A 57,671-nucleotide genomic window follows, 5' to 3' on the forward strand; every position below is an offset into this window, starting at 1 on the left:
ATGCACATCATGTTATCGACTTGTAAGGAGAGAAGCAAATGAAAAGTGTAAGATTACCATCGATTCCAGAAATCATCATTCTTTTATTATTGTTTCTTGCCGTCGTCTTTTCCTTTCAAACGATTTTTAATCTGCCAATTCAATTAGCGTTATTTATTTCATGGTTTTTAGTGATTGGTCTTGGCTTACGATTAGGTTTTGGTTATCAAGAATTGCAAGATGCCATTACGAAAGGGATTTCTAACGGATTAGAGGCTATTCTTATTTTAGTTGCGGTTGGAGCGCTAATTGGAACGTGGATTGCAGGCGGTGTTGTACCGACGTTAATCTACTACGGATTAGAATTTATTCATCCGAGCATTTTCTTACTAGCAACATTAATTATTTGTTCAATTACTTCTCTTGCAACAGGTACATCTTGGGGAACAGTTGGGACAGCTGGTATTGCTATGATGGCAATCGGTGAAGGTCTTGGCTTACCGCTTCCATTAGTTGCTGGGGCAGTTCTTTCAGGCGCATATTTTGGAGACAAGTTATCACCACTTTCTGATAGTACAGTACTTGCTGCTTCTATGGCGAAAGTAGATGTGATTGCACACGTTCGTGCCATGCTTGTGTTAGATGTGCCAGCATACATTATTACAGGACTTATGTTTACAGTTGCAGGCTGGATGTATGGCGGGAAAAATGTTGATTTAGGTAAGGTTGAGTTTTTAAAAGAATCCTTATTAAAACATTTTGATATCAAAATCTGGATGTTAGTTCCAGCTCTCGTTGTTCTTGTACTGTTAGCAATGAAGCGTCCATCTATGCCAACGATTGCAATGGGGGCATTACTTGGCGCGATTTGGGCAGCATTGTTCCAAGGTATGAATTTCGGTGATGCGATTGGAACAGCATATAATGGATTCTCTATTCAATCTGGTGTTGATTTCGTTGATAAACTGTTAAACCGAGGCGGCATTAATGGCATGCTTGGTTCAGTGGCAGTTATTATTTTCGGACTTGGTTTTGGAGGATTGCTTGAAAAGTTAGGTGTACTAAAAGTAATCGTTTCAAAATTCGAGAAGAAATTAAATTCTGCGGGAAATGTAACACTATCTACATTAATCGTTGCCTTTCTAGCAAACGTATTTGGCTGTGCGATGTATGTATCACTTATTTTAACGCCAAAAATTATGCAAGAGAGCTATGATAAACTAAAACTTGACCGCCGTGTATTAGCTCGTAACTCAGAAGTAGGTGGAACTTTAACTTCAGGTATGGTTCCATGGTCTGATAACGGTATTTTCATGGCTGGTATTTTAGGTGTCGCAACATTATCATACATTCCATTTATGTGGATGAGCTTTGTATCATTAGCATTAGCAATTATTTATGGATATACAGGCAAATTCATTTGGTATGTGGATGATGCTGAAAAAGGGAAGCAAGTATCATAATAACAAAGAGGTCATCTTTTGCGAAAAGCAAAGGGTGGCCTCTTTTACTATAAGTACATATATATTTTTTATGTCGTATTACTTGCGATTGGAGTGTGTGGCTGGTTTTTATCACCTATCCCATCTGAAAAGAATTGAACTAAAAGTGTCAAGAGGATATAGAGGGAGTTTACGTTTTTCAATGAATTTTCTCTATGCGAGTGAGAATCCTTATCATTCGAACGGAAGTCTGTTAAAATAGGAACGTAGGTATTTTATTTTCAAGGGGATGAAAAAATGGAGTACAGAATTGAAAGAGATACATTAGGAGAAATGAAAGTTCCAGCTGATAAATTATGGGCAGCACAAACGCAGCGTAGTAAAGAAAACTTTCCGATTGGTACCGAGCATATGCCGATTGAAATTGTGCAAGCATTTGCGATTTTAAAGAAAAGCGCCGCGATTAGTAATCAGAAATTAGGAAAGCTATCAGAAGAAAAAGCAACTGCAATTGTTGAAGCGGTTGACGAAATTTTAGCAGGAAAATGGAATGAACATTTTCCGTTAGTTGTTTGGCAAACAGGTAGTGGCACGCAATCTAACATGAATGTGAATGAAGTAATCGCAAACCGCGGGAATCAAATTTTAAAAGAAAAAGGGCTTGATGTACATATTCATCCAAATGATGATGTAAATATGTCACAAAGTTCAAATGATACATTCCCAACAGCGCTTCATGTTGCTTGCGTTGTTGCGGTAGAAAATCAAGTGCTACCTGCAATCATAAAATTAAAAGAAACATTACAACAAAAAGTAATTGATTTTCAACATATTATTAAAATTGGTCGTACGCACCTGCAAGATGCAACGCCATTAACATTAGGACAAGAAATTAGTGGTTGGCATCGTATGCTTGAAAAAACAGAGCGGATGATTGCAGAAAGCAATACATACATGAAAGAACTCGCAATTGGTGGTACTGCCGTTGGAACAGGGATTAATGCCCACCCGAAATTCGGCGATATGGTTGCAGAAGAAATTAGCAAGTTTACAGGAAAACAATTTGTATCGGCACCAAACAAGTTTCATGCGTTAACAAGTCACGATGAAGTTGTATTTACACATGGTGCTTTAAAAGCGTTAGCTGCTGATTTAATGAAGATTGCTAATGATGTACGCTGGCTTGCAAGTGGTCCACGTAGCGGACTTGGTGAAATTATTATTCCTGCAAATGAACCAGGAAGTTCGATTATGCCAGGTAAAGTAAACCCAACGCAAAGTGAAGCATTAACGATGGTTGCAGCGCAAGTAATGGGGAATGATGCAACAATTGGATTTGCAGCGAGCCAAGGTAATTTTGAACTAAACGTATTTAAACCAGTGATTGCCTATAACTTCTTACAATCAGCTCGTTTATTAGCGGATGCGACAGCTTCATTTAACGATAAATGTGCAGTTGGTATTGAAGCGAATGAAGAAGTGATTAACCAAAACGTAAATCGTTCATTAATGCTTGTTACAGCTTTAAATCCGCATGTCGGTTATGAAAATGCGGCGAAAATTGCGAAGCATGCACATAAAGAAGGTTTAACGTTAAAAGAAGCAGTGTTGCAATCCGGATTATTAACAGAAGAACAATTCGATGAAATTGTTGATCCGCAGAAAATGATTGCTCCGAAGGAATAAGCTTAATAGTTTAAAAAAGACAGGATTCTCAAATGAGGATCCTGTCTTTTTTAGCTAATAACGGAATTAAGGTAAAGAATCTCATATGAAAAATGAAGAGCATAAATTAATTTATGATAAAATATTGGTAATAAAAGTAAGGTGATGACAATGTTGCTGATTCTGGTGAATGTTTCACGAATCGAGGTACTATCTAGGGGGTTTATTACAGATTTAAACTCGTTTATATATTTAATTTAATATATTATTTTATAGATATTTATATCATAACTATATAAATTATAATGATAAGTAATTTATATAGTTATGATATATTTGTACTTTCCTGTTTAAGAATCCTTACTATAAAAGGATTCTTTTTTTGTTCCATCATACGATAAATTAAACAATCTAGATCTTGGCTAAAATCAATGACTTTTTCATGATCTAAACCGTAACTTGTAACGAGTTGGATTAATTCCTTTTTTTTCTCTTCTATTATGTTGTGTAGCTTCCTCATCTCCATATCTATGCATAAACTCCTCCATCTCATAATATTACTTAAAAAATTATAGATTATTTTCATATATAGTGGAATAGTCTGATTAAATGAAATAGAACATTTTTGTGACAATTTAAGAAAAAATAAGATCGAAAGCCTCGATCTTATTTTTAGCATATTCACCTCAAAATATTGGCTTGATAGCGATGTGGTAGCATCAGGAAAATACAGATTTACAACAATAAGCCGATGTCACAATAAAAACCTGCTGTTTTTTACAACGTTAAGATGTTTGAGACAAGGTATATGGGACGTTTTGAAGCCTTAATTCTCAAGATTTCAATCTTGTATCAATATGGTTACTCTATTGGGACGGACTAAGAAACATTGATATACAGGACTTCTTGCCTTTAACGTTGTAAAAGCGCAAAATCCTGATGCTATCCTCTTATGAAAGAAGAAACGAGCTTTTCGTCTGCTACCGCTAAGTGAAGTTATGCTAACTTCGCTTAGCGGTAGTAAACATGGTCTTTAAGCTTTAATCATTACTAACATGTCTTTAATTGCATTTATTACAGTTTGTGGACGATCCATGTGAATTGCATGTCCAGCATCTTCAACAATTATGTGCTTACTGTTTGTAGATAATTTAGCAAGATTTTTGTGGAATGATATCCAAGCAGACATAGATTCTGGCGTGTGATGAGGTTGTAAACCACCTGTCATCACAATAAGCGGGATATTGCCAAGTGATTTGGCAACCCGAGCTTGTTCTAGGCTTTCTTCAATCTCACTAAGAGAACCTTCAGCAACAAATTGACTGAAGTACGCTTCTCGAACTTCTTTCGAAAATAAAGGAGCCATTATTTTATTTTGATCTTCATGACATGAATCTAAAAGGATTACTCCTGCTATCTCTTCTGGATATGTACTGGCATATAGTCTAACATTTAATCCTCCAAATGAATGACCAACTAACACGTAAGGAGGCTTTACATTTGCTTTCTGAAGTAACGTGCGAAGATTTTCAACAGCTTGTTGACTATGGCGAGGTTTTTTATCATTTTCACTTTCACCGATACCTGCTCTGTCATAAATAAACATTTTTGTGAGCTTTGAAACTTCACCTTTGATGGGTTCCCAATTATTTAATGTCCATCCATATCCAGAATCAAAAACAAAAGTTGGATTTTCATTGTTTTCACCAAAATGTTCATAATAGAGTTTAGTTCCACCTATATCTAATTTTTGACTTACTTTCGTTTTAGTAATTTCATTCATAATATGACCCCCAAGTTTTTCCTTATTTATTGTTGTTTTAACAATAAACGTAAAATAGCTATTTGACAATATATTATTACGATTAATCAATTTAATCAGATTAGATATGAAAAGTATCAAGTACATTGTCTTTATTTTATTTGATACATATAGATTTGATGTTTATAAGAGAGAATCATTTATGGTAGACATTTTTAAATTCGTTTGAAAAATAGGTAAACAAATTATTGAAATGTTTATTATGGTTATGATAAGATGATGGAGTAGAAATAAACGATATCGGGATTTGTTTGTATTTAAAATAAACTTTTTGGAGGATTGTTTAGTATGAGTGATATTTCAGAGTGGTTTTGGAACGCCTCAGTTGAGGAGCTGAAAAAAGGATATGTATTTGAAAAGGATACGGAAGAATACATTTGTTTAGCATGTGGAGAAAAGTTTGTGAAGGGTGTTATTTATCAAGAGGAGAATGTTTTTTATGAAGCGGAGAAGTTTACACAGCTGCATATCGTAAATGAACATACTTCTATGTTTGAATATTTATTAGGTCTTGATAAGAAATTGACAGGTTTAACAGATTTGCAAAAGAAAATGGTGCAGTTCTTTCATATGGGCTTAAATGATAAAGAAATTGTGAAAGAAATGGATGGTGGAAGCACATCAACGATTCGAAATCATCGCTTTACATTAAGAGAGAAGATGAAGCAGGCAAAAGTATTTTTAGCTCTTATGGAGTTGTCGGAGGAAAAAGCGACGAATCAATCTAAATTTCTTCCTGTGCATCGTACAGCTACGATGGTTGATCAAAGATATGATGTTACGGAAGCGGAGAGTGAAGAAATTTTACATTCGTATTTTACAGAAGGATTAGATGGTCCACTTTCTAGTTTTCCGAAAAAACAAAAGCGGAAATTAGTAATCTTGAAGCACTTAATGAAAAACTTTGATAGCAGTCAAAAATATACAGAAAAAGAGATTAATGAAATTTTAGAGCGTGTGTATCATGATTACGTCACGTTAAGAAGATACTTGATTGAATATGGTTTTCTAGACAGAACACCTGATGGAAGTAAGTACTGGGTTAAATTATAAAGTGAAACTTAATGCGAAGGAAGAATTGAAAAAATTAGAAGAGAAATGGTTGGGGAAGCTTGAGCCATTTGGAGAGTGCGGATATAATCGCACAACATCTCAATGAAAGGAGAAATGAAATTTGAAACCACCTACAGATAACAATCAAGAAGGTGTAGAATCACAGAATCAGGAAAAGGAGAGTAAACCGATATGGCGTTCTATGTCCATGTTTCTAATTCCTTTGCTTTTGAGCAATATACTACAATCAGTTGGACAACTATTTGGTATGGTAGTGGTGGGGCGTTGGCTTGGCATTAATGCTTTAGCTGCCATTTCGGCTTTCTTTCCATTGTTTTTTCTACTTGTTTCATTTGTAATTGGTATTGGTTCTGGTAGCTCCATTTTAATTGGTCAGGCTTTTGGGGCTCGTAATGAAGAACGCTTAAAAGCAATCGTTGGTACAACGTTGACATTTACGTTTGTTCTTGGGGCGATTTTAGCGGTAGTCGGAAGTATATTTGCTATGGATATTATGCGTCTTATGGGTACACCAGAAAACATTATTGACATGAGTGTTCACTATGCGCGAATATTATTTATCTCTATGCCAATCTTATTCTTATATTTTGCGTATACGACGTTTATGCGTGGTACAGGAGATTCGAAAACACCATTTTACTTTTTAATTGTTAGTACAGCACTGAATATGGCATTATTACCTGTTCTTATTTTTGGTTGGCTAGGTCTTCCGCAACTTGGTGTTTACGGAGCAGCATACGCATCGGTCATATCAACAATCGTAACATTTATTAGTATGCTCATTTATTTAGGAAAAACGAAGCATCCACTGCAATTTGATGTAACGGTTCGAAAATATCTTCGCATGGATTGGGACCTGTTAAAATTATTGTTACGTCTTGGTATTCCGGCGAGTATTAATATGATACTAGTCTCATTATCTGAAATTGCGGTTATTGCGTTTGTGAATCGCTTCGGATCGGATGCGACAGCAGCATATGGGGTAGTCAATCAAGTGGCAAGTTATGTACAGATGCCAGCGGTGAGTCTTGGAATTGCTGTGTCTATATTTGCTGCACAGTCTATTGGAGCAAATCAATTCGATCGATTACAGAAAGTCATTCGAGCAGGAATCGTATTGAACTATATAATCGGAGGCGTATTAATTACTCTTATTTATGTATTCTCACAACAAATTTTAGCTTTGTTCCTAACGAGTCAGAGTACCATTGATATTGCACATAGCCTGATCATGATTACACTATGGAGTTATTTAATTTTCGGTCATGCGCAAATTATTGGTGCGACAATGCGTGCAAGTGGAACAGTACTGTGGCCGACTATTTTCGGTATCGTATCCATCTGGCTTGTGGAAGTACCTATTGCATATTTCCTTTCGTATCATACTAGCCTTGGCATAAAAGGAATATGGATTGGGTATCCAGCTGCATTTATTGTGAGTTTAATTTTACAATATGGGTACTATCGATTTTCGTGGAAGAAGAAGCGTATTACGCGCCTTATTAGTTAATAAGTAAAAAGTGTTTAACCAAACAGTAGATGGCCTCGGTATTGTGGTATTATCCCCCTATAGTAGACAGTTGAAAGAAAGTTACTGTACTGTTTATTATAGAGGGGATTTTTTTATGGGGAAAAACAGAAGAACTTTTTCAGTTGATTTTAAAATGAAAGCTATCTTTTGCTATTGAATTTATCCCGCATTAACGGGCAGTAATACCCACACTGATTAAAGTTTCACTTTATCTTTACCAATATTAGATAATCGTTTTCATAATGAAATAGAACATATCGTTTAGAAAAAGATGGGTGTGAAGTTTAAATTATTATGTTATTATTATCAATAATGACAATATAATTATTATTGATAATTTATTTAGGGGAGTGATGGATATGAAAACGCATTACGATTTAAAAGAAATTGATATTATGTCTTTCTTACCAATTATTTTACCAGTACTGGCTATAGGAATAATTTTGATTTTAATAGCATTAATTGATTTATATAGAAATAGAGAAACAAGAAAAAATGTTTTGATGTGGAGTCTTATCATTATTTTTATAAACACAATTGGTCCCATTTTGTACTTTGTTATGGGTAGAAAGGATAGTGAAAGAATATGAAATTAGAAATTAAAAATGTTACGAAAAAATTTAAAGAAAAAACAGCTGTAAATAATTTTTCAATGGAAATACAATCGGGAGAATGTGTAGGGTTGATTGGTCCTAATGGAGCAGGTAAATCGACACTAATAAAAGTGATTTCAGATATTATTGACCCGAGTATGGGAGAAATATTGCTTGATGGCAATAAAATTTCGGAAATGAAAAAAGAAATAGGTTACTTACCGCAATACCCTAACTTTTTTCACTGGATGACTGCAAAAGAAACTCTTACTTTTATGGGGCAACTATCAGGACTAAAGAAAGAGGTATTAACAACAGAGGTTCCAAAAATATTGTCGAGAGTAGGGTTAAGTGGTGAAGAGAATTCAAAAGTTGGGACTTTTTCAGGTGGAATGAAACAGAGACTTGGAATTGCACAAGCATTGTTACATAAACCATCTTTGATTGTAATGGATGAACCGGTATCAGCATTAGACCCGATTGGTCGAAGAGAAGTACTTAATCTAATAGAAGAAATTAAGAAAGAAACGACTATTTTATTATCAACACACATATTAAGCGATGCAGAAGAGATATGCGAAAGATTTGTAATTATAAAAAATGGAGAGAAAATTGAAGATACAACTATTGCAGATTTATTAAATCGAAATAGCAAAAATAAAATTAATTTTGAAGTGACAGCTAAAAAACAAGAATGGATTGAGTTTTTGAAAAAAACAAATTATGTAAAAGGGGTAGAAGTAATAGGAAATAAAGTGAGAATAGAAGTTGAAAATATAGAGTTAAACAAGAAAATGTTGCTAAGAAGTGCTCTGGAACATGATGTTGATCTTGTAAAATTTGAAATAAATAATGATACATTAGAAGAAATATTCTTGAAATTGGTGGTGTGAAAATGAATAATTTTACTGTATTAACCAAAAAAGAATTTGTTCAAATGATACGCGAATTTAAAGTTTTTTGGCTACCTATGGTATTTATATTTTTAGGAATAACGCAACCAGTTGTTAGTTATTATTTACCAACAATATTAAAAGCTCTAGGTGGGGGACAAGGTATTACAATTGATCCTAGTATGGCAGCTCAAAAAGGTGGAGAAATACTTGCAAGTACAGTAGGGTCTCAATTTGATCAATTAGGGATTATGATTATTGCGATATCTATGATGGGGGTAATACAGGGCGATAAAGCAAATGGTATGTTGGCTTTTATTCTTACAAGACCGGTAACTGTCGTATCCTATATTAGTGGAAAAATTATTTCAAATTATATATTTATTGCTTGCAGTGTAACGTTAGGCTACTTTAGTTCATACCTGTATATTAATATGTTATTTACAAATGTTAATTTTGTAGACATGATAATAGCTTTACTATTTTATCTGTTATGGGTTCTATTTATGGTATCATTCACTACGATGATAAGTACAGTTTTTAATACTGCTGGAGTTATTGCATTAATATCAATTGTATTCCTACTTGGATGTAGAATAGTGGTTGGCTTAAGTCCTATTATAGATTTTATAAACCCAGCCAGTATGAGTAAAAATGCTATGGAGGTATTAACTATAGGAACAGTTAATACAAATGCAATTTGGAATGTATGTATGACACTTGTATGTATTGTACTAACAATCTTAGTTACGAAGTTTTGGATTGCTAATAAAAAATTCACTAATGAATAAGTATATAAATACAAATTAAAAAACCGACATAAACCCCTTTTTTTAGGTGGGAGAGAGCATCCGGCCATGCATAGAAGCGGTCAGATCCTTTTCCTGCCCCATGCTAAGTGAAAACAAAGAGAGAAATCTAAATAGATCTCTGTTCAATGAAAGAACTTTGTATTAATCTATGCTTAGGGAGGGTTTCCATGTCTTTCCTTGTACCATATTGGAGACACATCAGGGAATGTTTCACCTACTGAATTATAGTGAAATACCCCAACTATAAACAGATAAAATAATATGAAATATTACATATCACAATGAGTTGTCATCATTTATTTGGAATTACTGCGTAAACCTCGATTCCGTTAGAAATCTGTATGGATTTTTCAAAATCATACTATATTTGCACTAGAACCGTATTATGTTTGACGTTTTATTTGTTTTGTACTACAATTTGTAGTGTGAGAGGAGGCCGAATATGTTCACACAAAACTATAAGTTAAATGAACAAGGCTTAAATCATTTCTTTGGACCGCTCGAAGCAAAAATTATGGAGATTGTCTGGAGTTCTCCGGACATAACGATTAAAGAAGTGCAACAAAAGTTAACGGAGGAATCTCCGGTGAACTTTAATACAGTCATGACTGTGATGAATCGGTTAGTAGAAAAAGGTCACTTGCAAAAACAAACGGTAAAAAGAAGTGGTGTATACCGTGCTGTACAAACAAAAGAAGAGTTTTTATCGAATCAGACGAAGAGAATGACACAAGAATTGATGGGTGAGTTTGGTGATTTCGTTGTAAATCATATGCTAGATGAGCTTGAACAAGCGGATCCAGTTTTAATTAAAAAGTTAGAAGAAAAACTACATCAATTGAAAAAAGAGGATTAGACTTGTGAAGTGGCAAATACGAAAAATTGTTTTGTTTACAAGCGTCATTAGTTGCCTTTTTCTCGGTATGTTAGTGTATTACGTTACATATCCATTTTTTTTGACGAATAAGGCATTTTTTCTATCACAGTTTTGTCTGTTCGAGTTACAGCAGCATATGAAAGAATTATCAATGATTCGAATCATGATGAGTGGCTTGTTGTTATTCACAGTATTTGTTGTATGTAAAAGAGTATGGAAGCAGTTTTTCTATAGTCGAAAATTAAAGCGGAATCTTATTTGTATTACTCGAAAAGAGAAACAGCTTTACTTGTTACAGACAACAGAAGTTGCTGCGTTCACAATTGGACTTATTCATCCGAAAATTGTTCTTTCAGAAGGTGTCTTTCAATCGTTTACGGAAGAAGAGATCGATGCGATTGTATTACATGAAGAATATCATCAAAAGAATCATGATCCATTAAAATTGTTTCTGTTTACAGTAGTAGCAGAAGGGATGATGTATGTTCCTGTTTTGGAAGGATTTTTACGGCGTTATAACACCTATCAAGAATTATTAGCGGACAAATATGCGATGGATCAAATGAAATCATCGTTCGAATTAGGTAGCGCATTGTTAAAACTAATCAAAATAAAAACAGTGTCTAATTCGTTTGTAACAGCATCGTTTGCAAAGACAGCAATCAATTTGCGTATAGAGCAAATTGTTAGTCCGTCATCCGTGAAAATCAGCATGCCGCTACATACAAACTCGGTATATATGACTACGGGGCTATTTCTTATCTCATTTGTACTTATTATTGGAGAGTGCATATAGCCTCTTTTTTAACTCAAAACACTACAATTTGTAGTGTTTTGTGAAGGAGGAAAATAATGAACGCAGCAGATTTGACGATATGGCTTGTAGTAGGGGCGGGGATTCTTTCATTCGTATCACCATGTTCTTTGCCGCTATATCCATCTTATTTATCGTATATTACAGGGGTTTCGATTCAAGATTTAAAAGAAAATCGTGGCATGATGCAAAAGTCGGCACTTATGCACACTTTGTTTTTTATGATTGGATTTTCCATTATATTTTACGCTTTAGGCTTATCCGTTAGCTGGATTGGTGTAACGTTTGCTTCTAACCAGCAGCTTATCCAGCAAATTGGTGGTATTTTTATTGTGGTAATGGGTTTATTTATGATTGGGCTCATTCAACCGAAATGGCTTATGTCAGAGAAGAAAATTCATTATAAAAGTAAATCGACAGGATATGTACGCTCCATTTTTGTTGGTATGACATATGCAGCAGGGTGGACGCCATGTGTAGGGCCAATCTTCTCTGCAGTATTAATGCTTGGGGCGACAAACCCAGATCAAGCGCTTCTATATATTACGGCATATACACTTGGTTTTGCGGTTCCATTCTTTGTTATGGCATTCTTCATTGGAAAGATAAAATGGATTGTTACATATGCGAACGTTATGATGAAAGTCGGCGGTGGGATGATGATCATCACAGGGGTGTTACTTTATACGAATCAGATGACGAAAATTACTGCCTTCTTTATTCGTTTATTTGGTGGATTTACAGGATTTTAAAAATAGGGGGAGAAGAAATTGAAAAAATTAATCGCAGTAATACTTGCTGGTGCTCTTATATGGGCAGGTGTTAACTTTTACAATTCAAAACAAGAAGAAAAGGAACGAAAAGAAAAGCAGGCAGCTCAGCAAAAGAAAGAAGTATTACCACAGCCAGGATTTAAAGCGCCAAAAATTACGCTAAAAGGTTTGGATGGAAAGTTACATTCGTTAAATGATGCAAAAGGAAAACCATATATCATCAACTTTTGGGCATCATGGTGTGGGCCTTGTGAGATGGAAGCTCCGGACTTAGTTCGACTGTATGATAAGTATAGAGGAGATATTGAAATCTTTGCAGTGAATGCAACGGTTGGGGATCCAGTACAAGAGGCACAAGCATTTTCAGAGCGTTTCGGATTTGAATTTCCTGTTTTACTAGATTTAGATGGAGTAGCGGGAATCGACTATAAAGTATTTTCATTGCCAACGACATTTTTTGTCGATAAAGACGGCATCATTGTCGATCAAGCACGAGGTGTATTACCTCCAGATCAGTTGGAAAAGAAATTTAAGCAGTTAATTGAGAAGTAAAAGGAGACCTCGTATTGATGATGGAATGGATGATGAAAATACAGCCGATTTCTCCCATATTAGGAAGCTTACTTGGACTTATATTGATGAAATTAAAATTGAAAAAACAGTGTATTCCGCATGAAACAATGATGGATGTGGTAACGAATGGTTTCATGATTATAGTAGTAACATGGAAATTTGCACCAGCAATTTTGAATCCGGGATGGACCATTCAATCTCCGCTCCAAGCATTGCTAACTGCCGGAGATGTGAAGCATATTGTAATAGGAAGTTTAATCGCAAGTGGATATGTAGTATGGAAAAGTAAAAAGGCTGATTTTTCGATTCGTGTATTACTAGATATACTGCCTTTTGGAATCGTAAGTATCCTCATTTTATATTCTCTATTTCACTCGCAATTTGGCACGAGAACGACAATGCCATGGGGTATGAGAATATATGATTCAAAGTTTTTGTATCATCCCATTTACATCTATGAAATTATAATTGCCATTTTTATGCTAGGGTGGTTATGGAAACAAAAAGATGTGCTAGGTAGTGGGAAATATATAAGCTATTTTCTCATTGCAGAGGGGATCGTACATATTTTTATCTCATTGATAAGCGAACAAATTCCATTTCTACTAGGGTTATCCTTACAACAGTTGTTCATATTTATTGTGATCAGTACAGGTATTGTATTATTTCCGAAAAAATAAAAGACATCGATGTGTGAACTATTCATGCATCGGTGTCTTTTTGTTTGTTGAGAAATGGATGGCGGAGCATCATATTTTTTTAATGGAATCATACAATAAATCACTTTTCTGTACTTTTGTAGATTGTATGAATCATAGTAAATGTAAAGGGATGTTATTAGTAAAGAGAGAAATAAAAAGTGAAGCAAGAAGACAAATATAATTTTCAGATGTGATAGAAAACGAAAATAGGAGGAATGCACAATGACATCATTTCTAATTATTTTATGTGCCGGCATACTTGTGTTAATCAGTCTCATTCATATGTACTGGGGGTTTGGAGGATCTTGGGCAAGTAAAGTTGTCCTTCCCATGAAAAAAGATAGTGAAGAATATGCTTTTGTTCCGCGGAAGGCGGGGACTTTTATGGTGGCGATTGCGGTTCTATTTTTTGCTATTGTGTTATTAGCACAGCGTGGATACATATCTTTTTGGAGTGCGAGTCGTATAACAAAATGGGGCTGTATCTTGTTGGCGGTGATCTTCTTTATACGTGCAGTTGGTGATAGGAAGTATGTTGGAATTTTCAAGAAGGTAAAGGGAACGCAATTTTCGATGTATGATACGTGGGTATATAGCCCACTTTGTCTATTTATAGCACTTACTTTTGTAGTTGCGATTTATAGTAACTGAAGAATATGAAGAAAACTTCTAGCAAAGGAAGTTTTCTTCATATTCTTTTTATAGTTGAATTTTACAATTAATTATATCGTCTTCATTACGATGCTTGTCGTTGCGGTTGGGCTCAAAAGAAAAAAGGTTGTACCTGAGACAGTTGGTATCTTCAAAACAGATAATCATTTGTTTGGAGGAATTTTACTTGGTACGATATTTTTTGTAGGTGCTTTAACATTTTTACCAGTGCTTGTACTTGGACCAATTGCTGAATTTTTGACTATATTTTTCGACATATAAGCCGCGGCTATGGATAACAAAAGGTGACCTGCACTCGTTTGCTCTCTTTGTTTTCACTTGGCATGGGGCAGGAAAAGGGTCTGACCGCTTCTATGCATGAATGGATGCTCTCTCCCACCTAAAAAGAAGGGTTTTATGTCAGTTTTTAATTTGTATTTATATATATCATAAAGTAATAAAGTGAGAGGAGTATAAGCCTCTCGTTTTTATTATGAATTTCTTTGTTATTTCTGACGTAGTTCATTATAGTATATATATGAGCTTTTGTAGAAGACAAGACTTTGATTTTGAGTTAAATTAGGTTATATCTATATAAATCCATTTTGATTTTTCGACATATAGCTGCGGCAATGGATAACAAAAGGTGACCTGTACTTGTTTGCTCTCTTTGTTTTCACTTGGCATGGGGCAGGAAAAGGAACTGACCGCTTCTATGCATGGCCGGATGCTCTCTCCCACCTAAAAAGAAGGATTTTATGTCGGTTTTTTCATTTGTATTTATATATGAGAGTCTAATTACTTCAATTAACTTATATATTGAAAGTTTCACTTTACATAATAAGAGGATGTGGATATACAATGTCAATACAGTCAAAATATTTAGCCGGCATTTCACTTGGGGTGATGGGAGTTGGTTTTGCAGCGACAATTCCATTCCAAGGCACAATGATAGGTGCGCTTGCACAGGGAGGGTTTGAAGCAGGATTAGTAGGTGGACTTGCCGATTGGTTTGCAGTTACAGCACTATTTCGTCATCCGATGGGGATACCAATTCCGCATACAGCACTGCTGCCGAAAAATAGGAAACGGATTACAAAAGGTCTCGTTTCGACACTTGAAAATGATTGGCTTACGAAAGAAAGCATTACAAATAAAATAAAAGAAATGCAGTTGGCAGAAACGGTGTTACACATCGCGGAAAGAGAGCTACATTCCGATGCTGTGAAGAAAGGAATCGTTACAATTGCTGAAAAAGCGATTCTTCAAATTGATACGAAGCAGTTAGCCGCTGTCGTTGAAAAAGAATTAAAGACGTATTTACATACAATCAATACAGGATATATACTTCGAGTACTTGTCGATCAAATGATTGAGAAGGAATATGATGAGAAAACGTTAGATTATATGCTGGTTAAAGCGAAAGAATGGACAGCACAAGAGGAAGCCCGTCATCAACTTGGCAATTTAGGTATGAAGGCGATGGAAAATATAAAAGTAGAGGGTTTCTTGCAGTTTACACTTAAATCTTTTATGAATATTGTTGATGAAGAAAAAATCGGTAGCATTTTGCAAAAGTTTATTATTAGCAATATTAGCAGTTTGCAGAATACTGATAATAGTACGAGACAACTTGTATTAACGAAAATTCGTCAAGAACTCACAAGTGTAAAGGAAAATGAAGCGGTATTAAAGGAAATAGAGAATTGGAAAGAAAACTGGATTGCGGATTGGAATGCTGCCGAGAAAATAACAGAATTGCTAGGACAAGCACAAGGGAGAGCAGTGGCTTTTATTCAAAACGAAGAGTTTGCAAATAAGTATCTTTTTCCGTTCCTAACATCACAAATGAAGAAAATAAAAGAAGACCCAGCAACAGTTCAAAAGATGGAAGAGTGGTTGCAAAAACAAATTGTCAATCTTGTTGAAAGCAATCATTCTAAAATAGGAAAACTTGTTCAAGAAAATCTTGATAAGCTTGATGATCAAACACTTATTGAGATGATTGAAAATAACGTTGGAAAAGATTTGCAGTGGATTCGTGTAAATGGTGCTGTTTGTGGTTTTATGATTGGGTTGATTTTAGAAGGGTTAAAAATGGTTATATAATGAAGTGTGACTTTAGTAGGTCATACTTCCAGATTTATTAGTAAATCAACAAATAAAGATAGGAAACAAAACCTTTCACATCCCACAAACTAGTTGCAAAGATGTGAAAGGTTTATTCCGCCATTCGCGGGCAATAATATCCCCCGTCTCAAAGTTCAGTAAAAAACAAAGAAGCTCGATTGGTGAAGATTAATAATCAGTGGGAGATGAAGAAACTCCCCACTGATTAAAGTTTCACTTTATTTTACTTTTCAAGGACGTTAACATTTAAGTTATAAGTATGTAGCACATTTAAATGGTGCGTACCATTTCCGAACTTAAGAGTTCCTTTATACCATTTTTCATGCTGTTCTTCGTATTGTTTCTCTCTTGATTGGGTATCTTCGTTTTTACTTAATTCTTCTACATGTTCCCATGGCATATTTCCTTGTAATTCCTTTTTATTCGTCACTGCTGACAATGTCATATCACTATCTTTTGCGAGATAAACCGATACACTTGATTTTCCTTGAATGGACCAGTTACTTTGCAATTGACCTGGGTAAAGAGTAATATCCCTTTGTGATTCCCGGATTTCGACATCTATGTTTTGCGGAAGCGTAAGAGTTGCAGTAATCTTTGGTTCTGAAACAAAGAATTTGCTTGTAATAGGAAGTGGTTTAAGGATAACATACATCGTTTGATCAATTGTGCATATTGAAACGAAATCTTCTTGTTTCAGTTTGTTCTTTTCCTGTTTGTCCATTGCGATTTGATATGTTCCAAATAGACGGAGTTCACTAGACTGTGTTCCTTCAATGGTAAGTGGCATATTGCTTGTATCAACGACAATCTTTTTAATGGTATCTGGAATGCTACGCTGCACGTCTGGAATATCATTTGTTTGTTCGTTTGTGCTGATCGAATACCGAATTTCTTCTAGTAGACCTGTTGATAGCAAGAGGTATAATGCAATACCAATTGTGCCCAGCACACCGATAAAGAAAATACTAAATATATCGTATTTAATAATAGGATGTTCCTGTTTTGAGAACGAAACATATAGTAAAATTTCAATGCCAAGTACAATGAAAATGAGGGGCCACCAAGCTGTAAAACTATCAAATACTTGCATTCCGCTTATAATTGAAAATAATAAAAAACAGCCTAATGAAATGATAGAAATTCCCATTGATATTGTTCCTACGCGCCATCTTCTCATTTTTTAGACTCTCCTTTTTCTGCTTTACTTCCTAATAGTAACTTAAAGCCTCCACCGATTAATAGCAGGGAAACAACAGATGTTTGGAAATAATTATAGTACCAATCACTGAGATGAATGTTGAACATTACAGTGAAATATTCATCAAAAATAGGAATAAACATGCGATCAAGTATGAAATAGCAGCCTAATGCTAGTAGCCCAATTCCAACCCATTTTTGATGATTAATTAAATAATCAACAATAGGGGTATCTTGTAGCTCTTCTTTTCCATATTTAGAGGCTTGTTGCAACGTATCGAAAAAGCTGTAAAACCATATTATGGGTACTAGAAATAAGAAAGCTGAAAGTCTAAGTACATCGAGAATATAAATAGCAAATAAAAATGCAATCATGAGTTGAAGACCGCGCCGTTGTAAACCTAAATACATATGACCTGCTCCTGGAAAGATTGCTAATATGGAAGTGAGGGTTTTGCTTTTCTTTCCGTTTTCTCGATGTTCTTCAAAGTCTTCAAAAATCGTACGATCGACTAACGTTTCCCCATGTTCTTTTTTCTGTAACAGCTGAACGGCATCGAAAAAATTATAAATCCAAAAAACAGGTAAGGCAGCAAGAAAGACGAGAAAGCCTTCTTCATGTGTTAAGAGTGTGACGAATATAATCATGCTACCAAGTCCAGTGAAACCGATTAAAAATGTAAGACCTCGTTGCATAAGTCCTAATTGAAAATGTCCAAGACCAGGGATGATGGATAAGAGAATGATGTAAAATCGTTCACTTTCTCGCCCTGATTCTTGATTGTTTGTTTTGTCTTTCTTCCATGATTGATTGATTATAGAAATAATGAGATCAATTATATTTATAATCCAAATAAATACTGATAAAAATATACCTGGGAAAATAAGACTATGATTCCCTGAAAGAAGAGAAAGTCCTGCTCCGGCAACGAGTGCTAATAAAGAGCCACCAGCATATATAATAAAGCGTCCGATTCGATTTAAATACAAATGACCGATACCAGGAATCAATCCTAGAACTAATGCTAAAAATGGATTTTTATTCATGTTTTGAACCTCCGTTCGTTTTTGAATCAATTTTTTTCGTAACGTTTATAGTTTTGTCTAAGAATTGTTTTGAAATGGGAACTTCACTTTGCTTTGAAGATTGTTCAAAATTTAAAGTCATCATAAAAATATAATGGAATAAACCACTCGCCATAAAGATTAATGTAGCTGCAGTGGCAATTATGTAATGAATGAACGTACTTTTTAGACGTTTTGTCTGCTTTTTGCTATTCTCTTTTTCTTCAAGTTCAACATTTTTAAATGTGATTTGTTTCATGACCTCATCTGTAAATGAATCCTCATGCATCATTGGAAGGTTTTCATTTTGTTCTTCAATGATTTCCATATAATGTGTTAAGCAAAGGTCACATTCATATAAGTGTTGTTCAGCTAAATTTCGTTCTTCATCTGATAAAAGGTCTAGTACGTAATTATGCCAAGTTTCTTTTGAAAAATGTGTCATAAGAAATCTTCCTCCTTCCAATGTTTTTTAATCCACTTTCTTGCACGATAAAGTTTCATTTCGATTGTTTTGACTTCGGCCTTTTGCTGAGTAGCAATGTCTTGATAACTTTTTTCCTCTAAATAATGAGCATAGACGACATCGCGATAGTTTTCGGGAAGTTCTCTCATTTTTTTCTCAATTAATGATTTTTGTTCTTTCGTAAGTATTAAGGCTTCGATATTTTCCGAGGATTTTATGTTTTCCTTTGCTTCGGCTAACAAGGGAAGCTCTTCTTTTTGTCTTGCTTGTTTTCTCTTATAATCAATAGCATGATTAGTAGCAATCCGCGTCATCCACGTTTTCAATCCACGAAATTGATAATTAGGGAGAGAAGCATAAATTTTTACGAATACTTCTTGCGTAACATCTTGCGCATCCTCTTGATGCCTCAAAATAGAAAAGATAACGTGAAAAATATAATGGCGATATGTTTCAACGAGGATACGAAAAGCATGTTCATTTCCTTGCTTTGCTTTTTCAATTAATAGTTTCTCTTCAATCGTCTCTCCCTCCTTTTAGGTGTATTCTATTATATAGACGTATAAACTATTTCGTCACCCTACACATATTTTAAAAAAGAATAATATAAATTAAAATAAAGATATATTTTGGAAAGAAAACACTAAATGAAAAAGTATAAAAATGACTTGGAGAATTATATAATGAGCCATAGAAAAAGTTAAAAGAGGAAAGGATGTGAATGTTAGTAAGGGAATACCTATACTAACAAACATGAAAATAAAAATAATGATAGCGGATGATAACTCTTTTATTAGAGAGGGCATGAAAATTATATTAAGTACATACGAAGAATTTGAAGTACTAGCAACGGTAAATGATGGTCAAGAAGCTCTAGATTATTGTAAAAAATATGAGGTGGATATTGCGCTGTTAGATGTTCGTATGCCAAATATGAATGGTGTGGAAGCTACGAAATTAATTTGTGAGCAAACAAAAACAAAACCGTTGATCTTAACTACATTTGATGATGATGAATATATTTTGGATGCAGTGAAAAACGGGGCAAAAGGTTATCTATTAAAAAATAACGATCCGGAACGAATCCGCGATGCGATAAAAAGCGTTTATAACGGACATACTGTCATGCAAGATGTGGTGCTAGATAAAATTAAGTCAAACTTACTTGAAAATAAAGAAGCAGAGCTCAAAATAGATAAAAATATGTTCACAGAAAGAGAACTTGGTATTATCGCTCTTATTGCAAAAGGATTTTCTAATAAAGAAATTTCAAAACAGCTTTTTATATCAGAAGGGACAATTGCGAACTACATTACGTCAATTCTTGGTAAAACGGGACTTGAGCATCGTACGCAAATCGCAATTTACTATTTAACAGGAAAAGTGGACTAGAAATATGGAATTTTGGATGATATTGAGTAAACTAATTGTTTTCATGTATATTGTGTTCAGTTACGTTCACTCGAATGTTACAAATTTACCATGGGTTATATTTGCTTTACTTTTGTATCTTTGTGTAAACGTGACAATTTCTATTTTAAAAAAAGATGTCTTCAAGAAGACAATAATAGGCGTATCGATTTTCATTACAATTCTTTTTACGGGACAAATTCATTCGTTATTAATTTTATTTTTACCTATGAACTTATATGAAATAGTATCTTATTACATAAATGAAAAATGGCTGATCTTTTTAATTATGATTCTTCCTATTATGTTTATTGATGAAAGTGTTCAAATGACATATGGGCTAATTGCTACATTCGGTTTTCTTATTTTTACAATGGCCAACCTGTATACAGCAAGGTTATTAAAGCTTGAAATGCAAAACGACACGATGCGAAAAAATATGCAAAGGCTCACAAAGAGCTTAAATGAAAATAAAGAATACATAAGACAATCTGAATACACCTTTAAATTAGAAGAACGAAATCGATTATCACAAGAAATTCATGATAAGATTGGTCATTCTATAACAGGAGCGCTTATTCAAATGGAAGCGGCAAAAAGATTGCTCGGAGTAGATAAAGATAAAGCTGAAGAATTACTTCAAAATGCGATTCATATTTCGAAAGATGGTATTGAAAGTATTAGAATTACACTCAAGAATATGAAACCACCAACTGAGCAAATTGGGATTCATCGCATGAAATTATTCATAGATGAATTTGGAACAAAACATGATATAAAAATTCCGTTTGTGTATAAAGGGAATTTAGATGCGATTTCTCCAATTCAATGGAAGATCATTGGTGAAAATGTCATGGAGACGTTAACAAATGCGATGAAATACGCTGATGCGACGGTGATTTCAATAGAGATTCATGTGCTTAACAAGGTGGTGAAGGTACAAGTGAAGGACAATGGAAAAGGAGCGCATTTCGTTAAGAAAGGCCTCGGTATTATTGGAATGGAGGAACGAACTGCATCCATTAATGGGAAGATTATTGTAGATGGTACAAGTGGTTTTTCGGTAACAATGTTATTACCGATTCAATAAGGAAATGAGTGAGATGAAGGATCTCATATGAAAAAAGTGAATATTCTCATGTGAAAAGAATGAACTTCTGCACTGAGCAGGTTCATTTTTTTTGTTTATAATAACAGCAGAGAAACCGAAATAGGGGTGAAATGATGAACGCATTAGAAATAAAAAACTTAACGAAAAAATTTGGTGACTTCATCGCAGTAGATAATATATCTTTAGCTATTAAACAAGGAGAAATATTTGGATTTTTAGGTTCGAATGGTGCTGGTAAAAGTACAACAATTAATATGATTGCTGGGTTGTTGCGAAGTAATGAAGGTGAAATTAACATACTGGGAAAAAGTACAAAGAAACATAGCCGATTTGCAAAGATGAATATAGGTATTGTTCCGCAAGATTTAGCAATTTACGAGGAGTTAACTGCCTATGAAAATGTGAAATTCTTTGCAGGATTGTATGGACTACGGGGAGCTGAATTGAAAGCGAGAGTAGAAGAAGCATTGCAGTTTGTAGGACTCAGTGATAAACATAAAAGCTATCCGAAAAATTTCTCTGGTGGAATGAAGCGAAGACTTAACATTGCTTGTGCTATTGCGCATCGTCCTAAGTTAATTATTATGGATGAGCCGACAGTAGGGATTGATCCACAGTCAAGAAACTACATTCTCCAATCTGTGCGAAAATTAAATGAAATGGGAAGTACGATTATTTATACAAGTCACTACATGGAAGAAGTAGAAGAGATTTGTACAAAAATTGCAATTGTGGATCATGGTAAGGTAATTGCGGAGGGCACGAAAGAACAACTAAAATCTATCATTACAGATACAAAAGATATTTGGATTGAAGTGAAGTCAGTTGAAAATATGGATGTGACTAAATTAAAAGAAATTAATGGTGTGAAAGCTGTTCAAATTGAAGAAAACGTCATTAAAGTAAATTCTGATACAGGAGTGAATAATTTAAATAAAATTATTCAACATTTTATTAATCATGATATAGAGATTCGTTCATTAGAAGAGCAGGCACCTAACTTAGAAACAGTATTTCTTACATTGACAGGAAGAAACTTACGAGATAAATAAAGTTCTATTAAGAAAAGGGAGGTTCATCAATTGAACATCTTCAATATTGCTATAATGCAAATTAAAAGGGACTTTCGAGACATAAGAACGTTAGTTTTTATGTTAGCATTCCCGGTTGTGCTTATGCTCATTTTGGGAACAGCTTTAACAAATGCATTTAATAGTGACAATCTTTCTATTAAAAATATACAGGTGTTATACAAAGATGAAGCAGGTGGTAAGTTCTCTCAGGCTTTTGAAACATTGATAAAGGAAACAGGTAAATCGGGCATTCACTTTAAAAAAGCAGCAAAGGATGTAGATGGGAAAGAAGAAGTGAAACAAAATAAGTATGCCGGCTATGTAGAAATGAATCAAAATGGCGTGAAGTTATATGAGAGTGATCGGAATAGTATTGAAGGAAGTATCGTTGAGGGGATGCTTACTACATTTGTCGATAAGTACAACGTAGCGGTGGAAGTTGCGAAAGTAGATTCTGGGAAAGTTAGCACAGTTATTGCAAGTGGAAATCATGATGATTATATAAAAGAGACATCTTTACAAGCTGCTAAAAAACCAAGTTCTATGGATTATTATGCAATTGCGATGACGACAATGATTGCCTTGTATGGGGCGATGGGAGCGAGTTATCTTATTCGCGGAGAGCGATTACGAAAAACGGGAGATCGTTTAATTGCCGCACCTGTTAGTAAAGCAGAAATTTTCATAGGAAAAATACTTGGTAGCCTTGTAGCAAATGGGCTTTGTCTGCTTCTTGTTGTTTTCTTTAGTAAGTTTGTGTATAAGGCAAATTGGGGTGATCATCTTGGAGTAGTCTTTCTTATTTTACTGACAGAAGTATTACTCGCAATTAGCTTTGGTTTAGGGATAGGATATATTACGAAAACAGGTGAGGCTTCTAAAGCAGTTATTATGGTTGTTGTACAATTGGCCTCTATTTTTGGAGGAGCATATTTTGTATTCGAAGAAAATATGCTTACAAATCTATCACCATTAACATGGGCAAATACAGCGATTATGAAAATTATTTATGCGAATGATTTAGGAGCAGCACTCCCTGTGATTTCTTTAAATCTTGGAATTTCAGCACTGTTTTTATTGATTGCGATTATCGCATTACGTCGACGGGAGGGGCTATAGCATGAAAGATATTTTATGGCTCATACAAAAAACATTATCGGTACTTTTGAAAAATAAAAAAGGGTTGCTCATTATTATTGGCTTACCGATAGCAGGATCGCTAATTTCTTTTCTGATATATGGAAATGCAGGGCAAGGGACATTAAACATTGGGGTTGTAAATAATGAAAATCATTATATAGCAAACGATACGGTGAAATTTATAGAAGGATTAAATCATGTAAAAGTGAGTAAAATTCAAGCATCAGAAATAGAAGAGAAGCTTGCCTCGAAAAAGCTTGATGGAGTTATTACGTTAGATTCAGGTTTTTCAGAAAGTGTTCGAGATGGTAAACCGAGTCATATTCAAATTTCCTCGATTAAAGGTGTTCAAATCACAAGTTTTATAAAATCTTATTTGTATAATTACATTGATAATATAACTGCAATTAGTAAAGTAGCACAAAATGATCAAAGTACATTTGATAAAATGTATGCAGGTTATCAAAAAAATTCATTCAAGTTAACAGCCCATACGCTTAATGATACTTCGAAAAATAAAGATATGACGAATCAAACAGTTGGTTACCTCATTATGTTTATGTTATTTTCAGCGGTGAATTTTTCAGAACTAATTTTGAAAGAAAAAGAGAACAGAACGTACTTCCGATTATTATCAGCACCGATAGATGGAAAGAAATATATATTATCTAATGTTGTTGTTAATATGCTTATTTTAATCGTACAAATTGTTGTAACAGTATTATTTATGACCAATGTATTTCATATTGATACAAATATGCCTTTGATTGTTATGATTGGAGTACTGATGATATTTGGCTTAATTGCAATTGGTTTATCGTTAGCAATTGTATCTTTTGCGAAAAACGGAACTTCTGCAAATGCAATGCAAAATATCATTATTACACCAACATGTTTGCTTGCCGGATGCTTCTTTTCATTTGAAATTATGCCAGCGTCTGTGCAAAAAATAGCTGATTTTCTTCCTCAGCGTTGGTTATTAGATACGATAGGGAAATTACAGCAAGGTACACATTTTGCAGATTTGTATTTAAATATTTTGATTTTATTTGCCTTTGCAATCGCCTTTTTCTTAATTGCAATTTACAAATTTGGGCGTAATAATGATGCGAGGAATTTTATTTAAACGATATTTTTACAAAAGGGATGTGGCATAAAGCTACATCCCTTTTGTATGCTGTTCATAAAATATAACTGCTATTGAAATACTAGGTGAAGACAACTATTTTGTGCGGAAGGAAAAGTAAATGGTGAAAAAGATACTACGTGTCATTTCTATTATAATTAGCATAGTAATTCTCATTGTTATTTGGATGCATATTGATGTAACAATAGGGAGAAAAGTGGAAGTTGAGAAAAATCAACCGAAAGAATATGGACAGCATTATAGTGACTTTCAATTATATGTGGAGGGGAAACCGCTATATCAGCAGCTGTTTTCTGATATAAAAGAGGCGAAACATTCAATTTTCACTTATTTCTATATTATTTCCGATGATAAAAGTAGCCACTCCTTCTTAAAGTTGTTGAAAGAAAAGGCGGAAGAAGGTGTGAAAGTATACTTATCAGTCGACTGGATTAATGATTTGTCTTTCGAAAGAAAACTTAAAAATGAATTGAAAGCAAGTGGCGTTCATTTTACATATAGTAGAAAACCTGAATTTCCGTTCTTTTTCTATTCCCTACATCATCGTAATCACCGTCGTATTACAACGATAGATGGGAAGATAGGGTATAGCGGCGGCTTTAATATAGGTAATGAATATTTAGGGAAGGACCGCCGATTTGGATATTGGCGAGATTATCAAGTGCGCTTACAAGGAGAGGGTGTGAAAGATTTAGAGGAACAGTTTGTATTAGATTGGAAACGAGATACTTCTGAAGGAATAACACGAGCCTCTCAACATACTGTACCAGGGAAAACGTTACATACACTGTCTGCTTATAATGGTCATCATGTTGTTACAAAGTATATTGAATTAATAAATGAAGCAAAACAATCCATTGTGATTGCTACACCATATTTTATACCAAAAGATAAAGCACTTATGAATGCTTTAATTCAAGCGCGACAGCGTGGTGTTTTCGTTAAAGTGCTCTGGTCTTTTAAGCCGGATATTCCGCTAATAAAAGAAGCGGCATATCCTTACATTCGTCAAGCTATTGAAAATAACATATCCGTATACGGTTATAAAAAAGGAATGTTCCACGGAAAAGCGATAGTGATTGACAATGAAACAACAGTTATGGGTACAACAAATTTCACTTCGCGAAGCTTTTATTTAAATGATGAGATGAATTTCTATATAAAGGGTGGTCCCATTGTTAGGCAAGTGAATGAAGCATTAGCGCAAGATTTTCATGATTCAAAAGAAATGACGTCATCATTCTTTGATGGTCTTTCCTTTTTGGACCGATGCAAAGAAAAAATAGCAGGGTTGCTTAATTATTATTTATAGGATTAGCGATACAATGATTAAGAAGAGATGCGGTATGATGCCGCATCTCTTTTGTTTATCCAGCATGAATAGTGGGGGAATGGAGGTGTCTCTTTAGGGTAGTTTATTATTTTGTTATTTTTTGGTAGACTTACCTTTTTGCGTTTGCTACTATTTTGTTATGAATAAATAACATTTTGTAGAGAAAGGGAGCCGTAATAGCTGGCTTAACTTTGAAAGATGAAAAATAAATTAAAGTTTGTAACAGTTATTATCTATGCATTTCTAGTACTGTATGTATTAAATAAGTTGGTAGAATGGGGAGTGATGTCTAAAAACTATATGTATCTACTTACTGTAGGTCTCATATTATTTATTGGGATGTTTGGTATTCTTCATCTTTTTGAAAGAAATGCTAAGGGTAAAAAGTAGCTTTTAAATTATTACAAGGTATTCGGACACATATTTGTGCAAAGTGTGGAACGGTGTTAGACAGATGAAGCGATAGGGTTTCTAACTTTTTTGAAAGATATAGATCGTATGGAGGCGATTATTATGCTTAAGCGACCGCAAACGAGTGAATATAATCCATATGCGGAGAAGTACATAGAACTTGTGCCTGATGGGAATTTACTTGATATTCTAAAGAAACAACAAGAGGAAACGAATGATTTGTTAAGAAATGTTTCTAAAGAACAAGGAGAGTATCGATATGAAGAGGGGAAATGGAGTCTAAAGGAAGTGGTTGGGCACATGGCAGATATTGAAAGGGTGATGAGCTATCACCTCCTGGTAGCTGCTCGTGGAGATAGGACAACATTGCCGTCGTTTGATAAAGATGTATTTGTGATGAATGCAGAGTTTAATCGAATGAGGCTTGAAGACATCACTTTAAATTTTTCAATTGTTCGTCAGTGTACTTGTTCATTGTTTGCAAGTATTCCGAGTGATGCATGGATGCGAACGGGAACAATTTTAAACCATGAAACGACTGCGCGTGCACTAGCGTATATAATTGCCGGCCATGAATTGCATCATCGGTCAATTATTAAGGAAAGATATCTTTCCTTAATTTAGGTGCAAAGAGAAAGGGGCTTAATCTAGTATAAAGAAGAGTGAGCTTTTTTCTTACGGGTACTTTCTGTAGAAATCTATATAAATCCATTTTGATTTTTCGACATATAAGCCGCGGCTATGGATAACAAAAGGTAACCTGCACTCGTTTTCTCTCTTTGTTTTCACTATGTCTGGACAGGAAAAGGATCTGACCGCTTCTATGCATGGCGGATGCTCTCTCCCACCTAAAAAGAAGAGTTTATGGAAGGAAAAAGTGGTTCCCTCGCGGTTGATTTTGCCGGGGATCATTTTTGTTCGTACTAATTCGCCTAATTGGTATTGCTCGTAGGAATATAGGGAGTAATGACAGTGGAGATTCGCTTTCATGTTTTTATGCCTAACGGCTCTGATTTCAGTACATACCTGAAAAATATTTAAAGGGCGCCAACTTTGTGTGGAAAGGGTATAATAAATTGGCAGAAGTAGACAATAAAAGGGGCTGCCTTGTGTTGATATGGAAATAGATAATTAAAAATATGATTGAATGCATATGATTTTTGTCTTATGTAAAAGAAAAAACTAGGATATAAAAAGACAAAAGAAGAAAAGGAGATACGATGACAAAGAGAAAAGAAATAATAGAAACAGGATGGAACCTAGACAACAGTTATGCTCGTCTACCGAAATCATTTTTTACTAGCCACAACCCAACCTCTGTACGCTCACCGAAGTTGATCATTCTCAATTATCCGTTGGCAACATCCCTGGGATTGAACGTTCAGGCGCTGCAAAGCGAAGATGGCGTAGCGGTGTTTGCTGGCAATCGGATTCCCGAAGGTGCTTTGCCTATTGCTCAAGCTTACGGGGGGCATCAATTCGGGCATTTTAACATGTTAGGGGACGGCCGGGCTCTGCTACTTGGCGAGCAGATTACTCCCCTAGATGAGAGATTTGATATTCAGCTCAAAGGTTCTGGTAAAACACCATACTCCCGCCGGGGTGATGGTCGAGCGGCACTTGGACCAATGCTACGCGAATACATCATCAGCGAAGCAATGCATGCCCTTGGTATTGCTACTACCCGCAGCCTAGCGGTGGTGACAACCGGTGAGTCAATAATCCGTGAAACCGACCAACCTGGTGCAATTCTGACCCGTGTAGCTGCAAGTCATTTGCGTGTCGGTACCTTTCAATACGTTTCAAAATGGGGCACAGTTGAGGAACTCAGTGTTCTGGCTGACTATACACTAAAGCGCCATTTTCCAGACATTGAAGCTAATGAGAATCGCTATCTTTCACTACTTCAGGAAGTGATGAAGCGTCAGGCGATGTTGATTGCCAAATGGCAACTGGTTGGCTTTATTCACGGAGTGATGAACACCGACAACATGACCATTAGTGGAGAAACCATTGACTATGGTCCTTGCGCCTTCATGGATACCTATGATCCGGCAACTGTATTCAGTTCCATTGACCTTCGAGGCCGCTATGCCTATGGCAATCAGCCACATATTGCCGAGTGGAATCTCGCTCGATTTGCTGAAACCTTATTGCCACTGTTGCATGTAGATCAGACGCAGGCTGTCAATCTGGCTCAGGATGCGATTTCACATTTTACTAAATTGTATCACTCTAATTGGCTCGCGGGAATGAGAGCTAAACTAGGAATATTTAACGAAGAAGTGCAGGATAAATCTCTTATTGAAGACCTCCTCAGTATGATGCAGAAATATCGTGCAGACTATACCAATACCTTCCGTGCATTAACTTTTGATACGCTGGAGAATACGGTCCTGTTTGAGACCCCAGAATTTGCTCAGTGGCATGAGCAGTGGCAGGCAAGACTAGGCAGGCAGCAGGAATCGAAAAACTCCTCGCATCAGTTGATGCGAAGCAGCAATCCTGCGCTAATCCCTCGGAACCATCGGGTAGAAGCTGCACTAGAAGCCGCAGTGGAACAAGGAGACTACAGCGTGATGGAGCGGCTTCTTGATGTTCTTTCAAGCCCCTACGCGCACTCCTCCGAACAGGCTGATTACTCCACACTACCTGTGCAATCATCCCGTCCTTACCGAACCTTTTGCGGTACATGATATAGAAGCATTAGGGATAGTTCTTTCTGCTTTTCTACAATTACGTTGAGTCATGCTTTACTATTCGTACAAGATAATGCTACTCCTTTACTTGAGGTAGCATTATTTTAGTTTATAATTTCTTCCTTTCTAGTAAGGCTCAGTTACAGGAATAAAGCATTCTTTCAGGCATAATTAATTTACCAGCAAACTCATTAGCTTCATGATCTTCAATTAATAATTCTGTATTAGATTTTATATTTCTAGGTATTAGAAGGTGATCCTAAAAAATATGACTGATTTCATGAGCTATAGTAAGGTTAAGTCTTCTGTCGATTCTTATATATCAAACTCAATTAATTGGTATATACTTCTTAAAACCCTTACTTATAGTTCCGTTATAACCATTTTTAGCAAATAATTTATGTGCTTCTATTCTAGTTGCACTACTTAATAAGATAATTCTTGTGGATCCCCTTGCAATTGATATTTGTTCTACATGTTTTAGTAACTTTTCACCTATTCCATTACCTCGAAAATCTTCATCTACAATCACATACTCTAGAACGGTATATGGTCTAAATTGATATCCAGGATCAAGACAAAAAGTCATAAATATACTTCCTTTAACTTTACAATTTTCCTCATAAACAAATAAGAAATTATTAGAATCATTCCTTATCTGCTCAATTCTTTCTGATAAAACCTTAATATTTTTACTATGCGGTGCTAATTTTTTATATAGATTTTCAATTACATTACTGTCTTTTGGTTCAGCTTCACGAATCATATAATTACCTACCTCTATTAATATTAATGCATCAATGGTTTTGGCTATTCTAATATTACATCTTCCGACTCTATTATATCCCAAAAAAATACTTTTTTGGTGCGATTTATATGAAAGGAGGATAGGAAGGATGGCGTTTACTATGAATTTTTCTATTTTAGATGAAATGAATCTATTCTCTCAAGAACTTCAAAACTACGTATCTCGGGGTTCAGCCGAGATACGTGTATTAACTATACTAAATAAAATCATAGTCCTTATAGTTCTTTAAGTAAGGTTTATGGTTTTTATTTATCTTTAAATAAAGAATAACTATATTGATTTTTCAAAGTATTTAAAGTATTTTAAGGTGGGGATGTGGTATTAATGAATTTCACTGGATACAGCTAATGATTATAAGAACATTATTAATTGTTGTAGTGTTGGGAGGAGGCCTATTGAGAGAGTAGAAGAAGTCATTTTGTCGAACGGAAAGATACGCTATATGCTAGTCGATAAAAATGGAGAGCCTATTCAGCCTGTTCTTCAGTATTTACGATTCAAAGATAATAGTAATATATACATAAATTGAAAAATCTTTTTAATTGAGGAAGATAGATATATTTATTGAGGTGATTATATTGGTTAGTAATGTGAAAATTGAACAATTTAATTCAATCGAAGAACAGGTTGATGAACTTTCGGAACTTCTAATACAGGTAGTAGAGGATGGTGCATCAATTGGCTTTTTACCACCATTGCAATTCTCGGATGCCGAAGTATATTGGAAAAATGTATTAAATCCAGAAGTGCTTCTATTTGTGGCTAAAATAAACAATCAGATAGTTGGAAGTGTACAATTACAGCTATGTACTAAGCAGAACGGTGGTCATAGAGCTGAAATTGCAAAATTAATGACACACCCTAATTATCGACGTAATGGTATTGGTCGTTCACTTATGAATAAAGCTGAAGAGCGTGCCAAGCAGGAGGGGAGGTCATTATTAGTTCTCGATACAAGAGAAGGAGACCCTTCTAATCTTCTTTATTCTTCAATTGGTTATAATCAGGCTGGGGAAATCCCTTATTATGCGAAATCTGCAAATGGAGAACTACATTCTACCGTTTTTTATTATAAATCTTTTTAATTTAAACATAGGTTATTTCTGATTGAAATAAAGGCATATCTAATTGATAATCCCTTATTATTATCATCTTACTCTTGGACGGGTGCGAATTTTCAATTAAGTAGGTACCTTTTTCTTATTCAGGTAACGGGCGCGATTGTGCAATAACACTTAGATTTAAACGACTTTATTGTTGTATTTTTAAGTGCAGTGAAGTATTTCATATCAAAAATTAAACAATTTTATTTTAACCCCGTCTTAAAATCAGAACGGGGTTATACGTGTTTTAGGTTTTAAAATTAAATAACTTTATTGTCATTTTACATAATCCGCCCTTACGTTGAGTACATGTATTCAACGTAAGGACCCTTTTAAATTCGTTTTTTAATTTTCTTAGTTAAGATAACGTGTAAAAATGGGTCACATGCTGGATATTAATCCTAGATGTGATCTTTTCTGTTTTATAGAAGGCTTAAATAAAAAATTATTTAGGTTTTATCAATAAAAAAAGCAGGTTTTCCTAAGTGGAATGAACCCGCTTTTTTGGATTTCATCTCATTAAACAAACACGTGTAGCTGGTCTCTGTTATTTCACTCCTGTTATCCGTTAGTTGAGCTGTAAAACCTCGAAAGTTGGCTTGTTTGTAGAAGTTAAAAAGACTGGGCAAGACGGAATCCAAGGTCGTCTATGCAAAATGACGGATGGCTACGACGACGACACGAAGCCCCACAACCCCTGGCCTCTTCAGCCCAGCTACCTCCTCGAAAAATTCGGTAGGAGCCATACACTTGTTCATCATATAAATCCCAACACCACTCCCAAACATTCCCTAACATATCAGACAGCCCCCATGCATTCGGTTCCTTTCTTCCTACTTCATGGATTTTGCCTCCTGAATTTTCGTTATACCAAGCAATCTTATCAAGCTCTCCGTATCTATAACCAGTAGTCCCTGCTTTACATGCATATTGCCACTCTGCTTCTGAAGGAAGTCGATAACCGTCTGATTCCCAATCACAAATAATGTTTTCACCATCATTACTTATAAAATAACATTCTTTCGGTCCAGCTTTCTGTGAAAGTAGATTACAAAAAGAAATTGCATCATTCCAAGAAATATTCACAACCGGTTTTAGATCTCCCTCAAAAGAATTAGGTGATTTATTTGTAATAGCATAGTATAGATCCATAGTTACAGGATACCGGGCAAGAAGAAACGGTCTTATTTCAGCTTTCCATTTGCTTTTTATTCTATCGTCTCTTAATTCTATTTCTCCCCCTGTCATATCTTTACAATATATTTACAATATCTTTGCAAAACATTAATCCCACATTTAACTTCATCAAGTAATATTTTCATAGGAAACATATGTATTTCTTCTCACTCTATCTATTAAAAATACAGAAGAACACCCGCCAATCAGCCACAATGTTTTTACTAAATAAAAAGGAGACTAGCAATGATATCGAAATTCAGGGGAAAATCAAAAAAGGTTGCAGCTGTTCTAGTATCGGCAAGTATTTTCGGAAGTATATGGATGGCTCCGGTTGACAGTTCAACCAAGGTTCGCGCCGCGGAGCAAACTCTCACACAGGAGAATTTCGACCAAATTGCCAACGGGTTACTGCCTGCCGGCTGGAAGCTTGTACAGGGAGATGCCAAGGTCGTAGACGGCAAGCTAGTATTATCTTCTCCTTCTTCTACCGCCCCTGCCAGAGTAGTGATTCCTTTAGGAAATCAATCAGGGAATTACGTTTTTGAAGCGGATATGACGTTTCAAAGCGCGGTGGAAGACAGCCGATGGGCTTCGTTGATGTATCGTGTACAGCCCAATTCTTATCCGTATTATCAATCCGCTATGCGTAGAGGCACTACGGCGATGAACGGGCTGGAGTTCGCCATGCGGAATGAAAGCAATCAGTGGGTCGTGCCGGAAACGAATTTTTATCCGGAAAATATGGCTTTCAATAAGACATATCATATCAAAGTGATCGCAAGCGGCAATCGTGTTCAACAGTTCATCAATGGGCAGCTTGTGATTGATACGGATCAAGCCGGGAAATGGGCAAACGGGGATGTTGGCTTTCAAGCGAATGGTACGACGGTTCAATTCGATAATGTAAAGGTGAATGAATATCCGAATGCACTTCCTCCTTTAGCGAAAACGAACGCTTTTCTTCCGAAAGAAGCAAAAACGAATATCGTGAACCCGCCTACGATTATTTCGCAATCTGTTGCACAAGAAGGAGCATCTTCGGTTCTCCTGCAGGCAAAGCGGAACGTGCAGGGGCAATGGGCTGTTGACGGAGCTCCTATTGAAAAAGCTCTAGAAAACATAAAAGGCAAATTCATTCCGGTTGTTCAGGTGGAAGAACATGTGGATATTGAAGGTCTCGCGAATATCATGAAAGAAACACAGACGCAGGATTTTCAGATTTTATCCAGCAATCCCGCCATCGTGAAAGAAATGCGCGGCTTCATTAAAACGGCTCGCGGTGCCCTTCGTTACACCAAGTCATCCTTCAATAAGAATGATATGGCCGCTTTCGTGCGTGACATTCATGAAAGCGATGCGATGGTTGCGGTAATGCCGCAAAAAAATCTGAGCCCTGATGCGGTTCATTATTTACATAGCCGCGCAATTTCCGTTTGGGGAAGTGGCGCAGAGGATGTGCAAGCCGCTCATACGCTCATTCATCTTGGAGTGGACGGCATTGTGACAGGGAAACCTGAAGCCTCCATTGAAGCGTTGGGACAATATCCAGAGAATACACTTGTGCAGCGTCCGGTCGTCGCGGCACATCGTGGCGTACCTTCCCTTGCGCCTGAAAATACGATTGCTTCCTATCGAAAGGCTTATGAATTAGGTGCGGATATGATTGAGACGGACGTGCAGATGACGAAGGACGGCAAGCTGGTCATTATGCATGACTATAATGTGGATCGGACAACGAACGGCACGGGCTATGTAAAGGATTTAACGCTTGAACAGATTCGTGCATTGGATGCCGGTATCAAGTTCAGTCCCGAATTCCAAGGTGAAAAGGTGCCTACCTTTGAAGAGTTTTTGAATGATTTTAAGGGGAAAGATGTGGTCCTACTTGTCGAGCTTAAGGCGAGTGGTATCGAGAAGCAGGTGATGCAGGAAATTGAGAAAGCTGGAATGATTGATAACGTAGTGATTCAAAGCTTTGATGCCAACCATATTAGAAACGTTCGCAGTCTCAACCGTGAAGTCGGAACCGGCTATCTTTACTCCGCTAGCCCTCCTTCCACACTAGACGGCAAGCTAAAGAAGGCCCAGCAGATGATGCAGTACGGCGCCAGCATGAACGCGACATTGAATGCAAGCTACGGTAGCCTGTATCCGGAATTGATCCAATATATGCGTCAGCGCGGATTTCTGAATATGCATTGGACGTTCAGGGACGAGGATCCGTTTGGACAAGCCTTGCAGAACGGCGTTGTCGGACCGATCACGGACTACATGCAGTGGCTGACGGATGCGCCGATTCGTTTGGAAATCCCGAACAAAAAAGTGAACCTGAAAGTCGGAAAAACAGCGACTATACACATAAAATCCAAAGTGAACTATCGTGGGGACATAAGAGAGAAGATTCCGACTACTATCTTTATGAACAGCGGAGAAGATAAAGTGAAAATTGAAGGCAGTACCATTCAAGCATTGAAGCCCGGAACAGTGAATGTATTTGCGATGCATACTTTCCAAATGCTCGAGAAGGAATGGCATATTGTAGCTGAGCCGATTGAAGTAACTGTTACAGAATGAAAAGTATAGATAAATGTCCCTCTTTCAAACGGAGGGGCATTTTATAGCTATCGATCTATTTTTGTATCCTTGCCAAGAGGCTCTTGTGCAAATATAATGTGAATTTGAAAAAACTAAATTGAAGAAGGATCACAGAAATGATCAAACTTTTTTACAAAACCCAAAATTAAATTTGCTGGATAAGAATCCATTTTGATCAATCTTTTTTCAAAATGGATTCCTTTTATTTATCGTAAAATATGGGTTTGCGAGGTATTTTTGATCAAACATTATTTCAAATCTACAGAATGATTCAATTGAATATATTAAGAGCTTGTTTTAATCATAAAACAAGCTCTTTCTTTTTGTTCATTTATCAAGGTTATTAGTATTAATTTGATTAAACATTTTTCTAAAGTAACAGCAGGCTATAAATCTTTACATGCTTGAAGATATGCAAATATTCATTATTGAAGTTCTTAATATTAAAATGTATTATAGTAAAGTGCAACTTCTAATGCGAGTAAACAGGGCTATGAATTTTGAATAAATAAAATATTTCGAAATAATATAGTTACTGAAAAATGAGGTGGAATTAATCGAAACAGTACATATTAAATGGTATGGATCGTATAGTTTTAATGATTTTTATAATAGAGAAGAAGCTTTTAAGAAAGGAATATTTGCACTCTTTAGAGTATGCGCTGGAAAAGAAACATTGCTCTATATAGGAAAAGCCCAAGGGCACTTTATACAAAAGATAAGAGAACTTAATAAGGATTGGCTGTTGGATACAAGCGAAATAAAGATTAGATTAGGAATAATAGAATTCCCTAATGGTGAAAGTTATTCTGAAAAGAAGGTAGAAGAGGTTAAATCCCTTTTGATTTTACGGCATATCCCATCAGAAAACACCACATCTTCAGTATACTATAGAGGGCGGTTTAATTTAAAAGTTATAAATAAGGGAAAAAGAGGATTGATTGTTAAAAAGCTTTCCGCAGAAGATCTAGTATGGATGTAAGTTGAATCACCTTTGACTGAAGTCGAAGATTTCTTAAGTACAGAAGTCTATAAAATTCTAATTTATTAAGATATTTTTGAATAACATATGTTAGATATTTGAAACAATACAAATTGTATTGTTTTTATATGGAATCCCATATGTGAAGTGTATATAAATCCATTTTGATTTTTCGACATATAAGCCGCGGCTATGGATAACAAAAGGTGACCTGCACTCGTTTTCTCTCTTTGTTTTCACTATGTCTGGGCAGGAAAAGGATCTGACCGCTTCTATGCATGGCCGGATGCTCTCTCCCACCTAAAAAGAAGGGGTTTATGTCGGTTTTTTAATTTGAATTTATATAGTTCATCTCTTTTATTTAATGAAAATATTGAGATTCATAGGGAAAATGTATAAAGATTAGATGCGAAAATAAACATGGAGGTTTGAAGAATGGAACAAGAAAGTAGATTTCAAGAAAAACAACAAAATCGTCGTCAAAAGGGCATTTTTAATATTGCATTTAGCATTGTAATAGTGACAGTTAGTATAGTGACATATCAGCTACTTTTCACTTCTGATACAAAAGGGAAAGAAATTGCTCAAGAAAAAAAAGTATCACAGCTAAATGAGAAGAAAAGTGAAGATAAAGAAGCAGCAAAACTAGAGGAGAAGAAGAACGAAGATAAAGAAGCAGCCAAGCTAGAAGAGAAGAAGAACGAAGATAAAGAAGCAGCCAAGCTAGAAGAGAAGAAGAACGAAGATAAAGAAGCAGCCAAGCTAGAAGAGAAGAAGAGCGAAGATAAAGAAGTAGCACGGTTAGAAGAGAAGAAGATGAAAGAAGAAGAGAACCAAGAAGTAGAAGAATCAGTAAAAACGAACGAAAATGAAAATAATGAGGGAGAAAAAACGATACCTCAAGAAGAAGGTACTCAAGCAAATTCTTCTTGGAAGCCAATTGGTACAGAGCAAGGGGCAAAACCCGAAATGCAATTTAAGGAAGGAACAGTAGATTGGAATGAGATGAAAAAAGCGATTTCCTATGCTGTTGATGTTCCAGAGAGCCAATTGATTTTTGAATTTATTGGGAATAACGGTAATAATAAAGCCTACGGTAATGTACGAGACAAGCAAAGTAATAAAAAATATAAGGTAAATATTGATTGGGTAGAGAATCAAGGCTGGAAACCAGCATCTGTTCAAGTAGTAAAATAAATGATCGAAATATTACTTCCTCTCATTGTGATGGAGCTAAGGCTAAGTCATCATTTTACAGCTAAGAAAAATCTGTATCCGTATCACATTTGAAATAATCATTTATCTAAAATTTTACTTTTATAAAAGCTAAAAAAAGAGTCCTAATTATCCAGGACTCTTTTTGGTATTTTGACAGCTGTTTCATTAAAAAATGTTTTAGACTATTAAAAGAAAGTATGAGACTGAAGGGTATTGATTTTATCGTTATTTCGTTAGAAACTTGCGATATTTGAAAAACGTATGGTATCAGTTTGATCAAGCTTTATTCTAGAAGTTCTTCCACAATCAGGCACGATTGTAGGGTAATGCTTAGATTTAAACGGCTTTATTGTTATATTTTTAAGTGCAGAAAAGTATTTCACATCAAAAATTAAACAATTGTATTTTAACCCCGGCCTAAAATCAGAAGGGGGTTATGCGTGTGTGAGGTTTCAAAATTAAATAACTCTATTGTCACTTTACAGCTTAGCGTATATTTTCGTTAAAATGCGCGTGCTACCCCATGTCCATCAAGCTAATACTTTTAATTATCCCCATAACGAAAATTTTATGCATCGTTGACTACTGATAATGATGTCTTATGTCAACTGACCCTGTATCGAGTACACATGAATAAAAATATAATGGCTGTTTTTGATATGAAAAGAGGAAAGTAACAATCTTTGTTTTACTGGTAATGGGACACTATTTCTATCGTTTTTTTGTTGTTTTTGCTCGACCTGATTTTTTAAGAAAAAAAGGTGTTGACATGAAAAATAAAATTGTGATATTATAAAATTTTGCTAAAAAAACACATGTATGTTAAACTTAAGAATGTTACCATATATGGGGGTGGATTATTTGTTTCAAATTGGCGATAACATTGTTTATCCAATGCACGGAGCAGGTATAATTAAAGCTATAGAAGAAAAGGAAATATTAGGAGAAAAACAGCAGTATTATGTTATAAAAATGTCAATCAGTAATATGCAAGTAATGATTCCTACGGGTAAAATATTGAGTTCAAGTATACGCCCGGTTACTGATAGGGTTGCATTAAAACACATAATACACATTTTTCAGCATGGAGAATCAGATAGATCACTTTTGTGGAAGCAAAGGTATAAATTGAATACAGAAAAAATAAAAACAGGTAAAATACAAGAAGGTGCTGAAGTTGTACGTGATTTAATGCGTATGAAGAAAGAAAAAGCACTTCATGGAAGCGAAAAAACAATGTTGGATAATGCGCATGGATTTTTGATGAGTGAACTGGAATTAATTGAAGGGATCACGGAAAATCAGATGAAAAGCTTCTGTCAAAGTTCATTATAGATAATATATTACGTTTTTAGAATGACCTGAATTTTCAATTTAACACATTATCATTAAAAAAATCATTTTAATGAAATTTAACTTCTTCAACTCACAGTTACAATAATAACCTCTTTTGCTATTTCTACAATCTAATCCATTTCTAATTTCTTTTATGAATGTTCAAAACTTCACCAAATAACTTGATAAAAATAGTAACTTGATTTTTTGCAATCCTGATTCACACTGGCACGGACAAGGAGCCGTAAGGATGGAAGAGAGGTAGGGCTTCCATTGTTTTAGGTATATATATCTAAGTCATTATTTCTAGAAGAACAAACAATCAATCTCACCTCTATCTTTAAGAATTTCTTACATCCACTGAGACAGTGAATAGTAATTGTTTATCTTCTTTGCGTAAAAGAGATAAGCGAATTGGTAACATTATATGGTTAGCTACAAAAAAATGGTTTCTAGATCTGGAAACCATTTTTAAATTCATTAACATAACGATAGTAAATTAAGCAATAAGAAGGAGCTATATGGTTTGATCTAAAAAGGAGGCCAAAGCATTGGGATTTAAAGCAACAGCTAGCTAACATTAATATAAAAGATTAACTACCTAAAAGTGGTGTTATGTTAATTAAGTAATATCCCATGTTGAATCGGACGAATTGTAACGGAATTAGAACAAGACCGCCAAGAAACGGTCTTGTTCCTTGTTTTCTTTGATCAACTATTAAAACAGAGACTCAAATAAATCATCTTGCTGTAACATCTTTAACTGCATCGGAAATACGGTCAACCGCTGCTTTTCCAGCATCTTCAACAACATCAATTGCATTTTGTACTGCATCGCCTGCTACTTCAATCCCACGTTTTGTTTTGTTACGCCCTTGGTCAATAGCAGATTGATTTCGATTTTGCTCATTCATTCGTTACGCCTCCTTAAATCGTTCTTCGACCTTAGTATAAGAAAATGTCATTTTGTTATTCATACATTAGGGAATGTTATAGGACGGATACAGTATCCATTCATTTGTTTACTTACTATCGATAATCATACTTATGTAAAAAACTAGTGTGGATCTAGTTTTTTCTTTTTTGTTTAAAAATGGTATAAATAGAAGAATCATTAGATGTCGTGGGTTATTCTGCGAATCGCTGTCATATACCAATAAAATAAGAATTAACATAATCAACTAAAAAAACTAAATATTTCTTGAGATTTGTATATTTAGGATATAAGCTGTTTTTATAGTGCTAGTATCAGTATGTTCAAGTTCTGGAGATTACTTGCAGATATTTTGAAGTTTTTGCACCAGAATTATAGGAGCAGCTTTCTTTGTAGTTCAAAAATCTATTATGATAATAATGAAAATAAAAAAAGACGGTTAAAGCCGTCTTTTTTTATGCTATTGTAAATTTATCCCGCTATTCACGGGTAGTAACACCCCGCTGATCAAAGTTTCACTTTATTTTTTATACTCATGATGATTGATATATTTTTAGAATCTATATTATATAAATCCATTTTGATTTTTCGACATATAGCCGCGGCTATGGATAACAAGAGGTGACGTGCAATCGTTTTCTCTCTTTGTTTTCACTTGGCATGGAGCAGGAAAAGGATCTGTCCGTTTCTATGCATGGCCGGATGCTCTCTCCCACCTAAAAAGAAGGGTTTTATGTCGGTTTTTTAATATTTGTAAAACGAAAAGGTTAGTTTTCTTCTTCAAGTTTTGTTAACTCGTGATTAATTAAGGTGCCGATATGCTCACCTAAGCAAATCTTTTTCATAACTCCCGGCTCATCAAAATTAAAGACATGTGCTGGTAAATGATAGTCACGAGCAAGCAATAAAGCTGATTGATCCATTACTTTTATATTGTTTTGAACGACGTCGTTATACGTTAAGTGACTATACATTTTTGCGGATTTATTACGTTTTGGATCACTTGTGAAGACACCGTCTACCCCTTGTTTTGCGACTAGAATCGCATCGCTGTTCACTTCTATTGCCCGCTGTACACTTGGATAATCCGTCGTAACGAACGGTTGCCCATTTCCACCACCAAAAATGACTATATATCCTTTATCTAAATGATGAACTGCTCGTAAACGAATATAGGGCTCTGCAACAGCTGTAAAGGGAATGGAGGTCATAACGCGTACTTCTTTATCTGTCTTGCTTGATAGTACACCTCGTAACATTAAGCTATTTATAATTGTGCCTAATGTACCTATGTTATCTGCTTCTACACGATTAATGCCCCATGTCTCAGCCAAGTTCCCTCTGAAAATGTTACCTCCGCCTACTACAAGAGAAACTTCAATATCTAAATCTACAATCGACAAAATTTCATTTGCAATATGCTCTAAACGTTTGGAACCAAAACTGTTTCCATCTTGATCAGCGAGAGCACCGCCGCTTAGTTTTATTAAAACACGTTTGTATGGCTTCATTATCGTTCCCTCCTTATAAAGTGAAACTTTTCTCAGAGAAGTGTTCATCCTTCACTGGGAATTAGCCTTATGGTCAGTTTATTCCTCACCTAGCTTCTTTGCTTCTTGCAAAACTTTGAACTGTGGGGGACCTCCCGTCAGTACGGGATAAAATAGTAATAAAAAAGAAGCAGAGGCGAATGCCTTTGCTCCTTTACAAGAAAATGAAATGGAAAAGAAAGAGATGTAATGAAATCATTCGTATATCGTTTCATATGATCCACTCCTTTTCATCTCATTTATTTTAAATAAACATACTTTTTAGATTATACAAAATAATTTGGTGATTCATCAATATTATTTTTTGATTGTTTACCTACGAAGGCTGTCAATGAACGTTTTAAGAAAAATATTTGAATGTTTTGTGACGTACTTGTAGGTTTTTGTCTGATTCTGTAGGTTAGCCTGTAACATGTAGATATGCTTTTATAAATAAAAAATGAAAGCGTTCGCATGAAGGGGATGAAAATAGATGAAAAAATTCGGATTAGCGACACAAATTTTTGTAGCGCTTGTGTTGGGGATTGTAGTAGGGGCAATCTTCTATGGTAATAAAACAGCAATTTCTTATATTACACCAATTGGGGATATATTTATTCATTTAATAAAAATGATTGTTGTACCGATTGTTATTTCAGCGCTGATTGTTGCGGTAGCTGGTGTAGGGGATATGAAGAAGCTCGGAAAGTTGGGCGGAAAGACGATTCTCTATTTTGAAATTATTACAACGATTGCAATTTTGATGGGATTAATTGCAGCAAACGTGTTCCAGCCAGGAACGGGCGTTGATATGAGTAACTTACAACAAAGTGACATTTCATCATACAAAGAAACGGCGGATTCAACACAGAAAAAAGGTTTTGCAGAAACAATTGTTCATATTGTACCGACAAACGCAATTGAATCAATGGCAAAAGGTGATTTATTACCGATTATTTTCTTCTCGGTGTTATTTGGTTTAGGAGTTGCAGCAATTGGTGAAAAAGGTAAACCAGTTTTTAATTTCTTTGAAGGTGTGCTCGAAGCGATGTTTTGGGTCACAAACCAAGTTATGAAATTTGCTCCGTTTGGTGTATTTGCACTTATCGCTGTCACGGTTGCAAAGTTTGGTGTGGCAACGCTTCTTCCATTAGGAAAATTAGTGCTAGCAGTATATGTAACAGTTATACTATTTGTTATTATCGTATTAGGTATCAATGCAAGAATGGTGGGAGTAAACATCTTCACCTTAATGAAAATTTTAAAAGAAGAGCTTATTCTTTCATTCACGACAGCAAGTTCAGAGGCTGTCTTACCAAATATAATGAGAAAAATGGAGGAGTTCGGCTGCCCGAAGGCAATTGCATCTTTCGTTATTCCAACGGGTTATACGTTTAATCTAACCGGATCGGCCATTTATCAAGCATTAGCAGCATTATTTGTAGCACAAATGTACGGAGTACCAATGTCACTAACGGAGCAAATTACGTTGCTATTCGTTCTGATGTTAACGTCTAAAGGGATGGCTGGTGTTCCTGGAGCTTCATTTGTTGTTGTATTAGCAACATTAGGATCAATGGGACTACCGTTAGAAGGTATTGCTTTAATTGCTGGTATCGACCGCATTTTAGATATGATTCGCTCGTCTGTCAATGTGTTAGGAAACGCATTAGCAGCCATTGTCATGTCAAAATGGGAAGGCGAGTTTGATCATGAGAAAGCACAACGTTATGTAGAAAATGTGAAACAAGCAGAAGTAGCATAAAAATAGATAAGGAGTGGGGAAACATGGCAACAATTACTGAAACTACAAAAAATGTACGAATTGAAAAAGATTTTTTAGGTGAAAAAGAAATACCGATGCATGCGTATTATGGTGTGCAAACGATGCGCGCTGTAGAAAACTTTCCAATTACAGGCTACAAAATTCATGAAGGATTAATTAACGCATTAGCAATTGTAAAAAAAGCAGCGGCGCTTGCTAATACTGAAGTAGGAAGATTGGAATTTAAAAAAGGTAATGCAATTGCAGACGCAGCACAAGAAATTCTAGAAGGAAAATGGCATGATCATTTCATTGTTGATCCAATTCAAGGTGGAGCAGGAACTTCTATAAATATGAACGCAAATGAAGTCATTGCCAATCGTGCTCTTGAATTATTAGAACTGGAAAAGGGAGACTATCACTATATTAGTCCAAATAGCCATGTAAATATGGCACAGTCAACAAATGATGCATTCCCAACAGCAATTCATATTGCAACGCTAAATCTGTTAGAAGATTTGCTACAAACAATGGGATATATGCATGATGTGTTTGAATTAAAAGCAGAACAATTTGATCATGTCATTAAAATGGGACGTACGCATTTACAAGATGCTGTACCAATTCGTCTTGGACAAGAGTTTAAAGCATATGCGCGTGTACTTGAACGTGATATAAAACGAATTCAACAATCTCGTCAACATTTATATGAAGTAAATATGGGAGCGACAGCTGTTGGTACAGGATTAAATGCTGATCCAGCGTATATTGAGGCTGTAGTAAAACATTTGGCTTCTATTAGTGAGCTTCCTCTTGTTGGTGCAGATGATTTAGTAGATGCAACGCAAAATACAGATGCTTATACTGAAGTATCCGCTGCACTGAAAGTATGTATGATGAACATGTCCAAAATTGCGAATGACTTACGCTTAATGGCATCTGGTCCACGCGTTGGATTAGCAGAAATTATGCTTCCAGCTCGTCAACCAGGTTCATCTATTATGCCAGGGAAAGTAAACCCTGTTATGCCAGAAATGATTAACCAAATTGCTTTCCAAGTTATCGGGAACGATCATACAATTTGCCTTGCTTCAGAAGCGGGTCAATTAGAGCTAAATGTAATGGAACCAGTGCTTGTCTTCAACTTACTGCAATCTATTAGCATTATGAATAACGGTTTCCGTGCCTTTACAGATAACTGTCTAAAAGGAATTGAAGCGAATGCAGAACATTTGAAAGAATATGTTGATAAAAGTGTTGGTATTATTACAGCTGTAAATCCGCATATTGGATATGAAGCTGCAGCTCGCGTTGCAAAAGAAGCGATTGCGACTGGACAATCTGTTCGAGAGCTTTGCTTGAAAAACGGCGTATTATCACAAGAAGAATTAGATTTAATTTTAGATCCATATGAAATGACACATCCAGGGATTGCAGGAGCAGCTCTTTTAAAGAAAAATTAAAAGAGGGGGGACTTTCCCCTTTTTTTTGTTTACAATATAGAAATGGTGTAAAGTGAAACTTTTTTCAGTGGGGGTTATCTTCATCCCGCGCTGAGAATTCGTTCTCACCAATCGTGCTCTTACGGTTAGTTTATCTCCCACTAAAGTTCTTTGCTTCCTGCAGAACTTTGAGTTGGAGAGATTGCTGTCCGTTCGTGCGGGGTAAATAGATAAAGGTAGGGATGGTATGAGTAAATTTATAGTTTCCTCTAATGGCACGTTAGAAACGACATTACGAGGAGTAGAAGTATTAGCAACGCCACTTTTAAATAAAGGAGTCGCTTTTACAACAGAAGAAAGAGAAGAATTAGGATTAAAAGGGTTATTACCACCAGCGGTATTAACGTTAGATGAGCAAGCGCGCCGTGCGTATGAACAATTTTGTTCACAGCCAGATGATTTATTAAAGAATGTATACTTAACAGCATTGCATGATCGTAATGAAGTATTATTTTATCGTTTACTTACAAATCATTTACGAGAGATGCTTCCAATTGTGTACACACCAACTGTCGGTGTGGCAATTCAAAGATATAGTCATGAGTATCGTAAACCACGTGGGATATATTTATCAATTAACGATCCGTCTGGCATTGAAGAAGCATTTTCTAACATCGGTGCAACAGCAGAAAATATCGATTTAGTCGTTGTGACTGACGGTGAAGGTATTTTAGGAATTGGTGACTGGGGCGTAGGTGGTATTAATATTGCGATTGGAAAGCTTGCTGTTTATACAGCGGCAGTTGGTATCGATCCGAGCCGTGTGCTTCCTGTTATTTTAGATGTTGGGACGAACCGTGAAGATTTGTTAAATAATCCATTTTACATCGGAAATCGCCACCCTCGTATAACAGGAGACGCATATGATACGTTTATTGACACGTTTGTAAAAGCTGTATGTAACAAGTTTCCGAATGCGTTACTGCACTGGGAAGATTTCAGCTCACGTAATGCACGCAAAATTTTAGATAAATATCGTGACAATGTATGTACATTTAACGATGATATACAAGGAACAGGTGCTGTTTCACTTGCAGCAGTATTATCGGCTGTGAAAGCTTCTGGAGTTCCGCTTTGTGAACACCGCGTTGTTGTTTTTGGAGCTGGTACCGCTGGAATTGGAATTGCAGATCAAGTGCGAGATGCAATGGTTCGTTCAGGTTTATCGGAGGAAGAAGCAAATAATCGTTTCTGGTGTATTGATCGTAATGGTTTACTTACTGATAATATGGAAGAACTTCTTGACTTCCAGCGTCCTTATGTACGTGAAGAATCAGAAGTGAAACAATGGAAACAAAGTGAAACAATTGGTCTTGCTCAAGTTGTGAAGCAAGTGCATCCTACGATTTTAATTGGGACGTCAACAGTTGCTGGCGCATTTACAGAAGAGATTATTAAAGAAATGGCTTCGCATGTAGAAAGACCAATTATTTTACCAATGTCCAATCCAACGCCGCTTGCGGAAGCAAAGCCAGTAGATGTAATATCTTGGACAGAAGGACGAGCACTCGTTGCGACTGGAAGCCCGTTTGAACCAGTTACATATAATGGTGTTACCTATATCATTGGACAATCAAACAATGCGCTTATTTTCCCAGGTCTTGGCCTTGGTACGATTGTAGTTCGTGCTCGTGTGATGACAGATGGTATGTTTGCAGCAGCTGCAGAAGTAGTAGCAAACATGGTAGATACAAGTCAGCCTGGTGCACCAATTCTTCCGGAAGTAGAAGAATTACGTAACATTTCAGAGATAGTTGCGATTGCGGTAGCAAAAGTTGCAGTTGCTGAAGGTGTTGCTCGTGAGGAGTTAACTGATAACGATATCAGGAAGGCTGTCCAAGCTGCCATGTGGAAACCTGAATATCGTCCTATAAAAGCAGTTGAAAAGGTAACAATATAAAAAATGGAGCCCGTTTATGATATAAACGGGCTTTCCTTATGATGTTTCAAGAATAACAGTAAAGCTAGGAATACTAAAAAATAGGAAGTGGCATCTTTGAACTGGAATCAATTGTGGAAGAAAGATATTTCCCTTTTAATCATTTTAGTTTTGATAGTTCCTATAGCTGGGGAACTAAATTTCCATCCATTTAATGATACATTTCGCGTTAGCTTTGGAACACCGATTTTTTTCTTTTTGCTATTATTTCTACGGAAAATACCAGCTGCTTTAGCAGGTATACTTGTCGGTATATCTGTTGTGATATTTCGCGTTGGTCTTGATTGGATGATGCAAGGTTCCTTTCATTTATCAGATTCTTTTTATATGCGTTATCCTGTCTTCTTTTACTATTTCATTTATGGGAGCCTTTTTTCCCTATGTAAAGTAAATAGATTCCATCAAAAACCGTTACTAATAGGGTGCTTTGGGATTACACTTGAAATTGTCTCGAGTATGTCAGAACTTGCTTTTTATCACTTCGTTGTGCTTGGTACGGCGATTACAGTTTCAGAAATAAATAAGATTATTATTATTGCTATTTTTCGAAGTTTTTTTGCTCTCGGTTTTCTGAATATGATGAGTTTGTATGAAACGAAATTAAAAGAGGCACAGGTTCGGAAGGAAAATGAAAAAATGTTTATGCATCTTTCTAATTTATATGTGGAATCTATTCATTTGAAGAAGACACTGCAAAATGCGGAAATGATTACACAGGAAGCATATCAATTATATCGAAACTTACAAAAGACAAACATGGAAAACGGTGAAAGGGATATAGTGGAATATAGTAAAAAAGTACTAAAAATTGCAGGAGAAGTACACGAAATTAAAAAAGATAATCAAAGGATTTTTGCGGGATTATCAAAGCTTCTTTTAGATAAAAACCTTTCAGAATACATAGAGGGACATGAACTAGCAGAAATGATCGTAAGGATTAATGAGAAGTATGCACAGTTATTGGAAAAAGAAATCAAATTCTGCAAACAGATAGAAGGAGAGCATTCCGAGTATCATGTATACAATGTTTTGTCGATTTTAAATAACCTAGTTGCGAATGCGGTTGAAGCAATTGACAAGGTTGGTACAATTACGATAACTGCCAAAAGAAAAGAAGAGTTCGTGACATTTGAAGTAATAGATGATGGTCCCGGTATTCCATTGAAGTATAAGGAGCTAGTATTTAAGCCTGGTTTTACTTCGAAATATGATCAAACAGGAACACCATCAACGGGGATTGGACTCTCCTATATAAAAGAGATGGTGACGGAACTTGGAGGAGAAGTTATACTACAGAGCGGAGACAATGAAAGAGGCTGCAGATTTATTGTGCGGCTGCCGGAGTCTAGTTTAGCTAGGGAAGGGTGATCGGATGTTTTATTACATCATAGATGATGACGAAGTATTTCGTTCGATGTTATCGCAAATTATTGAAGATGAAGATCTTGGAGAAGTAGTAGGAGAAGCGGAAGATGGGGCCTTAGTAGAAGTCGGTCAATTAAATTTTAAAAAAGTAGATATTTTATTTATTGACTTATTAATGCCAATTCGAGATGGAATTGAAACGGTTCGTCAAATTGCACCATCGTTTACAGGGAAAATAATTATGATCTCTCAAGTGGAATCAAAGCAACTGATTGGTGAAGCATATTCCCTCGGTGTTGAATATTATATTACAAAACCTCTTAATAAAATTGAAGTTGTATCTGTTGTACGCAAAGTGATGGAGCGTATTCGCTTGGAACGCTCGATTCAAGATATTCAAAAGTCATTGAATAACGTATTTCAATGGGAGCAGCCTAAAGTGCGAAGTGAACCACTACTAGAAGAGAAAAAAATTACTGATTCTGGACGGTTTTTATTATCGGAGCTTGGAATTGCTGGAGAGAATGGAAGTAAAGATTTACTTAGTATGTTGGAATATTTATCAAAGCAGGAAAAGGCAAAAACTTTCGAATATGGATTTCCAGCTTTAAAAGATATTTTTCAATATATTACTGTTAAAAAATTAGGAGAAGAGGTTTCTGAAGCAGAGATTGATAAAGAGAGAAAAGCTTCGGAACAGCGGGTGCGCCGCGCAATTTACCAGTCATTAAACCATTTAGCTTCTTTAGGATTAACGGATTTTTCAAATCCAAAATTTGAAAGCTATGCTCCGAAATTTTTTGATTTTACAGTTGTTCGAAAACGCATGACGGAAATGACGAAAGAAGAACGAACGGCATCTGGACATACGAGAATTAACACGAAGAAGTTTATTCAAGTATTGTATTTTGAGGCGAAGCGGTTGACGGAGATAGAATAAACATAGAAAAGATGTTTGCTGAAAAAAGCAAACATCTTTTTATATTTTTACAGTAGGAACTTTGAATATAAATTAGTAAATGATTTTTTTAAAAGTTTCAAAGTGAATACAGTTTTGTATAAAAGACAACTAAATTTATGAGAATGTGAAATTTGTAAAAAAAACAATATATTGAAAATTAATAAATATCTGTTTTTTAAATGAAGTTTCTAGGAGGGAATTATCATGTTAAGTTCAGGCAAATGTGCAAGTGGAACTTTCAATGTAAATGTTCCGAAAAAGGCAACTAAAAAGGCTATTTTAAAAGCTGTTAATCTTTCTAAAACATACGGTAATGGCGAAGAACAATTCCATGCAGCTAAAAATATTAATGTAGAGATGTATGAAGGTGATTTTACGGTGATTATGGGAAGTTCAGGCTCAGGGAAATCAACTCTTCTTTATCTATTAAGTGGGCTAGATAGTGTGACCGAAGGAGAAGTTTATTTTAAAGGGAAACGTATTGATTCCTATTCGGAACATGAACTGGCACAATTTAGGGCAGCACAAATCGGATATGTTTATCAGGCGGTTAATTTAATTCCAGATCTTACTATATTTGAAAATGTTGTATTGCCAGGATATATTGCAAAACATAACAAAAATGAAATTAAGAAAAAGGCCTTATCTCTTATAGAATCAATGGGAATTCAAGGGCAACAAAACCGTCTTCCTTCTCAGGTTTCTGGAGGACAGCAGCAGAGAGCAGCTATTGCAAGAGCATTAATTAACTCGCCTGATGTAATCTTTGCAGATGAACCTACAGGAGCGCTAAGCCATGAGCAAGGGGTTGCTATTTTAGATATTTTATCAGAGATGAATAGAAATGGTCAGTCTGTTGTAATGGTCACTCATGATATATATGCAGCTTGTCGGGCGGAACGTCTAATTTTAGTTAAGGATGGGACAATCGGAGGAACTCTAGAACTTGGAAAATATAAACCTGAAGAGATACAATCTCGCAAGAATGCTATCTTTTCATTTATTTCTAAGGGGGAATAAAGCATATGCGTTCAATCTTGCTACTATCCCTATCAAATATAAAAAAGAAAAAAATGCAAAATGGATTCATAGGTTTAATTATCATGCTATCTGTAATTCTTTTAACGACAGCTGTAGTTGTAATGAATAATATAAGTGATGTATATGATAAGTTCCATGATAAAGTGAAAGGCTCACACGAAAGATTACAATTTGATAAGGGCTTACATGACCCACAAAAAATCCATGAGTGGTGGAATAACGAAAAAGGTGTAAAAACGTCGAGTCTTATGCGCTTTCAACAGTTGACTGGTGTAACTCATAAGGGAAAGGAAAATCCTAATATTCAAATGCTAATGATGGGCACTCCAGAAACCCCATTTTCAGTGGATAAATTGATATTCGCTGATGGTAAGGAAGAGACTGTTCCTGCTAAAGGGACAGTGTGGATTCCCACTTCATTAGCATATCCCAACGAGATTAAGCTTGGAGATAAAGTGCAATTTAAAATAGACAATAAAATGCTGGAACTGGATGTCTCAGCAATTGTTATTGATTTACCATATGGTGCTCCTTTTTCGGTAGAAGCTCGAATTTGAATGAATCCGCTTGATTATGAAGTAAGCTTCGAGAGTTTAGAAAAAACAGATAATTATATAATGACTTTGCGCTACGATGATTATACGCAAAATAGTTTTTACTGGGATAAATTTGAGAAAGAGCAAAGCTATCCATTTCAAGAATCAAAGACAGATTTTGAATCGATGTCTGCTTTTTATTTAATAATTGCAAAAATAGTCAGTATCATTTTAATATTCCTGGCTGTAATTATGATAATAATTGCTCTTTATACGATTGTGTTCACTGTTTCTGATGCAATATTTACAAGTTATAAGACAATAGGGATTATTAAATCATTGGGACTCACTTCATTACAAATTGTGGCAGTATATGTGATTCAATATACATCCCTGGCTGTGCTTGCTGTTCTTCCAGGAATGGTAGTAAGTTATTTCTTCTCTAACTTAGTCATTACAAAATCATTAGCTTACTTAAAAACAAATAATTCAAGTTTGAACATTTCATTCCTGGATTCAGCTGTGTTAATTAGTATTCTAGTTATTTTAGTTATAAGTATGACTGCTTTTATCATTTCATTAAAAGCTCGTTCAATACAACCCGCTCAAGCTATTCGATATGGAATGGCTGAGAAGGAATCGACTAAACAGGCAGAGCGACTGAACAAGCGGAAAAACTTATTTGGCTTGGATAAATTACCTGTAACATGGGGGATGGGCATAAGAGGTATTTTTAAAAATCTTCGAGGCTCTTCTTTGATGATTATCATGTCGATGCTCACGACTTCATTTTTAGTATTTGGATCTATTTTTCTATATAGTATAGCATCTATCAAAGAAACGACAGCATCATGGGGGTATGATTCCTCTGATATTGCTGTGGGTTTACAAAACAAAAATAAACTATCTGCTGAAGATCTCAAGAAACATCTGTTATCTGATCCTAGGGTGAAAAATTTAGGCATGATTGCTAGTTTAACTGGTGTTATGCCAAAAGACAATTCTTTAAAGGAAGAGTCGATGGGATTAAGTTTAATGGCAGCTGAAGGAAGTTATGATGAAATAGGGTTTAGTAACTTGGAAGGAGAGAATCCTAAAGGTGCAAATGAAATCTCTTTAGGAGTAAATGTTGCCAAGAAATATAAAAAAGACGTAGGAGATCAGTTGGATATATATATCCAAGGACATAAATATCAATTTACTGTTTCGGGAATTTACCAATCCATTGCCAATATGTCAAACTCTGCTAGGATTACTATAGATGCAATTAGACAAGTGAATCCAGGATTTGATGAACTGGACGACGGTTATATTAATCTAAATGACGGAGTCTCGAGTGAACAATTTGTGCAAGAATTGAAGAAAAAATACGGAGATAAAATATTTGCAGCTACACAGGAATCGTTACTTGATGAGACATTCTCACAAGCTACTACTGTTATGCTAATACCGTTGTCAATTATAGGTTTACTCTTTATAGGGATAACATTTATGATAGTCTATAGCATTTGCAATATTAATACCAAGAAAGAAAGTAGAACGTATGGCATCTACAAATCGCTCGGTATGACTTCAAAGCAAATTAGAAGGGCAGCAACATCTGGAATAGTTGTGCTTGCTGGAATTGGTGCTGTACTTGGAGTACCTGTAGGAATGTATGGAATGCCTTTAATTCTAGATTCTGTATTAGCAAATTATGGTTTGGTTCAACTGCCACTAGTTATCCATGTGGGTGTAATCGTAGTCACCGTTGTATTATGTATCTTCACAGGTGCTTTTGCCTCTTGGTTAGCATCGAGGCTGGTCCGTAGTACGTCAGCTAAAAATTTGTCCAATGAATCTATGTCTGCATAGCAATGGAGTTTGAAGTGCTAGAAAAAATACTTTGGGACGGTATTAAAATGGGTTTATGTAAAGCTTAGAAAAGAGAATTAATAAAGTAACGAATATTGCTAGTTTTATGAGATGTATATTATGTTTTTGGTTGAATGTAATGAATTATAGGGGTGCTGAAAAGCTGTTGAGTTCATCTTGATTTTTTATTATCTATTTATAAGTACATTAACAGTCATACCCCCTCTCAAGATTCAGAGGAAAGAGAGGAAGATAGGTGGGGGATAACTGCCCGTAATAGCCCGATTGGTTTAACTAACTATCAGTAGGAATGAAGAAAATTCCCACTGATAGAAGTTTTACTTTATGCCATTTTAAATGATTTAAAAATACAAAATATGAATTTACGCGGTTGTTTTTTTAATTCAAAAAGAGAATTAATATTCTGAAAAGTTGTTTGTGAAGAGTATAGAGATTGGAAAATTGAGCTGTTTTAGTTGGATTTGGGATGTATTTTGGGTATGAAGCAATTAAAGGAGTTAGGGAACTCATATAAGAAAAGGATTGCGTTGTGAGGACGCAATCTTTTTTGCGCTTAGACTTTTCAATATTACTTTTCTTCGCCTAAAAGAAAAATAACTTTAAAAAGTAGTTGTTATTTGATATTGATATGTATACATGTAAAATGTTGTATGAGAGTAGATATTATATAGTAGATGAGGGCATTAGAAATGTCTATATTCTAATGTTTTTTAAATATAACTTCTGAAATGGTAAATTTTTATTTGTGAGGAAGGGCCTAAATAATGAGTTTTACATTAAATAAATCAATTATTAAACAGTTATGTGGAGAAACTTCGTACAAAAGAGGTGAGGCTTATTATCGATCAAAAAAAGTGTTTGTCAACAATTATAATGTTGACAGAGATAGTTGTGAAGCGATAGTGAAAGGAAATGAAGATTTTCGTGTCACAATAGAAAACGCTGATAATGGTGATATTGTTGCCAAATGTAGTTGTCCTTCATTAGCTTCTTTTGATTCATACTGCCAACATATCGCAGCTGTATTATTATATATCAATAATTTTCAACAAGCTGGACAATTCCTAGAGTCGAATGGTTCTAATTCAAAAAAAGATTCCATAAATAGTTTGTCTAGAGATATTCAATTAGCGAATGGGATGTTAGATTTATTCGGTGAAAAGCCGCTGCGACCTAAAAGTAAGCAGCATCGATTTGATACACGGAAAATTCTTAATGTAGAATTTATTTGTATTCCAGTTGCTTCAAGCAATGGAGGAGCGTTGATTGGCATTCAGGTGAAGCTTGAGAAGTTATACCCTGTATATAAAATTAGAGAGTTTCTTAATAGAGTAGAACAAAGAGAGTCTTTCGTATGTTCAAATGATTTTATTTATACGCCGGATGTTTATAGCTTTCAACAAGAAACGGATGCGGTTATTCAACAACTTATTCAAATCTATCGTAATGAAAAAATGTATTTAGAATCGTTGCAAATGAGCTCTGAACAAGATGAAAGTATGATTTTAATTCCACCTGCTTCATGGAATCATATTCTTTCATTGCTTTCGACTACCCCATTTGTAACGATTGAGCATGATGGGAAATCATTTCATGGTATACATGTCTCGAAAGAATTGTTACCTATAAATTTTGAGTTCAATAAAGGTGTAAATGGAGGATATATACTTCAGATTGATGGTTTATATCAAGTTCAGGTAATGGATACATATGGTTATGCTCTTTCTATAGGGCGGTTATATCAATTAAATGTTGAGGATTGTAATCGACTTGTTGAATTAAAGAGAATGATGCACCATTCACAAAGTAATCAATTTCATATTCCAAATAAGAAAATGGAACACTTTGTAGAAAAGGTAGTACCAGGTTTGATGAAACTTGGAAACGTTCGAATTGATGAGGTTGTATCAGAGCGGATTGAACAAACACCTCTTAAAGCGAAATTATTTTTAGATCGAGTTAAGAATCGTTTATTGGCAGGGCTAGAATTTCAATATGGAAATATTGTAATCAATCCGTTAGAAGAGGATGGACAACCTTCTGTACTTAATCGGGATGAGAAAAAAGAACAAGAAATTTTAAAAATTATGAATGAGAGTGCCTTTGCCAAGACTGAAGGCGGTTATTTTATGCATAATGAGGAAGCGGAATATAATTTCTTGTATCATGTTGTTCCGAAGTTAAAGAGTTTGGTCCAGATTTATGCAACTACTGCTATAAAGTTACGGATTTATAGAGGGAATAGTGCACCTATCATAAGGGTGAAGAGGAAAGAGCGAATTGATTGGCTATCATTCCGCTTTGATATAAAAGGAATTCCTGAATCAGATATCAAAAATGTACTGGCTTCACTTGAAGAAAAACATAAATATTATCGATTAGAAAATGGTTCATTATTATCGCTGGAAAGTAAGGAATTTAATGAGATTAACCAATTCATAAAGGAATCGGGTATCCGAAAAGAAATATTACAGGGTGAGGAAGTGAGTGTACCCTTAATTCGCAGTATGAAATGGATGGATTCACTTCGGGAAGGAAATGTTCTGAGCTTGGATCAATCGGTTCAAGAGTTGATGGGGAATATTCAAAATCCTAAAAATCTAAAATTTACTGTACCAGATAGCTTAAATACGGTACTTCGAGAGTATCAAAAATATGGATTTGAGTGGATGAAGACACTGGCATATTATTGTTTTGGTGGCATTTTAGCAGATGATATGGGTCTCGGAAAAACACTGCAAAGCATTGCTTTTATCGTTTCCGTCTTGCCTGAAATTCGCAAAAAGAAGCTACCTGCATTAGTTGTATCTCCTTCTTCTTTAGTCTATAACTGGCTTAGTGAATTGAAGAAATTCGCTCCAGATATACGTGCTATTATTGCTGATGGAAATCAAGTAGAGCGCCGAAACATTTTAAAGGATGTTACAAAATTTGACGTAATCATTACGTCGTACCCTTTATTACGAAGGGATGTAAAGTTATATGCACAACCATTCCATACGCTATTTCTTGATGAGGCACAAGCGTTTAAAAACTGTACGACGCAAACAGCAAAAGCGGTTAAAACGATTCAAGCAGAGTATCGATTTGCACTCACTGGAACGCCAGTAGAAAATTCTTTAGAAGAACTTTGGTCTATTTTTCATGTAGTGTTCCCAGAATTGTTACCAGGAAGAAAAGAATTTGGAGACTTGAGGCGTGAAAACATTGCAAGACGAGTGAAACCGTTTATACTACGTCGTTTGAAAGAAGATGTACTAAAAGAATTGCCAGAGAAAATTGAGCACTTACAATCGTCAGAGTTACTGCCGGATCAGAAAAAGCTTTATGCGGCTTATTTGGCAAAGCTGAAGCAAGAAACATTAAAGCATTTAAACAAAGATACATTGCGTAAAAATCGAATTAGAATTCTAGCTGGTTTGACACGACTTCGTCAGTTGTGTTGTCATCCAGCTTTGTTTGTCGATGACTACAAAGGAAGTTCAGCTAAATTTGAACAGCTACTGGAAATTGTAGAGGAGTGCAGGAGTACAGGAAAGAGGATCCTTATATTTTCACAATTTACGAAGATGCTTTCAATTATTGGACGTGAGTTGAACCGCCAAAGCGTACCTTATTTCTACCTAGATGGGAATACACCTGCCTTTGAGCGTGTAGAGTTATGCAACCGATTTAACGAAGGAGAAGGGGACTTGTTCCTTATTTCTTTAAAAGCTGGTGGCACAGGGCTGAATTTAACCGGTGCTGATACGGTCATATTATACGATTTATGGTGGAATCCTGCTGTCGAGCAGCAAGCGGCAGACCGTGCTTATCGGATGGGACAAAAGAATACTGTGCAAGTTATTAAGTTAGTAGCACATGGCACAATTGAAGAAAAAATGCATGAGCTCCAGGAGAAAAAGAAAAATCTGATTGAAGAAATTATTCAGCCAGGCCAGGAGAAACTGTCTTCCATTACGGAGGAGGAAATTAGAGATATTCTAATGATTTAATGAAAACGTATCCTGTACTTACTTATGTTAGAAACGCCTAAAAGAAAGGGTTGCGATATTGTGATTTAAATATGACCTGGAAACATCTATAAGAGGTCCGGCGCATCGCCATCAAGAAAATATAAATTTGTATCCAAATAATGAAAAAAGGCACTCAAATGAGTGCCTTTCTCTTTAATTGGTTTGCGTAATTCAATTACTTACTACGATTACTTTGTACGGACTATAATTCCCAGCACCATCCATTACTACTACACTGATTTTTGTTCCTAGTTTTTGAGCAGGGATGGTAATTGAAAATGCCCCTTGCGAGTTCACTTTCCCTCTACCGATAATAGTTGAGCCTATTTTTACATACACATTTGTATTAGGTTTAGCTGTTCCGATTACCGCTGTGTCTTTAGCTGTAATTTTATTCACATTCGGAGCTAATGGAGCCGTCTTGTTTTGCACAGTTACCGTTGTGTACGGACTATAATTCCCAGCACCATCCATTACTACTACACTGATTTTCGTCCCTAGTTTTTGAGCAGGGATGGTAATTGAAAATGCTCCTTGCGAGTTCACTTTCCCTCTACCGATAATAGTTGAGCCTATTTTTACATACACATTTGTATTAGGTTTAGCTGTTCCGATTACCGCTGTGTCTTTAGCTGTAATTTTATTCACATTCGGAGCTAATGGAGCCGTCTTGTTTTGCACAGTTACCGTTGTGTACGGACTATAATTCCCAGCACCATCCATTACTACTACACTGATTTTCGTCCCTAGTTTTTGAGCAGGGATGGTAATTGAAAATGCTCCTTGCGAGTTCACTTTCCCTCTACCGATAATAGTTGAGCCTATTTTTACATACACATTTGTATTAGGTTTAGCTGTTCCGATTACCGCTGTGTCTTTAGCTGTAATTTTATTCACATTCGGAGCTAATGGAGCCGTCTTGTTTTGCACAGTTACCGTTGTGTACGGACTATAATTCCCAGCACCATCCATTACTACTACACTGATTTTCGTCCCTAGTTTTTGAGCAGGGATGGTAATTGAAAATGCTCCTTGCGAGTTCACTTTCCCTCTACCGATAATAGTTGAGCCTATTTTTACATACACATTTGTATTAGGTTTAGCTGTTCCGATTACCGCTGTGTCTTTAGCTGTAATTTTATTCACATTCGGAGCTAATGGAGCCGTCTTGTTTTGCACAGTTACCGTTGTGTACGGACTGTAATTCCCAGCGCCATCCATTACTACTACACTGATTTTCGTCCCTAGTTTTTGAGCAGGGACGGTAATTGAAAATGCTCCTTGCGAGTTCACTTTCCCTCTACCGATAATAGTTGAGCCTATTTTTACATACACATTTGTATTAGGTTTAGCTGTTCCTGTTACCGCTGTGTCTTTATTCGTGACTATATTCACTTTTGGGGCTAAAGGCGTATCTGACTTTTTCGTAATGTAAGCAGAAGATATATAACCTGCTAATTTTTGATCTGCGGTTTTAACTGGGTACCATACAAATTGATTTTTACTGTTTAAAGATTTGTCATATGAAAAATCCCCTTGAATAATCAAGTTAGTATTTTTAGCTAATGGATTTCCAATGGAAGAAGAACTAGGTTGTGATCTT

47 protein-coding genes and 1 pseudogene (1 of these 48 cut by a window edge) are annotated in these 57,671 nt (G+C 35.5%); 37 read left to right on the forward strand and 11 right to left on the reverse strand.

The window, feature by feature from the left end:
• Positions 1-38: 38 nt before the first annotated feature.
• Both nhaC and fumC read left to right on the forward strand, forming a co-directional pair.
• Positions 39-1,442 carry a Na+/H+ antiporter NhaC gene (gene nhaC, locus QRE67_RS08215; RefSeq protein WP_286124402.1) on the forward strand — a complete coding sequence of 468 codons (1,404 nt, stop codon included), beginning with the start codon at positions 39-41 and terminating at the stop codon, positions 1,440-1,442.
• Between the two features lie 276 nt (positions 1,443-1,718).
• Positions 1,719-3,107 (forward strand): class II fumarate hydratase, encoded by a 1,389-nt coding sequence (fumC, locus tag QRE67_RS08220; protein ID WP_286124403.1) that lies wholly within the window; start codon positions 1,719-1,721, stop codon positions 3,105-3,107.
• A gap of 304 nt (positions 3,108-3,411) precedes the next feature.
• Here the strand turns inward: fumC and QRE67_RS08225 are convergent, their stop codons facing one another.
• Positions 3,412-3,672 carry an aspartyl-phosphate phosphatase Spo0E family protein gene (locus QRE67_RS08225; RefSeq protein WP_483298669.1) on the reverse strand — a complete coding sequence of 87 codons (261 nt, stop codon included), beginning with the start codon at positions 3,670-3,672 and terminating at the stop codon, positions 3,412-3,414.
• Between the two features lie 447 nt (positions 3,673-4,119).
• Positions 4,120-4,869 (reverse strand): alpha/beta fold hydrolase, encoded by a 750-nt coding sequence (locus QRE67_RS08230; protein WP_286124404.1) that lies wholly within the window; start codon positions 4,867-4,869, stop codon positions 4,120-4,122.
• Positions 4,870-5,196: 327 nt separating this feature from the next.
• Here QRE67_RS08230 and QRE67_RS08235 point away from each other — a divergent pair, with 327 nt between their 5' ends.
• From QRE67_RS08235 to QRE67_RS08295, 13 genes and pseudogenes are all read left to right on the forward strand, one after another.
• Positions 5,197-5,961, forward strand: a complete 765-nt coding sequence (locus QRE67_RS08235; RefSeq protein WP_286124405.1) for a DUF2087 domain-containing protein — start codon at positions 5,197-5,199, stop codon at positions 5,959-5,961.
• A 121-nt stretch (positions 5,962-6,082) separates the two neighbouring features.
• On the forward strand, positions 6,083-7,492 hold the full coding sequence (locus QRE67_RS08240) for an MATE family efflux transporter (RefSeq protein ID WP_286124406.1): 1,410 nt from the start codon (positions 6,083-6,085) through the stop codon (positions 7,490-7,492).
• 380 nt (positions 7,493-7,872) lie between these two features.
• Positions 7,873-8,103 (forward strand): PLDc N-terminal domain-containing protein, encoded by a 231-nt coding sequence (locus QRE67_RS08245; protein ID WP_286124407.1) that lies wholly within the window; start codon positions 7,873-7,875, stop codon positions 8,101-8,103.
• Entirely contained in the window at positions 8,100-8,999 is a 900-nt protein-coding gene (locus tag QRE67_RS08250) for an ABC transporter ATP-binding protein (RefSeq protein WP_286124408.1), read from the forward strand. Before QRE67_RS08245 ends, QRE67_RS08250 begins: the two co-directional genes overlap by 4 nt.
• A gap of 2 nt (positions 9,000-9,001) precedes the next feature.
• On the forward strand, positions 9,002-9,790 hold the full coding sequence (locus QRE67_RS08255) for an ABC transporter permease subunit (RefSeq protein ID WP_286124409.1): 789 nt from the start codon (positions 9,002-9,004) through the stop codon (positions 9,788-9,790).
• A gap of 463 nt (positions 9,791-10,253) precedes the next feature.
• A complete protein-coding gene (locus tag QRE67_RS08260; protein WP_286124410.1) occupies positions 10,254-10,667 on the forward strand; it encodes a BlaI/MecI/CopY family transcriptional regulator in 414 nt (137 codons plus the stop codon).
• Between the two features lie 4 nt (positions 10,668-10,671).
• A complete protein-coding gene (locus QRE67_RS08265; RefSeq protein ID WP_286124411.1) occupies positions 10,672-11,484 on the forward strand; it encodes a M56 family metallopeptidase in 813 nt (270 codons plus the stop codon).
• Between the two features lie 56 nt (positions 11,485-11,540).
• Positions 11,541-12,254 (forward strand): cytochrome c biogenesis CcdA family protein, encoded by a 714-nt coding sequence (locus QRE67_RS08270; protein ID WP_286124412.1) that lies wholly within the window; start codon positions 11,541-11,543, stop codon positions 12,252-12,254.
• Positions 12,255-12,272: 18 nt separating this feature from the next.
• Complete coding sequence (locus QRE67_RS08275; RefSeq protein WP_286124413.1) at positions 12,273-12,827, forward strand: TlpA family protein disulfide reductase; 555 nt, start codon at positions 12,273-12,275, stop codon at positions 12,825-12,827.
• A 17-nt stretch (positions 12,828-12,844) separates the two neighbouring features.
• Positions 12,845-13,528: a diacylglyceryl transferase gene (locus QRE67_RS08280; RefSeq protein WP_286125218.1), complete on the forward strand. Its 684-nt coding sequence runs from the start codon at positions 12,845-12,847 to the stop codon at positions 13,526-13,528.
• A 243-nt stretch (positions 13,529-13,771) separates the two neighbouring features.
• Complete coding sequence (locus tag QRE67_RS08285) at positions 13,772-14,200, forward strand: DUF3995 domain-containing protein (protein WP_286124414.1); 429 nt, start codon at positions 13,772-13,774, stop codon at positions 14,198-14,200.
• A gap of 78 nt (positions 14,201-14,278) precedes the next feature.
• Positions 14,279-14,482: pseudogene (locus QRE67_RS08290) on the forward strand (potassium-transporting ATPase subunit KdpA); the annotation flags it as partial.
• A gap of 579 nt (positions 14,483-15,061) precedes the next feature.
• Positions 15,062-16,309 (forward strand): DUF445 domain-containing protein, encoded by a 1,248-nt coding sequence (locus QRE67_RS08295; protein ID WP_286124415.1) that lies wholly within the window; start codon positions 15,062-15,064, stop codon positions 16,307-16,309.
• A 244-nt stretch (positions 16,310-16,553) separates the two neighbouring features.
• On the opposite strand, the gene QRE67_RS08300 is transcribed toward QRE67_RS08295, so the two are convergent.
• From QRE67_RS08300 to QRE67_RS08315, 4 genes are read right to left on the reverse strand one after another with little or no spacing between them, the layout of a single operon-like run.
• On the reverse strand, positions 16,554-17,510 hold the full coding sequence (locus QRE67_RS08300; protein WP_286124416.1) for an exosporium protein E: 957 nt from the start codon (positions 17,508-17,510) through the stop codon (positions 16,554-16,556).
• Positions 17,507-18,577 (reverse strand): hypothetical protein, encoded by a 1,071-nt coding sequence (locus QRE67_RS08305; protein ID WP_286124417.1) that lies wholly within the window; start codon positions 18,575-18,577, stop codon positions 17,507-17,509. Before QRE67_RS08305 ends, QRE67_RS08300 begins: the two co-directional genes overlap by 4 nt.
• Positions 18,570-19,040 carry an anti-sigma factor gene (locus QRE67_RS08310; protein WP_286124418.1) on the reverse strand — a complete coding sequence of 157 codons (471 nt, stop codon included), beginning with the start codon at positions 19,038-19,040 and terminating at the stop codon, positions 18,570-18,572. Before QRE67_RS08310 ends, QRE67_RS08305 begins: the two co-directional genes overlap by 8 nt.
• Positions 19,037-19,582 (reverse strand): RNA polymerase sigma factor, encoded by a 546-nt coding sequence (locus QRE67_RS08315; protein ID WP_286125219.1) that lies wholly within the window; start codon positions 19,580-19,582, stop codon positions 19,037-19,039. Before QRE67_RS08315 ends, QRE67_RS08310 begins: the two co-directional genes overlap by 4 nt.
• Positions 19,583-19,814: 232 nt before the next feature.
• Here QRE67_RS08315 and QRE67_RS08320 point away from each other — a divergent pair, with 232 nt between their 5' ends.
• From QRE67_RS08320 to QRE67_RS08355, 8 genes are all read left to right on the forward strand, one after another.
• On the forward strand, positions 19,815-20,453 hold the full coding sequence (locus QRE67_RS08320) for a response regulator transcription factor (RefSeq protein ID WP_286125220.1): 639 nt from the start codon (positions 19,815-19,817) through the stop codon (positions 20,451-20,453).
• Between the two features lie 4 nt (positions 20,454-20,457).
• The gene (locus QRE67_RS08325) at positions 20,458-21,561 is read left to right on the forward strand and encodes a sensor histidine kinase (RefSeq protein ID WP_286124419.1); all 1,104 of its coding nucleotides are present in this window, start codon (positions 20,458-20,460) and stop codon (positions 21,559-21,561) included.
• Positions 21,562-21,695: 134 nt separating this feature from the next.
• The gene (locus tag QRE67_RS08330; protein WP_286124420.1) at positions 21,696-22,634 is read left to right on the forward strand and encodes an ABC transporter ATP-binding protein; all 939 of its coding nucleotides are present in this window, start codon (positions 21,696-21,698) and stop codon (positions 22,632-22,634) included.
• Positions 22,635-22,664: 30 nt separating this feature from the next.
• Positions 22,665-23,774 carry an ABC transporter permease gene (locus QRE67_RS08335; RefSeq protein WP_286124421.1) on the forward strand — a complete coding sequence of 370 codons (1,110 nt, stop codon included), beginning with the start codon at positions 22,665-22,667 and terminating at the stop codon, positions 23,772-23,774.
• 1 nt (position 23,775) lies between these two features.
• Complete coding sequence (locus tag QRE67_RS08340; protein ID WP_286124422.1) at positions 23,776-24,921, forward strand: ABC transporter permease; 1,146 nt, start codon at positions 23,776-23,778, stop codon at positions 24,919-24,921.
• A gap of 121 nt (positions 24,922-25,042) precedes the next feature.
• Entirely contained in the window at positions 25,043-26,254 is a 1,212-nt protein-coding gene (locus QRE67_RS08345) for a phospholipase D-like domain-containing protein (RefSeq protein WP_286124423.1), read from the forward strand.
• A 534-nt stretch (positions 26,255-26,788) separates the two neighbouring features.
• The gene (locus QRE67_RS08350) at positions 26,789-27,310 is read left to right on the forward strand and encodes a DinB family protein (protein ID WP_286124424.1); all 522 of its coding nucleotides are present in this window, start codon (positions 26,789-26,791) and stop codon (positions 27,308-27,310) included.
• Between the two features lie 596 nt (positions 27,311-27,906).
• Positions 27,907-29,382 (forward strand): protein adenylyltransferase SelO, encoded by a 1,476-nt coding sequence (locus QRE67_RS08355; RefSeq protein WP_286124425.1) that lies wholly within the window; start codon positions 27,907-27,909, stop codon positions 29,380-29,382.
• A gap of 331 nt (positions 29,383-29,713) precedes the next feature.
• On the opposite strand, the gene QRE67_RS08360 is transcribed toward QRE67_RS08355, so the two are convergent.
• Complete coding sequence (locus QRE67_RS08360; RefSeq protein WP_286124426.1) at positions 29,714-30,151, reverse strand: GNAT family N-acetyltransferase; 438 nt, start codon at positions 30,149-30,151, stop codon at positions 29,714-29,716.
• A gap of 620 nt (positions 30,152-30,771) precedes the next feature.
• Between QRE67_RS08360 and QRE67_RS08365 the strand changes: the two genes are divergently transcribed.
• Positions 30,772-31,278, forward strand: a complete 507-nt coding sequence (locus tag QRE67_RS08365; protein WP_286124427.1) for a GNAT family N-acetyltransferase — start codon at positions 30,772-30,774, stop codon at positions 31,276-31,278.
• 630 nt (positions 31,279-31,908) lie between these two features.
• On the opposite strand, the gene QRE67_RS08370 is transcribed toward QRE67_RS08365, so the two are convergent.
• Entirely contained in the window at positions 31,909-32,544 is a 636-nt protein-coding gene (locus tag QRE67_RS08370; protein ID WP_286124428.1) for a formylglycine-generating enzyme family protein, read from the reverse strand.
• 174 nt (positions 32,545-32,718) lie between these two features.
• Between QRE67_RS08370 and QRE67_RS08375 the strand changes: the two genes are divergently transcribed.
• The 4 genes from QRE67_RS08375 (at position 32,719) to QRE67_RS08390 (ending at position 38,605) form a co-directional block, all read left to right on the forward strand.
• Positions 32,719-35,049: a glycerophosphodiester phosphodiesterase family protein gene (locus tag QRE67_RS08375; protein WP_286124429.1), complete on the forward strand. Its 2,331-nt coding sequence runs from the start codon at positions 32,719-32,721 to the stop codon at positions 35,047-35,049.
• Positions 35,050-35,617: 568 nt separating this feature from the next.
• Complete coding sequence (locus QRE67_RS08380; RefSeq protein WP_286124431.1) at positions 35,618-36,052, forward strand: sodium:proton symporter; 435 nt, start codon at positions 35,618-35,620, stop codon at positions 36,050-36,052.
• A gap of 435 nt (positions 36,053-36,487) precedes the next feature.
• Positions 36,488-37,249, forward strand: a complete 762-nt coding sequence (locus tag QRE67_RS08385; protein ID WP_286124433.1) for a YrrS family protein — start codon at positions 36,488-36,490, stop codon at positions 37,247-37,249.
• An 882-nt stretch (positions 37,250-38,131) separates the two neighbouring features.
• Positions 38,132-38,605, forward strand: coding sequence for a CarD family transcriptional regulator (locus QRE67_RS08390; RefSeq protein ID WP_286124435.1), 474 nt, complete (start codon positions 38,132-38,134; stop codon positions 38,603-38,605).
• Between the two features lie 740 nt (positions 38,606-39,345).
• Here the strand turns inward: QRE67_RS08390 and QRE67_RS08395 are convergent.
• Together QRE67_RS08395 and pyrH are read right to left on the reverse strand one after the other, a co-directional pair.
• Complete coding sequence (locus QRE67_RS08395) at positions 39,346-39,519, reverse strand: hypothetical protein (RefSeq protein ID WP_286124437.1); 174 nt, start codon at positions 39,517-39,519, stop codon at positions 39,346-39,348.
• A 787-nt stretch (positions 39,520-40,306) separates the two neighbouring features.
• On the reverse strand, positions 40,307-41,050 hold the full coding sequence (gene pyrH, locus QRE67_RS08400) for a UMP kinase (RefSeq protein ID WP_286124438.1): 744 nt from the start codon (positions 41,048-41,050) through the stop codon (positions 40,307-40,309).
• Between the two features lie 511 nt (positions 41,051-41,561).
• Here pyrH and QRE67_RS08405 point away from each other — a divergent pair.
• The 9 genes from QRE67_RS08405 (at position 41,562) to QRE67_RS08445 (ending at position 56,047) form a co-directional block, all read left to right on the forward strand.
• On the forward strand, positions 41,562-42,833 hold the full coding sequence (locus tag QRE67_RS08405) for a cation:dicarboxylate symporter family transporter (protein WP_286124439.1): 1,272 nt from the start codon (positions 41,562-41,564) through the stop codon (positions 42,831-42,833).
• Between the two features lie 23 nt (positions 42,834-42,856).
• Positions 42,857-44,296 (forward strand): aspartate ammonia-lyase, encoded by a 1,440-nt coding sequence (gene aspA, locus QRE67_RS08410; protein ID WP_286124440.1) that lies wholly within the window; start codon positions 42,857-42,859, stop codon positions 44,294-44,296.
• A 205-nt stretch (positions 44,297-44,501) separates the two neighbouring features.
• Positions 44,502-46,235 carry an oxaloacetate-decarboxylating malate dehydrogenase gene (gene malS / locus QRE67_RS08415; protein ID WP_286125221.1) on the forward strand — a complete coding sequence of 578 codons (1,734 nt, stop codon included), beginning with the start codon at positions 44,502-44,504 and terminating at the stop codon, positions 46,233-46,235.
• Positions 46,236-46,322: 87 nt separating this feature from the next.
• A complete protein-coding gene (locus QRE67_RS08420) occupies positions 46,323-47,642 on the forward strand; it encodes an ATP-binding protein (RefSeq protein ID WP_286124441.1) in 1,320 nt (439 codons plus the stop codon).
• A 4-nt stretch (positions 47,643-47,646) separates the two neighbouring features.
• Entirely contained in the window at positions 47,647-48,579 is a 933-nt protein-coding gene (locus QRE67_RS08425; protein ID WP_286124442.1) for a response regulator, read from the forward strand.
• A 225-nt stretch (positions 48,580-48,804) separates the two neighbouring features.
• Positions 48,805-49,620, forward strand: coding sequence for an ABC transporter ATP-binding protein (locus QRE67_RS08430; RefSeq protein ID WP_286124443.1), 816 nt, complete (start codon positions 48,805-48,807; stop codon positions 49,618-49,620).
• Between the two features lie 5 nt (positions 49,621-49,625).
• A complete protein-coding gene (locus tag QRE67_RS08435) occupies positions 49,626-50,198 on the forward strand; it encodes a hypothetical protein (RefSeq protein WP_286124444.1) in 573 nt (190 codons plus the stop codon).
• Positions 50,199-52,031: an ABC transporter permease gene (locus QRE67_RS08440; RefSeq protein WP_286124445.1), complete on the forward strand. Its 1,833-nt coding sequence runs from the start codon at positions 50,199-50,201 to the stop codon at positions 52,029-52,031.
• Between the two features lie 785 nt (positions 52,032-52,816).
• Positions 52,817-56,047 (forward strand): SNF2 helicase associated domain-containing protein, encoded by a 3,231-nt coding sequence (locus QRE67_RS08445; protein WP_286124446.1) that lies wholly within the window; start codon positions 52,817-52,819, stop codon positions 56,045-56,047.
• Positions 56,048-56,239: 192 nt separating this feature from the next.
• Here QRE67_RS08445 and QRE67_RS08450 read toward each other — a convergent pair whose 3' ends face one another.
• Positions 56,240-57,671, reverse strand: partial view of an Ig-like domain-containing protein gene (locus tag QRE67_RS08450; RefSeq protein ID WP_286124447.1) — the 3' portion only. Its footprint extends 758 nt past the window's final position; the window shows 1,432 of its 2,190 coding nt (coding positions 759-2,190); its start codon lies off the right edge, out of view; its stop codon occupies positions 56,240-56,242.

This window comes from Bacillus sp. DX3.1 (assembly GCF_030292155.1).
Lineage (GTDB): Bacteria > Bacillota > Bacilli > Bacillales > Bacillaceae_G > Bacillus_A.

What these genes read in the sequence shown, in the direction of transcription:
- nhaC (WP_286124402.1), top strand. Translation starts at nt 39, where the DNA reads ATGAAAAGTGTAAGATTACCATCGATTCCAGAAATCATCATTCTTTTA.
- fumC (WP_286124403.1), top strand. Translation starts at nt 1,719, where the DNA reads ATGGAGTACAGAATTGAAAGAGATACATTAGGAGAAATGAAAGTTCCA.
- QRE67_RS08225 (WP_483298669.1), bottom strand. Translation starts at nt 3,672, where the DNA reads ATGAAAATAATCTATAATTTTTTAAGTAATATTATGAGATGGAGGAGT.
- QRE67_RS08230 (WP_286124404.1), bottom strand. Translation starts at nt 4,869, where the DNA reads ATGAATGAAATTACTAAAACGAAAGTAAGTCAAAAATTAGATATAGGT.
- QRE67_RS08235 (WP_286124405.1), top strand. Translation starts at nt 5,197, where the DNA reads ATGAGTGATATTTCAGAGTGGTTTTGGAACGCCTCAGTTGAGGAGCTG.
- QRE67_RS08245 (WP_286124407.1), top strand. Translation starts at nt 7,873, where the DNA reads ATGAAAACGCATTACGATTTAAAAGAAATTGATATTATGTCTTTCTTA.
- QRE67_RS08250 (WP_286124408.1), top strand. Translation starts at nt 8,100, where the DNA reads ATGAAATTAGAAATTAAAAATGTTACGAAAAAATTTAAAGAAAAAACA.
- QRE67_RS08255 (WP_286124409.1), top strand. Translation starts at nt 9,002, where the DNA reads ATGAATAATTTTACTGTATTAACCAAAAAAGAATTTGTTCAAATGATA.
- QRE67_RS08260 (WP_286124410.1), top strand. Translation starts at nt 10,254, where the DNA reads ATGTTCACACAAAACTATAAGTTAAATGAACAAGGCTTAAATCATTTC.
- QRE67_RS08270 (WP_286124412.1), top strand. Translation starts at nt 11,541, where the DNA reads ATGAACGCAGCAGATTTGACGATATGGCTTGTAGTAGGGGCGGGGATT.
- QRE67_RS08280 (WP_286125218.1), top strand. Translation starts at nt 12,845, where the DNA reads ATGATGGAATGGATGATGAAAATACAGCCGATTTCTCCCATATTAGGA.
- QRE67_RS08285 (WP_286124414.1), top strand. Translation starts at nt 13,772, where the DNA reads ATGACATCATTTCTAATTATTTTATGTGCCGGCATACTTGTGTTAATC.
- QRE67_RS08295 (WP_286124415.1), top strand. Translation starts at nt 15,062, where the DNA reads ATGTCAATACAGTCAAAATATTTAGCCGGCATTTCACTTGGGGTGATG.
- QRE67_RS08300 (WP_286124416.1), bottom strand. Translation starts at nt 17,510, where the DNA reads ATGAGAAGATGGCGCGTAGGAACAATATCAATGGGAATTTCTATCATT.
- QRE67_RS08305 (WP_286124417.1), bottom strand. Translation starts at nt 18,577, where the DNA reads ATGAATAAAAATCCATTTTTAGCATTAGTTCTAGGATTGATTCCTGGT.
- QRE67_RS08310 (WP_286124418.1), bottom strand. Translation starts at nt 19,040, where the DNA reads ATGACACATTTTTCAAAAGAAACTTGGCATAATTACGTACTAGACCTT.
- QRE67_RS08320 (WP_286125220.1), top strand. Translation starts at nt 19,815, where the DNA reads ATGAAAATAAAAATAATGATAGCGGATGATAACTCTTTTATTAGAGAG.
- QRE67_RS08325 (WP_286124419.1), top strand. Translation starts at nt 20,458, where the DNA reads ATGGAATTTTGGATGATATTGAGTAAACTAATTGTTTTCATGTATATT.
- QRE67_RS08330 (WP_286124420.1), top strand. Translation starts at nt 21,696, where the DNA reads ATGAACGCATTAGAAATAAAAAACTTAACGAAAAAATTTGGTGACTTC.
- QRE67_RS08340 (WP_286124422.1), top strand. Translation starts at nt 23,776, where the DNA reads ATGAAAGATATTTTATGGCTCATACAAAAAACATTATCGGTACTTTTG.
- QRE67_RS08345 (WP_286124423.1), top strand. Translation starts at nt 25,043, where the DNA reads ATGGTGAAAAAGATACTACGTGTCATTTCTATTATAATTAGCATAGTA.
- QRE67_RS08350 (WP_286124424.1), top strand. Translation starts at nt 26,789, where the DNA reads ATGCTTAAGCGACCGCAAACGAGTGAATATAATCCATATGCGGAGAAG.
- QRE67_RS08355 (WP_286124425.1), top strand. Translation starts at nt 27,907, where the DNA reads ATGACAAAGAGAAAAGAAATAATAGAAACAGGATGGAACCTAGACAAC.
- QRE67_RS08360 (WP_286124426.1), bottom strand. Translation starts at nt 30,151, where the DNA reads ATGATTCGTGAAGCTGAACCAAAAGACAGTAATGTAATTGAAAATCTA.
- QRE67_RS08370 (WP_286124428.1), bottom strand. Translation starts at nt 32,544, where the DNA reads ATGACAGGGGGAGAAATAGAATTAAGAGACGATAGAATAAAAAGCAAA.
- QRE67_RS08375 (WP_286124429.1), top strand. Translation starts at nt 32,719, where the DNA reads ATGATATCGAAATTCAGGGGAAAATCAAAAAAGGTTGCAGCTGTTCTA.
- QRE67_RS08385 (WP_286124433.1), top strand. Translation starts at nt 36,488, where the DNA reads ATGGAACAAGAAAGTAGATTTCAAGAAAAACAACAAAATCGTCGTCAA.
- QRE67_RS08395 (WP_286124437.1), bottom strand. Translation starts at nt 39,519, where the DNA reads ATGAATGAGCAAAATCGAAATCAATCTGCTATTGACCAAGGGCGTAAC.
- pyrH (WP_286124438.1), bottom strand. Translation starts at nt 41,050, where the DNA reads ATGAAGCCATACAAACGTGTTTTAATAAAACTAAGCGGCGGTGCTCTC.
- QRE67_RS08405 (WP_286124439.1), top strand. Translation starts at nt 41,562, where the DNA reads ATGAAAAAATTCGGATTAGCGACACAAATTTTTGTAGCGCTTGTGTTG.
- aspA (WP_286124440.1), top strand. Translation starts at nt 42,857, where the DNA reads ATGGCAACAATTACTGAAACTACAAAAAATGTACGAATTGAAAAAGAT.
- QRE67_RS08425 (WP_286124442.1), top strand. Translation starts at nt 47,647, where the DNA reads ATGTTTTATTACATCATAGATGATGACGAAGTATTTCGTTCGATGTTA.
- QRE67_RS08430 (WP_286124443.1), top strand. Translation starts at nt 48,805, where the DNA reads ATGTTAAGTTCAGGCAAATGTGCAAGTGGAACTTTCAATGTAAATGTT.
- QRE67_RS08435 (WP_286124444.1), top strand. Translation starts at nt 49,626, where the DNA reads ATGCGTTCAATCTTGCTACTATCCCTATCAAATATAAAAAAGAAAAAA.
- QRE67_RS08440 (WP_286124445.1), top strand. Translation starts at nt 50,199, where the DNA reads ATGAATCCGCTTGATTATGAAGTAAGCTTCGAGAGTTTAGAAAAAACA.
- QRE67_RS08445 (WP_286124446.1), top strand. Translation starts at nt 52,817, where the DNA reads ATGAGTTTTACATTAAATAAATCAATTATTAAACAGTTATGTGGAGAA.